Raw genomic sequence first — 57,671 nt, 5'->3', positions numbered from 1 at the left:
GTTCTCGAAGATATGTTTCATCTCGAGTTCGAACAAATCGGCGTTCGTGAAGATGTCGCGGCGGCAACGGAATACACCGTTCTCTTTGTCATCCTGGACTGCTGTATGAAGCAGTTCATCCAGTTGCTGGGCTTTGTCGATAATGGCAGACATGTGTGCTCTCCCTAGGCGTGCTCCAGGCGATGGAGCACGCGCTTCGGTGTCGAAAGTTTCTGGCGGAGAATTGAGCGGCAGCAGTGCTATGACTCGACCGCCGCGTTGTGCGCTTACGCCGTGGCTGACGCGCGCAGACGATTGACGAGCTGGTTGTCCTTGCCCTGAACGAGCGGAGTCAACTGGATGTTGAACTCGATTTCCCTGTACGCGTCGGCCTTCATGCCCAGCGCCGTACCGCCAGTCTTCTCGACCACGTGCGGAATCAGATCCTCGCGGGTGGCGTACGCGAAGTCATCCCAGATCAGCGGGTCGCCCTCGATGTTGATTTGCGTCGTCAGCTTGCGGTATTTGTCGGTCGTGACAAAGAAATGCACATGTGCGGGACGGTTGCCATGCCGTGCCAGCAAGTCCAACAGCTGTTGCGTCGCGCCATCCGGCGGGCAACCGTAGCCGACCGGCATCAGCGTGCGGAATTCATATTTGCCATCGGCATCGGTGTTCACCGCACCGCGCAGGTTGAATCCGCTCTGGGCGCCGGTCGGATCGAAGTGCGAGTAGAAGCCCTTTGAGTTGGCGTGCCAGCACTCGACCACTGCATTTGCGACGGGCTTGCCGTCCGGAGCGGTCACGGTGCCGCGGATCACCAGCGGACCTGCATCCTCGTCCGGATCGACGTCGATCTTCGAGACGCCATTGCGCACTGGCGCACCGGCAACATACAGCGGACCTTCGATGGTCCGCGGCGTGCCGCCGGTGATTTCTGCCGCCTTGTCCTCGGCGTCCATGCGGATGTCGAGGTACTTTTCCAAGCCGAGACCGGCTGCGAGGAGCGCAGCTTCGCCATCTTGGCCAAGCTTGTTGAAGTAGTGGACACCGGCCCAGATTTCGTCGGGCGTCATATCGAGGTCGTCGATCGCTTTGAACAGGTCGCCCAGCAGGCGATTGACGATCTGCTTTGCGCGCGCATTGCCATGCTGGCTTCCAAGGTTCGCAGCAGCCTTCAGCAGGTCCTGCACTTCCTTCGTATCGAACACTTTGGCACTCATGTCTGCTCCTGAAACTCTCTGTCTTCTGTGGGGTTAACCCTCGGTCCGCATCGACGCCTGTATGTCCAGAAGGTATAATCGAGTGCGGAAGAAGAGGTTGAATGCAGGATAATGGACGGCCGAAAGCCCCGTCCAACACTGTTTTAGTATCGGTCTATATCCACGAGGTATTGAAATGGAACTGCGGCATCTACGATATTTCGTCGCGGTGGCCGAAGAGCGCAATTTCACGCGCGCAGCGCAGCGACTGAACATCGCGCAACCACCTCTAAGCCGTCAGATTCAACAGCTCGAAGAGTCGCTGGGCGTGCAGTTGCTGGAGCGCAACTCGCGCCCGCTGAAGCTAACGGAGACAGGTAAGTTTTTTTATTCTCATGCTGCCCAGTTGCTGTCTCAGACCGCAGACCTGGAATCGATGACGCGGCGCGTGGGCAACATCGAGCGCAGTCTCTCGGTCGGCTTCGTGGGTTCGACGTTGTATGGGATGCTGCCGAAGATCATACGGCGCTTTCGCGACGAAAACACCACGGTCGAGCTGAGCCTGCACGAGATGTCGACGATGGACCAGATCAGAGCGCTGAAGGACGGTCGAATCGATGTGGGCTTTGGACGCATCCGACATGAAGACGCGAACATCCGTCGGGTGATCCTTCGCGAAGAGAAGATGATCGTGGCCTTTCCGGAAGGCCATCCGCTTTCAGTCGCCAAACCCGTCATCGCGCTGCGCGACCTGGTCAACGAAACGCTGATCATCTTCCCGAAGACGCCGCGCCCGAGTTACGCCGATCAGGTACTTGCGGCATTCCAGGACCGGGCGTTGAAGCCTCGCCGGATCTATGAGGTGCGAGAATTGCAGATCGCGCTGGGACTCGTCGCAGCGGGCGAAGGCATTTCCATTGTGCCCAGCAGCGTTTATGGCTTGAAGCGAGACGATGTGAGCTACCGGGAACTGGACGACCCGACTCTGGTGTCTCCGATCATCATGAGCACGCGCGCGCTCGACGAATCGCGAGACATTCGGGAAATGCTTGAACTCATTTACCGTCTCTATGAAGAGCAGAAGATAGCTTATGCACCCCCTGTAGAGCGGGCCCGCTAGCCTTGTCATACCCGGGTGGCTAACGCTGGCCCGCTCGCAATGTTTTTTCAGTCAGCAGGTACCGCACATGCTGGCGCTGACGTCATTGCATCGTGGGTCTGGTCGATTTCAATGGCGCTACATCCCTGCGCGTGCCGAACAGCGTGTCGCAGATCGGAAACGTCAGGTTGAAGTTTTGCGTCGCCATCAGCTCCGGATCGTGGTGCGTGACATGCAGGCGCCGCACCGTATTGACGAACGGAACGCGGTCGAGCAACGGGCTGTCCGTGACGTGCGACAGTGTGTGCAGACCCTCGTACATCAGGTAGTACGCCGCCATCGTGAACAGCGCGATATACCCCGCATTGCGCGAAAACACATAACCCATGAGGAGCGCGAACGGCACTGCGGCCAGCACAAACGCAACCGGCGCAAACGGCGGAAACAACAAGGCGCGCCAGTGCCGCTGACCCTTGTATTCGAGCGTGACGTGCGTGAAGAACCGGTGATGGACCGCGCAGTGCCGCTTGTAGATCATGCTGAAGTACTTCGTCGGGCGGTGCAGCACGTAGCGATGCGCAGCCCACTCCGCCCAGTTGCCAAACAGAAAGAGCGGAATCACCGCGAGCCATTCGGCAAGCGTGGGCGCATGAAGCCGCGTGAGACAATACGCGATCACTCCACCCGTGAAGAGCAGCGTAAAGGCAAGGTGCATTTCACCGCGATACCACCGTGGCGTGTCCGCGACATAGTCCTCGCGAAACTTGTATGAGCGCGCGCGGACGTCCTCGTCGTACTTCATTGATGTCTCCTATATCTGAAAGATGCTGGCGCGCTTTCGCGCCCGCTGAATGAAATGCATTAGGCCGGCTCACGGGTGGCGTCGTCGTCGAGCTTGCCGCGCGTCTCCGGCACGATGAACGCCCCCACCAGGAAAAGCACGCTGATCGCCGCGACGAAGATCGCGAGCGTCATCGGCAACTGGCTGGCGGTTTTGGACACCAGCGAGACGGCGGTCGGCATCATCCCGCCGATCGCGAAGCCAATGTTCCATGACAGTCCCGTGCCGGTCGCGCGAATCGCGGTCGGAAAGCGCTCGTTCAGGAAGATCAGAATCGGCGCGTAGCCGGCGCTGCCGAGCGCACTCAGAATCACCGCGTAGACGCCGACTACCGTGATGCTTTGCGCGGTGGGCAGCAGCAGAAACAGCGCAGGCAGCGCGACGAGGCGAATCAGGCCGATCCAGACGAACGCGCTCTTGCGTCCGATGAAGGTGCTCAGATGTCCCGCCGCGATGGACGCGATGACCACCGCGACGCTGCAGATCATCAGAATTGCCGCCGCGGCGCCGTTTGGTGCGTGGCTTACCACCTTGAGGAAGGTCGGCAGGTAGCCGGACGTGAGGTAATAACCGCTACCGCCGCCGATCGTCAGCAGCAGATTGACGAACAGGACCGAACGATAGTCGCGTGAAAACAGCGTGCGGATCGGCGAGCGGACGACCTCGACCGGCGCACCGGTGTTCTGCGCTGCGGCCTTGGCGGCTTTCTCGGCGGCGAGCTTCTTCCACAGCGGCGACTCTTCCAGGCGGCTGAAGACGAACAAGCCGAGAATCGAGCTGACAATGCCGGTGAAGAACATGCAGCGCCAGCCCCACACGTCGAACAGGTCGCCCGGGAAGATCGCCGACATCGCCAGATACGCGAGCGATGCCAGCAATGCGCCGAGTCCCGCCCCGCCACCACCAATCAGCCCCGACACGGCGCCGCGATATTTAGGCGCGACCGATTCGGTGCCGATGGTGTGCGTCGACGCGACCACCCCGCCGACGAACACGCCTTGTACCAAACGCAGGATCAGGAACAGAATCGGCGCGATCAGGCCGACTTGCGCGACCGTCGGCAGCAAGCCGAAGGCTGCCGTCGAGAGACCCACGCCGACCACGGCAGTGATCATCGCGCCCTTGCGTCCGTGCCGGTCCGCGTAGGAGCCGAACCATGCGGAGCCCAGCGGGCGCATCAGTAGTGTCACGGCAAACGATGCATAGACCGCGGCGAGCGACAGCATCGCGTGTTCAGATGGAAAAAACAGTCGTCCAACTACCGGTGCGACGAACAGCAAGACAAACAGGTCGAACAAATCGAGTGCCCAACCGAGGCACGAGGCCACTACTGCACCGATCACTTGCCGCTGGTCTACCGCGGGCAAGGCGGCGCGATTCTGCGCTGCTACCGACATTCGTCATCTCCTTGAATTTCAGCGGGCCGTCTTTTGATCGTCCCGTTTTAAGGCACGTTCTGGGTGGCGTGCTCTTGGTGGTGTAAAACTTTATCGACCGGATACCGGAAGCGACGTCGTGCTCGACGCGGACCTTGGGTAGCATCGCGCGAGCATCGCGTCGGCGATCTTTTCGGCCATCATGATGGTCGGGATATTCGTATTCGCGGACGGCAGCCGCGGCATCAGCGACGCATCGACGACCCGCAAGCCCTGCGCGCCATGCACGCGGCCCGCGTCGTCGGTCACGGCCATGGCGTCGTTCACGTCGCCCATCTTGCAGGTGCCGCTCGCGTGCCATACGCCGAACACATTGCCGCGAATGAATGTCTCCAGCGCGTGCTCATCGGCAAGCAGTGCGGACATTTTCTGGCCTCGCGTGAAAAAGCGTTCAATCAGCGCCCGCCGGATCGGCGCCGGTGTGTCCAGCAGCACGCCGAGCACGGAGGTCAGCGCGGCATTGAGGGTTCCGACGCGGCTAAGCGCCTTGACCCGTGGTGAAAATGCCGCGGGAAAAAAATCGCGTGGATCGTGACCGAGCCCCGAGGCCTCGACGATTGTCGTCAGCACGCGTACGCCGAAAGCGAGGCGCGCGACATCGCGTGGATCATCTAGCAGATTCAGATCGACGCGCGGCGGCACCGCGGCGTCGGGCGAAACAAGTTGCACACGGCCCCGTGAATACGGGCGGTTGCACCAGAGAAAGAACAGCCCCAGCCGGTTGCCGAGCGCATGCCATGCGGCACGCGTCGCGCTCGACAGATACAGATCGGACGCATCGCACCCTTGAACGCCCGAGGTGAAACGCGCGGCCGTCATGCTCGCGCGGCGCCGCGACAACGGCATGCGATAACGTCGCTCGAGAAAATGGCAGAAGGTCAGCGACGGATGATCCTGAAGATTACGCCCCACGCCCGGCAGATCGACCATGCAATCGATGCCGAGCGCGCGCAGTTCATCGCTCGCACCGACGCCGGCTCGCATCAGCAGCGCCGGCGATTGCAACGCGCCGGCACACAGCACGACTTCATTCGCCTCCAGGCGCACGCGGGCACCGTCATGCGCCACAGCCACCACACCGCGCGCGACCATCCCTTCCATCACGATGCGCTCGACGCGCAACTCCGGATAGATGTGCAGATTGCGGCGCCTGCGCGTGTGCGCATCGAGATAGGCGATGGCGGTCGAGATGCGCTTGTCGTCGAGATTCGAGAATGCGCTCGGAAAGTACCCGTCACCGAACTCGCCGTTCTGGTCCTGCAAGCTGGCGAAGCCATTTTTGCGCATCCCGTCGGCAAACGCATGGCAGAACGGCGGCCAGTCGTCCTCAAGGATACGGCGAATAGGCACCGGCCCATCGCTGCCGTGCAATTCCCCTTCCGGGAAATCCACATCGCGTTCAAGCTTGCGGAAATAGGGCAGCACGTCCTGCCACGCCCAGCCGGTCGCGCCATTCGCGGCCCAGTCGTCGTAGTCGCGCGGCAGGCCGCGATTGGCCGATTGCACGTTGATACTCGATCCGCCACCCATCACGCGGCCTTGCTCATACACGCGCGGCGCGGCCGCTCGGGTCGCGCTCGCTTTGAGCTCCGGCCAGATGTACGTGTCGCCACAAAAAACGGGCATGGGATAGCTGTCGAGAATCGCCGCAGGCACCGCACCCGGCGGCGTATCCTTGCCCGCCTCGATCAACGCGACGCGCAACGACGGTACCGCCGACAACCGGTGCGCAAGCACGCATCCGGCCGATCCACCGCCCACGATCACGTAATCGAAACGCTCCATATGCTTTGTCTCCTTCGGTCTTCTATTCGCTACTGTCTGTTGCGGCTACGTTCTGCCTGGTGCCGTTCAACTGCCGCGAAAAACCGGCTTGCGTTTGGCATGAAACGCTTCGACGCCCTCGCGGAAATCGTCGGACGTGCGCAGACGGCTATAGCAATGCCCTTCGAGTTCGATCGCGATCGAGAGCGGCGCATCTTCGGTATCGTTCAGCAGCTTCTTGGCGGTGCGTTGCGCGAGCGGCGAGAAGGTCCGCAGTTCGTCCACCAACGCGTCGGTCGCGGCTTCGAGTTGTTCATCGGCCACGCACTCCACCGCGATACCCCAGTCGTAGGCCTGCTTGCCCGGAATGCGGCGCGAGCGCATGACGATGTCCTTGGTTCGGCCGATGCCGACCATCTGCTGCAAGCGCGCCGAGCCGCCCGACCCCGGGATCTGGCCGAGCTTCTGTTCCGGCAGCGCGTAGAAGGTGGTGTCGGTGGCAATGCGGAAATCGCACGCGAGCGACAGTTCGAAACCCACGCCGAAGCAGAAACCGCGATTGGCGGCGATCACCGGCTTCGAGCAGCGCGCGGGCGCCGCGATATTCCACGCGAGTTTGGACACGTGTTCCGGCGATGCCTCGAGGAAACCCTTGATGTCGCCGCCGCTCGAGAAGTGTTCACCCTGGGCGCGCACGACGATCACGCGCACGCGCTCGTCTTCGTCGAGCGCTTCGAAGGCCGCGCGCAACTGGTCGCGTGCGTGCATCGAAATCACGTTAAATGGCGGCCGATGCAGAATGATGTCGGCGCGCTCGCGTTCGCCGTCGATCTCGATCGAAAAGCCGTCGAGTTCTTCTAGCAGGGTCTGGCCGCGGTGGATCAAGTCGGTCATGGAGTTACTCCTTGGTAGTTTCCGTGTGTGTGGCAATGAATTCGCCGCTGGTGCGGCTTTGGTCGCAGTCCTTACCATCGTTAGGATGACCACGTTCGTCGCGTTCGTACTCGCCCGCGGACAGCTTGCGGCGCAAGACCTTGCCGACCGGCGATTTCGGAATGTCGTCGACGAAGACGTATTCGCGCGGCCGCTTGAAGTTGACGAGATTGGAGGTGCGGCAATAAGCATCGAGCGTTTCGGCATCGACGAACTGGCGGCGTTTGACGAAGGCGACGACCCGTTGGCCCCACCGCTCGTCTTTCACGCCTGCCACCGCCACATCGTCGACGGCGGGATGCAGAGACAGCACCGATTCGATGTCGACCGGCGAAATGTTCTCGCCGCCGCTAATGATCATGTCGTCGACGCGTCCGGACACATACAGGTCGCCTTCGACATCGAAGAAGCCGGTGTCGCCGGTAAAATACCAGCCGTCGCGCAATGACCTGGCGTTGGCGTCGGGGCGATTCCAGTAGCCTTCGAAAGCCTCGTCGCCGAGCAGGTCCGCGATGATCTGCCCTTCTTCGCCAGGCTGCGCGAGATCCTCTGGCGATTGCGCATCGAGCTTCACGACACGCAGGCGCGTATTGATGCCGGCACGGCCTGCACTGCCCGGCTTCTGAGTTGCGTCCTGATCGATGCTGAAGGTATAGACCTCTGAGGAGCCGTAGTGATTGACGAACAGTTCGGGCTTGAACGCAGCAGAGAGCCGCTTGAGCAATCCGTCGTTCATCGGTGCGCCGGCAAAGCCGAGCTTTTTGACCGACGTCGTGTCGATCTCCGCGAAAGCCGGATCGGCCAGCAGATCGTGATAAAGCGTCGGCACCAGATAAAGGCAGCTGATCTGATACTGAGCGATTGAATCGAGCGCGAGTCGCGCGTTCCAGCGGCGTGTGCAAACGAACACGCCGTCAACCATCGCCATCGAGAGAAGCGAACGCACGCCCATCGTGTGATACAGCGGCATCACGCCGAGCGTGCGTTCGCCATGCCGATACATGTTCTGCGCGACATGGGCGAGCGCGGCAGCCCGCTCATGGCGGTGCCGGCGCGGCACGCCTTTGGCCTTACCTGTCGTGCCCGACGTGTAGAGAATCAGCGAGTAGTCGTCCGCATTCGCGCGAGGGGTCTCGATGCTGACATCATGCGAGCGCTCGACAAGCAGTGTTGCGAATGGGGCGGTGCTGCCTTGCGCGTCGTCGAGCCCGATGCGCGGCACATTTTGCGCAGCCGTGCTGTGCGTGACAGCGTCGGCACTGACCGGTTCATAGACGATCGCCTTCACGCCGGCATCGGTCACGCAGTAATCGAGTTCGTCAGGCTTCGCGCGCCAGTTCAACGGCACGATCACAATGCCGGCGAACTGGCAGGCCCAATGCAAAGTTGCCATTTCCCAGCGGTTTTGCAGTACGACGAGGAGCCGGTCCCCGTGCGCGAGGCCCAGTTCGCGCAGGCCTTCGGCGACGTTCACAATGATGCGATGCCATTGCGCATAGGTCAGCGTCAGCTCGCCATCGACGATAGCGAGCGTGTTCGGACTGCGCTCTACGCTTTGCAGATAGGTTCGGCCGAGATCAAGCATGAGCGGCCTCCACGGTCTCACCGGCCGGCTTGCCCGCCTTACGTCTCGCCGCCACGTCCAACACTGCGGCGACGATTGGCGTGTAGCCGGTACAGCGGCACAGATGGCCCGAGAGCATGTCGCGCACCTGCGCTTCGGTGGGATCGGGCACGCGCTTCAGATAGTCCGCGCACGACATCAGAATGCCGGCCGTACAGAAGCCGCATTGCAACGCGTGATGGCGTTGAAACGCCTGCTGCAGATCTCCGAGCACCATATCGGGCGCGAGGCCCTCGACCGTATCGATGCGACGCCCTTGCGCCTGCGCCGCCAGCATCAGGCAAGAACGCCCTGCGACGCCGTCGATGTGTACCGTGCACGCGCCGCAGACGCCATGTTCGCAACCGACATGCGTGCCGGTCGCGCCCAGTTCGTGACGGATGAAATCCGACAGCAGTTCGCGTGGCTCGCAGTAGCCGCTGCGTTCGCGGCCATTGAGCGTCAGCGTGATGCACTGCCGCTCGCCCTGCCGCATGAGGTTGTCTCCAGACGTGTTGCTCACTTTACTTTGCCTCCTCGATCACGCGCCATCCGAGTTGCCGGACCAGATGCCGGCGATATGTCGCGCTAATATGCGCGTCGTCCTGCGCGCCCAGCTTCCAGCTGAAATCGTTCAATGCACTGCGTAGCGCTTCGCCGCGCAAACGCGGCCATTGTTCGACCACCGGCCGATCCGCGACGCCGCCCACCGCCAGGCGGATCGAGTCGCTCCTCACCACCGCCGCGCAGGCGACCATCGCGAAATCGCCATGACGTGCGGAGAATTCGGTGAAGCCGTAGCGTTCGCCGGGCTTCTTCAGCGGGAAGCTCACCGCTTCGACCAGTTCGTCCGGCGCGCGCGCGGTCATCAACATCCCCTGGAAGAATTCCTCGGCCTTCAGGACACGCTTCTTCCTTTTCGAGCGCAATGTCACGTCGCCACCGAGCGCCGCCAGCACAAGGGGCAGTTCCGCGCTCGGGTCGGCGTGTGCAATCGAGCCGCAGACGGTGCCGCGATTGCGAATCTGAAAGTGCGAAATGTGCGGGAATGCCATCGCCAGCAGCGGCACTTCGTCGCGCAGCGACGCGCGCCATTCGACGCTGCCCTGCGTGGCGGCCGCGCCCACGATCAGCCGGCCTGCTTCGTTCTCGATGCGCACGGCGTTCAGTTCGTCCGTGCGCGAGATATCGACCAGCATGCGCGGCTGCGCGAGCCGCATGTTGAGCACCGCCATCAGCGACTGCCCGCCGGCCAGCACGCGGGCGTCTTCGCCGTTTTGCGCGAGCGCGTCGAGCGCGTCCTGCGTGGTCATCGCGCGCAGATAATCGAACGGTGCGGGTTTCATGCCTGTCTCCTCAAACGTGCGAGCAACCGCGATAACCACCCGCCTCCGCTTTGCACCGGTTTGCCCGCGGCCTGGCGCCCAAGCGACTCGAACAGTTGCCGCAACACGACCTTGGCCGCCCCTTCGAGCATGCGTGCGCCGACGGCCGCGACCTTGCCCGACACCTGGGCTTCGTAGTCGTAGGAAAGACGCGTGCCGCCTTGGGTCGGCGTCAACTCGACGAGGCCGCTGCCGCGCGCGCTGCCGAGCGAGGACATGCCCGCGCCCGCCAAACGCAGCCGACGCGGCGCGTCGATTTCCGAGAGCCCGATCTTCGCTTCGAAGCGCGCCTTGATCATGCCCACGCCGACCGTAACGTCGGCGCGATACTGGTTCGAGCCTTCGGCTTCGAGCGCGTGGCAACCCGGTATCACTTTGGCGAGTGCCTGCGGATCGAGCAGCACGGCGAAAATCGCTTCGGGCGATGCCGGCAAATCGACGCTGCCTTGCGCGGTCAGCGCCTTGCCGCCGCCGGGCATCGCCGGTTTCGCCGATGGCGTGTCACGCAACTCGGGACGCGATGGCGCGGGGTCGTCGATGCCGATGAGCGCCATGACTTTCGAAGGCGTCAGAGGCAAACGGATATCCTCGACGCCGAGCGCGTCCGCAACCGCATTCGCGATGCACGGCGGCGTGCTCATGTTGTTGCCCTCGCCGAGTCCTTTCGCGCCCAACGGCGTGAACGGCGACGGCGTTTCCAGGTGAACGATCACCGGATCGGGCACTTCGCAGGTGGTCGGCATCAGATAGTCGGCGAGCGTGCCCGACTGGAAGCTGCCATCCACGCCATAGCGGAATTCCTCCATCAACGCCGCGCCGAGACCTTGCGCGAACGCGCCGCGAATCTGGCCGTCGGCGAGCGCGGGGTTCAGCAGCGTGCCGGCGTCGTGCGCGGTGACGTATCGGTCGATCCGCACGCGGCCCGTGGCGCGGTCCACTTCCACCGCGCATAGGTCGAAGGCAAAACCGTAAGCCGCCGACGTGTTGATCCGATCGTTCTCGTCCGGCGCCGCCATGTTCGGCGGATTCCAGAACACGGTCTCGCGCAGGCCCGGCTCCTCGCCTTTCGGCAACAGCGCGGGCGCCCAGTGCGGCGCATTGGCGGCAACGCGGCCGAACGGCTGCGCGCGGTCCTCCGCACCCTTCGCGTAAATGCGGCCGCCTTCGAAGCGGACATCTTCCGGCGGGCAACCCAACTGCTTCGATACGATGCGCGCGACCTTGTCGCGTACGCGCACGGCCGCCAGATGCACGGTGCCCGCGACCGCGCCGGCAAAGCGGCTCGAATAATTGCCCGCCGCCACCGACCACGCGTCCTTATGCGTATCGAACTCGACATTGACGACCACGTCTTGCGGCGAGACGCCGAGCACATCGGCGACCACCTGCGCGCACACGGTCATATGCCCCTGGCCTGCGGGCGTCGACGCGATCGTCACCACCACGCCGCCTAGCAGATCGACGCTGACCGTCGCGCTCGCGATGGCGCCGCTCTTCGGGCCGGCCTTCCTGCGCGCGTCGGCCGGCATCACCGTCGTGATATAGCCCATGTTCGACACGGAGGGCTCCACGATCGCCGCGAAGCCGATGCCGTACAGCCGCCCTTCCTTGCGCGCCGCCTCGCGGCGGGCGCGCAGTTGGTCGTAGCCGCCTTCGGCCAGCGCACGGCGCAGCGCCTCCTGATAGTTGCCCGAGTCGAGCAGGGCGCCCGCTGCGGCGCGATATGGGAACGCATCGGCGGCGACGAAATTGCGACGATAGACGTCGAGCACATCTAGCTTCAACTCGAGCGCGATGCGTTGCATCAGTCGTTCGAGCGCGAAGTAAACCTGCGGGCCGCCGAAGCCCCGCACGAGACCCGTGGGCGTCTTATTGGTCAGCACGATCCGGTTGCGCACCAGCAGGTTGTCGATGGCATACGCGCCTGTCAGGCAGCCATGCATCCGGTAGAACGTCGCCGGTTCCGGCGCGCGCAGATAGCCGCCGCAATCTTCGAGTTGATCGTAGGAGAGCGCGGTAATACGGCCGTCGCTTTCGACAGCCGCCTCGAGCGTCGACAGGCGGGCCGTCGCCGACGTCGCCGCGCTCAGATGTTCGAGCCGGTCCTCGACCCACTTCACCGGCGCGCCAGCCTTGCGCGAGGCAAGGCACATCAGCACGACATACGGAAACACCGCCTGCTTCACGCCGAAGCTGCCGCCCGAATCGCGCGGCGCCTTGTGACGCAGACGATTGGCCGGCACGTTTAGCGCCATCGCCATCACCGCGTGCAGCGAGAACGGCCCCATGAAATTCGACGTAACGTCGTAGCCTTCGTCGCCCGCGAGATATTCGGCGATGACCACGCCGCATTCGATCGGCGCGCAGGTATTGCGCGGATAATGCGCGAGCAGTTTCACGCGATGCGGCGCTTTTTCGAACGCGGCTTCGGGATCGCCATAGCGGAAGCTGCGGTCGCTGATTACATTGGTGCCGAGCTTTTCATGCAGCACCGTTGACTCTTCGCTCGCCGCCTGTTCGATGGACGTGACCGGATCGAGCGTGGCGTATTCGACCTTGAGAAGATCGAGTCCGTCCTCGGCGATGGCACGCGACTCCGCCAGTACCACCGCGACAGGTTCGCCGACATATCGCACGCGGTCCATCGCGAGCGCCCACTGCTCCATCTGCGATTTCACACCCACTACGAAGGGCCGCGACCATGCGCGCACATCCTCACGCGTGAGGATCGCGCGCACACCGGGCAGTTTCGACGCGGCTTCAGTATGGATCGCAACGATTTCCGCATGCGCATGCGGCGAGCGCAGAATCGCCGCATGCAGCGTGCCGGGTTTGATGCCGAGATCGTCGCCGTAACGGCCACGGCCGGTGAGGATGGCGGGGTCTTCGAGACGCTCCATCGGGCGGCCAACGTAGCCCTCTGCACGCTTTACGCCTTCGTCGCGCAGGGGTTCGACCTCCGCGGTCGCAGCATTGCCTGAGTTGGTCATGTCTCGCTGGTTCATTCGTCAGCTCCCTCGCGGCGGCCGGCGAATTCATCGGCGAGTCCGTTCCACCGCCGGGCGATCTCGCGGTGCTCGATGCCGAACAGATCCAGAATCCGGCCGACCGTGTGATCGACCACGTCCTCGATCGTCTTCGGATGCGCGTAGAACGCGGGCACCGGCGGCATCACGATTGCGCCCATCTCGGTGGCGAGCGTCATGTTGCGCAAGTGCGCGAGATTGAGCGGCGTTTCGCGCGCGACGAGAACCAGTCGGCGGCGCTCCTTCAGCATCACGTCAGCAGCGCGCGTGAGCAGGTTGTCGGCGAAACCGTTGGCCACGCCTGCGAGCGTCTTCATCGAGCACGGCGCAATCACCATGCCCGCCGTGATGAACGAACCGCTCGCCACGGCCGCGCCGATATCGCGCACGTTGTAGACCACATCGGCGAGGCCTTCAAGATCGACACGCGTCACGCCCAGTTCCTGAGCCGCCGTCACCGCGCCGGACGCCGAGACGATCAGGTGCGTCTCATGCGTGCCGAGGCGGCGCAGCGCGGCGAGCAGGCGCACGCCAATCAGCGCGCCGCTCGCGCCTGAGATGCCGACGACGATCCGCTCACGCTTTTCAGGCATGACCGTCATCCAGATAGGTATCGAACGCCGCGTTATCGCCTGCCACGAGCGCGTCCAGATCCACTTCGTCCTGTCCCGGAATACGCACGCGCGTAAATACGTGGGACGGATAGACGACCGGCCTCGTCGCGTCCAACCCCATCTTCGCGCTGATGCCTTGCAGATGCGGGGGGGCGTCGTCCGCCTGGCCCACCGTGGTCGACGGATCGAGTGGCGAGCCCTGCGCGCCTTCGATCACGACGAGATCGCGATCGGCCTGAAAGCGCGTGGCGATGGCCCATTCGATTTCAGCGGGGTCGTGAACATCCACATCGGTATCGACCACCACCACCTGCTTGATGTCGTAATGCGCGCCGAACGCACACAGGATCACGTTCTTCGCTTCCCCTTCGCGCTTCTTGTCGAACTGGACCCACAGGTGATAACGGCACACACCGCCCACCGAAAGATGCACGTCCTTTACACCCGGATGGCTGCGTTGCAGATGCGAGAGCAACGTTGCCTCGCGCGGAATCGCGCCGAGCAGCAGATGCTCCATTTCGGCGGGCACAATGGTGTGATAAATCGGCTGGGTCCGATGCGTGAGCGCCGTCACCTGGATCACCTCGCGCGCCTCTTGCGCGCTGTAATACTTGGGAAACTCGCCGAACGGGCCTTCCGGCTCGCGCACGTTCGGCAGGATGCGCCCTTCGATCACGATCTCCGCGAAGGCCGGCACGTGAACGCCGTTGCTCACGCATTTCACGACCGGCAGCGGCTCGCCATGCAGCGCGCCTGCGATCTCCAACTCATCATGATCGATCGGCGTAATCGCCTGCGAGGCAAGCATCGTCAGCGGATCGACGCCAATCACCACGGCGACGTCGAGCGGCTCTCCCGCGGCTTCCGCGGCTCGGTGAAACGCGTACAGATGGCGCGGCAGCAAAAGAATCGCCATGCGGTCCGATCCATGCACCTGGATCCGGTTGATCGACACGTTCTGAATGCCGGTACGCGGATTGCGCGCAATCACGAGACCGGCGGTAATGTACGGGCCGTTATCGTGTTCGCTATGGGTCGGAATGGGCAGCAGCTTGTGCAGATCGATCCCCTGGGTATGGACGACCTGCTGGCACAGCGCGGTATGCGCCGGCACGTCCCGCCACGCGAGCGGATGCTCGGCGGCTTCGCGAAAGCGTGGCAGCAGCTGGTCCTCGCTTGCGCCCATCGCTTCGGCAATCCACGCGCGCCTCGACATGAAACCGCTGACCACCGGAATCGCATGGCCGCCCGGCTGCAGGAACACGGCGGCGCGCGAGCCGTCCAGCTTCTTCGCGATGGCCGCGAGTTCGTGTTCGAGCGCGACGGGCTTGTCGATGGTCGCGACCCGTCCGCTCGCCGACAGGTGCTCGAGCCAGCTTCGCAGCGAGCGGGCGGGACGCGCTGCGGCGCGCGCCGCAACCGTCGGATCGAGGGAATCGGTACCGCCAGTGGTCATCTACGTCTCCATGTCTCGTGTCGATGTCCGCCCGCTTTGTGGTCTGCGAGCGCACAGTGGATTTGACGTAGCGTAGGGAAAACGGCGTATAACTTCTAATACTGTTTTTTGATCCGCGGCATCATTTGTTCTGATGCCCGTGTTATCCCTGATGACTGAGTACAGCGTCCCGAGTACTAATAGCAGCGACCGTGTCTAGCGGCACCGCAACGGGGCTTCCGGCGGCTGATCGGCGAGACTGGCGCATGCGAACAGGGGCCACACCAGCACCTGGAATTGATAAGCGCGCCAGCCGGTATCAAAATCGATGACAGCGCGAACCCTGATCGAGCACACCCATGGACCTGAGGCAGATTCAATATTTCATCGCGCTATTCGAAGACGGCTCGGTCACCCGCGCGGCCAAGCGTATGAATATCGTGCAACCGGCGCTCAGCATGCAGATCGCGAAACTCGAGGAAGAGTTGCATCAGCAATTGTTCGAGCGCGGCGCGCACGGAATGACGCCGACCGCAGCCGGGCGGCTCATGTACCGGCTCTTCCTGCCGATCATGCGCGACCTCGCGCACGCGCGGCAGCAGCTGATCCAGCGCGACGAGGTCGTCACCGGGCGCGTGTCGATCGGGCTGATCGCGTCGATCAACGAAAGCGTGCTGGCCGATTCACTGTCGCGCTATCACGAGAAATATCCGTACGTGGAAGTCACCGTCTCGGACGGCTACAGCGCGACTTTCATCGACTGGGTGACCGGCGGCCAGCTCGATGTGGCGCTGATCAACAAGCCACGCGGCAAGCTCTCGCTCGACGCGCAACCGATCCTCGACGAAGAAATGGTGCTCGCCACCAGTGCGACGCACGGTCCGGACCTGCCGCATGCGATCGATCTGGCCAAGCTCCCCGAACTCGAACTGGTGCTGCCGACCAAGCGGCACGGCCTGCGCGGCGTGCTCGATACCGCCGCGCAACACGAGGACGTGTTGCTGACGCCGCGCTTCGAGATCGATGTGCTCAGCACCATCGTGCAACTGGTGGGCAAGACGCGCTTCGCGACCATCCTGCCGCGCATCGTGGTCGAGCGCGCGGTGCGCGCCGGCACGCTGCGCGCGTATCCGATTCTCGCGCCGCGCATCGTGCGGCACATCGTCTGCATCTCGCATCCGCGCCGGCCGCTGAGCGCCGCCGCCCACGCACTGATCTCGATCATCGCCGACGAATTGCGCGAGGTGCTGAGCACTGCGCCGTTGGATGCGACGAACGACACCCCTACTCCAATCAAGGAAGCTCGATGAACGCACATCACTGGATCGCCGGCACCTGGACCGGCACGCCGACGCAGCCCTCGATCGATCCCGCCACCGGCGAACCGATCGGAATGTATGCCGACGGCGGCGCGGCAGAGGCAGACGCAGCGATTGCCGCTGCGCGCGCTGTATTCGATCGCACCACGTGGGCACAGGACGCGCGGCTGCGGCAGAAGGTGCTGCTCGACTGGGCCACGGCACTGGATGCAAAGCGGGACGAACTGGCGACGCTGATGACGCGCGAGAACGGCAAAGCGATCGCGCAGGCGCGCGGCGAAATCGGCGCGGCGATCTCGGAGGTCCGCTATTACGCGGGGCTTGCCCGCCATTTGCCCGGTCATGTGCTCGAGCCGGAACCGGGCACCATCTCCACGATGCTGCGCGAAGCTGCCGGGGTCGCCGCCATCATCGTGCCGTGGAACGCGCCTGCGGTGCTGCTGGTGCGCTCGCTTGCGCCAGCCCTCGCGGCCGGCTGCACGAGCATCGTCAAACCAGCGGCACAGACCAGTCTGCTCAACGCCGCGATGATGCACTGCTTCGACGGCACCGCGCTGCCCAAGGGCGCGGTCAATGTGGTGAACGAAGCCGGGCATGCGGCTGGCGAACGGCTCGTCGAATCGCACGATGTCGACGTAGTGAGCTTCACGGGGTCGACGGCAACCGGCAAGCGGATCATGGCCGCGGCCGCCGACAGCATGAAAAAGCTTTCGCTCGAACTGGGCGGCAAATCATGCTGCCTGGTGTTCGACGATGCCGATGTCGCCGCGATTGCACCGCGTCTCGCGCGTGCCGCGACGATCATCTCCGGCCAGCAATGCACGGCCGCGCGCCGCGTGCTCGTGCATGCATCGAAAGCGCAGCAGATGCGCGAGCAATTGACCGCCGCGCTCGCCGCGCTGAAGGTCGGTCCGGGAAGCGACGCGGCGACGGATATCGGCGCGCTGATCGACCACCGCACGCGCGATGCGGTCAATGCGACGATCGAGCGGGCGTGCCAAAGCGCGGACCGTGTGCTGCTGCGCGGCGCGAGCTGCGGTAACGCGTTCCTGTCGCCGACGCTGGTCGAGCATCGCGATCCGAAAGCGTTTTTCTGTCAGGAGGAAATCTTCGGCCCGTTCGTCACGCTGGAGACCTTCGAGAACGAGGCCGAGGCGCTCAGCAAGGCCAACGATACGGTGTTCGGTCTCTCCGCGAGCGTATGGACCCACGACGTCGCGCGTGCGTACCGGATCGCGCGGGCACTGCGCAACGGCACCGTGTGGATCAACGACCACAACCGCTTGTTCGCCGAAGCGGAAACCGGTGGATATCGGCAAAGCGGCCTTGGCCGTCTGCACGGGTACGACGCACTCGCGGACTTCACCGAACTGAAGCACATCTGCTTGAATGCGGGCGTTCCGGAGCAGCTACAAACCCTGGGGCGATAGACGATCGACGCCCGGTAGTTCGGCCTTCACGGTGTAAGCGCTATCACGTCGAATTTGTGCAAAGCGTAAAACACGAAGGCATGGACGCCGTGGGCGTTGGCAAACGCGAGTTACCCCGGCTGATCAGAACCTGCTGCGATCAAGGCTATGGCATGTTTGGAATGTGAACGCGGTACGCGCTGCAAATAGCCAACGCACGTCGCGCGGGTCCAACGCGTCTCAGAGGCCTATCCGGCTGGGCCGGGGAGTAACGCGTGCGCGTGCATAAACTACGTCACTGGCTCAAATGGCGGCAATCGCACAACAGTCGAAGACGTGCACAATGAGGTCCACGGATTTCACGTCGCGTCCGAAGTCTCAATCGGAAGGCTGAAGCTGAACGTCACGCCACGGACCTCATTGCGCACGACCCAGATACAGCCGGAATGTACTTCGACGATGGAACGACAGATCGCCAGCCCCATACCCATGCCCGTTCCCTTTGTGGTGGTAAAAGGTTCGAATATCGTCTCCAGATTCGCCAGCCCCGTACCCTCATCCTGAACGTCAACCTCCACGTTGTCCCCGTCTCGGCGGGAGCGGATCAATAGCGACCTTGGTCGTTCCATCGTCACCGACATCGCCTCAATAGCGTTACGCACAAGGTTGACGATCACCTGCTGAATCTGCACTGCGTCAGCTTTGAGCATCGGCACGTCCTGCGCGAGCTGAGTTTCGAGCAAGATCGCGTTCGCGTGGATTTCGTTAGACATCAGGGTGCAGACCTGAAGTATCAGCTTGTTGATGTCAAGATCGACCTTTGCGGGAGCGGTGCGCTTGAACAGCGCGCGGATACGGCTTATCACGTCCGCGGTGGCATATCCGTCACGGACGATGGCTTCGGCGCTGAGGCGGGCTTTGTCGACGTCGGGCGGCGCTGCAGCGAGCCAGCGCCGGCACGCCTGACCATTGGCCACGACGGCCTGCAACGGTTGGTTAATTTCGTGGGCGATGGACGCGGACAGCTCGGCCACCGTCGCCATCCGTGACGCCTGCGTGAGCCTTTCCCGCGCATGTCGCAGCGCTTCTTCCGCTCGCGTGCGCTCGATGAATTGCCCGACCTGGCTGCCGATGGCGTTCATGGTCTGCATGAGCTCGGGATCGGCGTCGCGGACCTCGCGGCTGAAGAATTCAATCACACCCAGTACGCTGCTCCTGAGCGTGATCGGAAAGGCGAAGGCCGCGCGGACCCCTTCCTTCGCGACCCATTCTGTCCACTGGAACTCCTGATCGAGCGCCATATCGGGAATCCATTCGGGCGCGCCGCTAGACCGTACTCGCTCGGGTAGCCCCATGCCGAAGCCGCCCGTTCCGGACACCAACCCGGAGCTGGGAGCGAAGGCGGCCGACGGCCATGTTTGCACACGCACCAGCACGCCCGCCTCTGGATCGACGCGCCAGAACGCGCCGCGATCCCACTCGAGTGCTTCACACATTTCGCGCAGTATGCGCGGCGCCGCCTCTTCGAGCGAGCCCGCTTCCGAGAGCGTCCGGGTGACGCTGAATTGCCCGAGCAGCCGCTGCTCGCGGCGTCTGCGGTGGGTGATGTCGCTGGCGAGTGCAATGGCGAAAAGCCGCCCACCGCGGCTGAATGCCCGTGCACGCACCTCGACGGGAAAAAGACTTCCGTCCTTGCGCCGGCGGCGGCCGTTGAACGTTACACTTCCGACCTCCTGCATCTGCTGCTTTATCCACTGCCACTTTTCCGGCGTACTGTCGCAGTCGAGCTCACAGGTGCGCATGCCGATAAGCTCTTCGCGCGCATATCCCAGCGCCTCACACGCCTGACCGTTAACGTCGAGCACGATGCCTTCCTCGTCGTACAGGAAGATCGCATCCGTTGCGTGCTCGACCAGGGTTCGGAAGCGCTCCTCGCTCGTGCGCAGCGCATCCTCGCTAGCAAGCAGGTTGCGGTGCGCGAGCGCGCTCGTTAACGCAGCTTCCAGGCGTCTGGCAATCTCCTCGAAGAGCCGCTGCTCCACGGCGGTCCACGAGCGCCCATGCGAGCACTGATGCAGCCCGAACAGGTACGGTCGGTCGCCCTTGGGACGAACCACGATCGCGATGGTCGACCGGATGTTGAACCGCTCAAGAATCTCCGACGGGATGCCTGGATCAACCTCTGCGCCGCTTGCGTGCAGCATCTCGCGCAGGACTTCCGCCGCGCGGGCATCGACCGCGAACTCCTCGCCAAGCGCGAAGGCACCCGGAAAGTCCGGATGCGTGTGCTCCATCACCGCGCGACACGTCGGCGTATCCGGATCGCAGGGATAAATCAGCCAGGCCCGCTCGCAATCGAAGATCGCGAGCGTCTCTTCAAGCACGCCGCTTGTCATGCTCTCGACCTCGTTCGTTCGCTGCATGGCGCGATTGATACGGTCCATGCATTCGAGGAACCACAGGTACTCCCTCCGTTCATCTTCTGCACGCTTCTGCTCAGTGACATCGATCACGGTGCCGATGTACTCGATCGGCTGGCCGGAGCGGTCCAGAACCGGATGCCCCACACAACGGACGGTTCTCACATCGGTATGAGCGTGCACGAGGCGATACTCGGCTTCCCAGTCGGAGCCTTCGCGCACCGCCTTCTTCAGGCTCTCGACGACTCGCGTGCGGTCATCCGGAAAAAGCTCCTCGACCAATTGCTCGAACGAAGGCAGGCCCTCTGCAGGATCATGGCCCATCACGCGATAACACTCGTCCGACCAATACAGAATGACATTGGAAACCGGATTCCATGCCCAGCTTCCAGTGTGACTGACCTTCTGCGCCTCCGCGAGGTACTGGCGGCTGCGCTGCAGTTCGCCCTCCGCGCGTTTGCGCTCGGTCATGTCCACGACGAGGGCCACCCCGCGCTCGTATTCCTCGTCGAAAGCGGCCACGCCGACCAATACCGGCACCACGCTGCCATCTTTGTGTAAGCATTCCTTTTCATAGGGAGGCAGTCTGCCGGTCCGCTTGATCTGCTGCGCGTTCTGTACTTGCAGGAGGTCCAGCCAATCGCGAGGTATCAGATCGGTCCACCGCAAGCGACCCGAGACGAGATCCTCGCGCTCGTATCCGACCATGCTAAGAAACGCGTCATTGGCCTCCAGAATTCGACCGCCCTGGTCCCAAAAGATAATCCCGACGATGTTGGCGTCGATCAGCCGGCGAATCTGCGCTTCCCGTTCCCGGATTTCACCGTACAAGCTGCTGTTTTCGAGCGAAATCGCCGCCTGGGAAGCGAGCAGCTTCAGGACGGAAATCCTGCCGGGCGTGAAAACGTGTGGGGCCAGGCTGTTTTCCAGGTACAGCAGCGCAACCAGCGCACCCTGCTTTATCAACGGCAGGCAGAGTACCGACCGGACGCCGTGCGCACGGAGGCGCGCATCGGAGGAATGCGGACCTGGGACCGACGTATCGTCGAGAATCACGATCTCCCTGGTACGCGCGGCATAACGGATCACCGACTCGGGGAGCGTGTCCGCGGAACCTGGTGTCTCTCGCAGGCTAACCGTCACGGATCCGCCACAAGTCTTCGCTTCCGCCTGGATCAGGAATTCGCTGCCACGAGGCACGATCAGCAGACCACGGTCTGCGCCGGCATGCTCGATGGCCGTACGCAACAGCGATTCGATGAGCTTCTCCGGGACGATCTCGCGCGACACCGCCTGCGACACCTTGATCACCGTGGCCAGATCCAGATCTTCGACCGGTGCGTCGATCATTCCTTCGGAGTACCTGACACGATCGTCCTGCCTCAACGCGGGACAGAGCTGGTCGAGTTGTCGCACCTTCCCAAAGGCTCCCCACCGCAGATAGGCACGCCGCGCGCTTGCCTGGCAGAGGTGCCCAATGTTCTCAAGGCCCTGCGCCGCGTAGCAGCGGGCAGCCAGTTCGTAGGACAGCGCCTCGTTATGAATGAAGGCATTCGAGCGCGCGCAGCGAATGGCTCGCTCGTACAAAGCCATTGCCTCGGGTAGGCGCCCCTCGATGCGCGCAATCTCGGCGCCGACCAGTACCGCGCGATCCTCGAAGTTCTGCGGGCAGTTTTCCGCCCATGCCCGGAGTTGTCGTTCGTGGGCCGACAGTGCCTCCCGATGCTTTGCATACGGATCGGGTCCCATGGGCTCGCAGCATGCGGCGCGAGAAAGAGCGGCATAGAGGTGATAGTCCGCTCTCTCCAGCAGCATGACCGAAAGCGACGCTGACGTCGAAAACCATGCCTCCACCTTTTCCCCAGCATCGACAGCCGATGCGTAGTCCCCGGCGAAGTAGCGTGCCTGCAGCTTTCGGATCCAGTAGAAACACTCAGGCAAGGCCAAAGCCGGGTGGCCGGTGAGGCGCGCCTCGACCGTGCGCTCCATGAACAGGCCATCGTCGAGCGAGCCGAATTTCGCGGTCTCGCCGCTGAGAGTCCGAACGAGCGCGAGCGTGACAGAAATCATGTCGACGACGAACTCGAACCGCATCGTGCGCGCGAACTCCAGACCGTGCTCGGCTTCACGCGCAACCCGATCGAGTGGATCACCCAAAGCGAAAAGAATGGAACTGAGATTGCGGCGGGCGTATGCAGCAAACGTCGGGTCGCCCTGCTCATTCGCGATCTGAAAGGCCCGTTGGACCGGCTCAATACTCTCCCGCAGCGGTCGTGTCCACGGTACCACGAGCGAGAAGACCGAATAGGTCTTGCCTCCCAGGCGCTTCAATCCGCGACGCTCGGTCAGATCGCACGCCATCTTTCCAAGTCGATACCCTGCGTCGTAATGGCCGAAGCGGTCGCCGGCGATAAGCCCGACCGCGACGTAGTGCGCAGGTGAGGCGTCGCTGTTGCCATGCTCCAGGCTGAAATTCACCGCCCTGCACGTCGTGAGCGCGTATAGATTCTCGTCCGTGTATAACGTCGGCGCTCCAAGGGAAGTAAGCACGTCGAGCGTAGCAAGAGACTCTGGATCCTTCATCAGCGGCAGGTCGATGAGATCCTCGATTGGCCCGCTTCCGAGCTGTGACCAGATCCGCTCGTACTCGCGATGCGCTTCCAGCTGCGTGGGATGGGCTGTCCAATCGATACCCATCTGCCGGAGGTATTGCAGACCCACCGCCACTGCGCGGTCGCCAGCCGCAAGCATTGTATAAAGATCCACGCGCCGGCTCGCGACGGCCGCTCGTTGGATCGTGTCGACAGCGCGCGTCGCAAGCGCCGCGAGACGTTCCTCGACGGACGACAGTGCGCCAGTCCAGAGCTCGCAGTCGACCCCATGCAGTTCCAGGGCGAAGGCGATCTCCTGCCGGTGCTCCCACGCATCCTCCCGCAGCAGCGCCGCGCCGGCGCTGAGATAAGTCAGCGCAGACGCATAGGCGGACGAGGCCTTCGCGCGCTTGCCGGCTATCAGGTTCAGCTCGGCGAGCTTCTCGCGTTCGTCCTGTGACGTGATGAGGTATGCGCCGCGGTTGAGCTGGTTGACGATTTCGAAGATCATCTCCGGCAGCTTTTCGGACGGGGTGCAGGCCGCGAGCACCCTGCCTATCCGGAGATGGGTATGCGCACGCGCCTCCTCCGGCATCGATAAGTACGCCGCCTCCTGAACCCGGTCGTGCACGAAACTGCAGGATTGCTCCGTGAAGGTAATGAGATCCGCTCGAATGGCTTCCCACAGCCCCCCACGGAGATCGTCTTCCGGGCGCGAGGAAACTGTTTCCAGGAGGGCAAGCTCGGCGCTGTTCCCCATGCACGCAAGTAGCTGCAGGTCCCGCTGAGTTTCTGCGGACAGACGGCTCAGCTTGCCAACCATCAGCTCCACCACATTGTCGGTATATCCCTTCGTGTGGATGCGATCGAGATCCCACGACCAGCGCGCCGCATCATGGTCGAAGGTGAGCATCGCCTCTTCTGTCAGCGAAGAAATGAACTGAACGGCAAAGAACGGATTTCCAGCGGTCTTATCCTGCACCAGCCGCGCGAGCGGCGCGACCTGACCGCGCTCGCAACGAAGAGCGTCCGCCATCAGCTGTTCGAGATGCACCCGGGCAAGCGGCGCGAGCGTGATCTCTACCACCTTGCCACCAGCGGCCTTGATGGCACCGAGCTTGTGCATCAGCGGATGTGCGGAATTGACTTCGTTGTCGCGATAGGCGCCAACAAGCATGAGGTTGTGCGGCCGGGAACGGGTCAACAGGTCCTCGATCAAATCGAGCGTCGCCGCATCGAGCCATTGCAGATCGTCGAGGAAGAGCACCAGCGGATGTTCCGGTCGGGCGAACACTTCAATGAAGCGTCGGAACATGAGCTGAAACCGCTGGTGTGCCTCCTGTGGCGGCAACTCGGGGACGGGCGCGGGCGGTCCGATGATGTGCGCCACTTCAGGAACGAGATCCACGACGAGTCCGGCATTCGGTCCCAGCGCTTGCCGAAGAGCGTTGCGCCAGGCCGCAAGCTCCGTCTCGCTTTTGCCCAGCAGCGGCCGCAACAGACTCCGAAACGCCTGCGCTATCGTCGAATAGGGGATGTCCTTGTACTGATCGAATTTGCCGGAGGCGAAGAGCGCGCGCGAAGGCACCAGCGCCCGGTGCAGTTCGTTGACGACGGAGGACTTGCCGATGCCGGAATATCCTGAGACCAGCACCAGTTCTGGCGCCCCGCCTTCCACAACGCGCCTGAAGGCGCCAAGTAACGTCTCGACTTCGCGCGAGCGGCCGTACAGTTTCTCGGGAATCGTCAGATGGTCCGGCGTGTCGCGCTCGCCGAGCGGGAATTCGCCGATGCGCCGCTCGGTTTCCCATTGTGCAAGACAACGTCGCAGATCCGCTTCAACGCCTGCCGCGGTCTGATAGCGCTCCTCCGGGGTTTTGGCGAGCAGCTTCATCACGATTGCGGAGAGGACCGGTGCCAAGTGGGCCACACGCTCGTGCGGCGGCACCGCCTCTCGCGCGATGTGGCAGTGCACCCATTCGATCGGATCGGCCGCGATGAAAGGCAGACTTCCCGTGAGCATCTGGTAGAGCGTCACGCCAAACGCGTAGAGGTCGGCGCGGGAGTCAACTGAACGGTTCATCCGCCCGGTCTGCTCCGGCGCCATATAGGCGAGCGTGCCGGCGATCGACTCGGGCGGCCCGGGCCGTTGACGCTCTCGCGTCAGCCGCGACGCGAAGACAAAACCCGTGAGCCTGACTTCACCGCTGTCGGAATTCACCCGGATATTGGCCGGCTTGACGTCCTTATGCACCAGCCCACTCTGATGGACTTTGGCCAGCGCCGACGCAATGCCAATAGCGAGGCGCAGGAAGGTCTCTAAGTCAATCGGTGCATTGAGGAGACCGTCGAGGGGCTCGTAGCCGGAAGCTTCCGGAACGAGGGCCATCCGGTCGATCGCGCGGCGCCACGGAGCGCGATCCGCATCGGGTTCGATCTGGTTCATGGAATGGCAATCCATCCTGGTGCTGGCCCGGGTTGCAAGTGGCCGGCCTGGGACGCCTCCAGAAGCGACGCCTTTCTTGTACTCCGCGAGAAAGGTCGAGGGCGACGCATGGCGGGCAGGCTGGCAGTGATCGAGCGACTACCATCTACTCACTGCGACTGTCGAAACAGTAATAGATAATACAGGCGTTTAGCTATCCGACGGCCAGGTTGGGCACAGGTGACGACCGGGGCCATAGAAAAGTGCTGATTGTCGAGGTACACCGCGTATTGTCCCAGCGTCTGCTGGCGCTGGAACGGCAACCAACGGAAAAAGGCGACGGTCACAGAGACAAGATCTATTGAATCGTTCTCGTGACTGAACCCCCTATCGTTTCAACGCATCGTTCGATCGATTCGGCTCGATTAGCGCCGTGGCGCTTTCGGCATCGCCGGGCATCGTCACGACCACCATTGCGGCGATCAAGCCGAGATGCTCGAAATAGCTGTTGAGCGCCACGAAACGGGCGACGCCCGTCTGGTTTCAGAAGTGAGCAGGGTTAAATTCTGCCACATCCTTAAACGACCTGCCGCCCTGATAAATCATGCTTATACGTTTTCAAAGACGTTATTGCGAAGCTTGTCACACATACGCCATGCCATTAGTGATTATTGGCCCGGTTCTCGAAGTGATAGATGTCGACGGTCTTCCAGATTCCCGCTGCGCTAAACGGGTTTTCCGCTACTTGACGCCGGACTGCCGCGATATCGTCCGCCTCATAAAGAAAGAAGCTTCCGCGCGTCGAGCCGTCGGGCCCGGTCAACGGTCCAGCGATCAATGCCTGTAGCGGCGGCCGTCGAAGTTTGCTCAAGAGAAGCGGACACAAGACGCGGTCAGGCCGCTGAGTTCGGCCAGTTTTCCGATCTTCATATGGCACTTTAAAAAGTTGACCATAAAGTTGACTTTAATCCTACAGTTAAAAGGCGGTCAGGCAAGGCGTCAACGGACAATGGATGACCGCCGCCGCGGACCGTGATGGAAAAAGCGATGAGGACAGTGGAGGCTCCCCTTGGCCAACAGTCTCGTGTGCTGCGCCAACGTGCTACTCGCCGGCACCCGGGACCTATCCCTTCAATCACCCTTGCCGACTATCCATCAGACAGAAGGAGCAGACGTTAGCCTGACCGTTAGCGACCAGGCGCACGACACCGATTGATTGGGAGCACCTCACCGGAGAAGCAAACATGGGATTTGTGACAACGAAGGATGGCGTCGATATTTTCTACAAAGACTGGGGCCCACGTGACGCACAGGTCATTTTCTTTCATCACGGATGGCCACTCAGCGCAGATGATTGGGATGCCCAGATGCTCTTCTTTCTGGCCAAGGGTTTCCGGGTCGTCGCGCACGACCGGCGCGGACATGGAAGGTCGAGTCAGGTCTGGGACGGCCATGACATGGATCACTACGCCGATGATGTTGCGGCGCTCGTGAACCATCTCGGTGTGCAGAAGGCGGTACACGTGGGCCATTCCACGGGCGGCGGCGAGGTCATCCACTATGTCGCTCGCCACGGTGAAGATCGCGTTTCCAAGGCGGTACTCATCAGTGCAGTGCCGCCGATCATGGTCAAGACCGAGAGTAACCCGGGCGGCCTGCCCAAACAGGTGTTCGACGATCTTCAGGCGCAGCTCGCGGCAAGCCGCGCGCAGTTCTATTACGACGTTCCCGCGGGCCCGTTCTACGGTTACAACCGGCCCAATGCGAAGCCTTCGGATGGCATAATCTGGAACTGGTGGCGGCAGGGCATGATGGGTAGCGCGAAGGCCCACTATGACGGTATCGTCGCGTTCTCGCAGACGGATTTCACCGAGGACCTGAAAAGCACCACCATTCCTGTTCTGGTCATGCATGGTGACGACGATCAGATTGTTCCCTATGCGGATTCGGGGCCCCTCTCGGCGAAGCTGGCGAGGAACGGTACGTTAAAGACCTATGCGGGCTTTCCTCACGGCATGCCGACGACCAACGCCGACACAATCAATGCCGATCTGCTCGCGTTCATCAAAGAGTCGTAAAGCCGTCGACAGCGTGCGATCCCGCTGCTGCTGACGCGCGCAGGCAACTCAACGAGCCGCCCACGCGGTGTTGGTCAACGTAGTTGTCGCGTCACTTCACACACACTGCTTCAATTCGGTCCGGGGCGTGTGCTCCGGATTGAGCCAGACTTCGTCCTTCAATTGCCAATTGCCGGTCGACCAGGCGCGGGTCGAGCGAGACTCATACCTGCCCAGATCTTCCAACAGGAGGTAGGCGTCTGAAATGTGCGCAATTGTTGCGGTTCTTTCTCCAATTGAGCGGGACTGCAGACGGTCCGGTCCATCGTCAGAGTCAAATCTTGACTCTGCGCGTAAGGCCGCGTTCTGCGCGACTAGTAGACCGGCGTCGTGCTCCTGAACTCTTTCCCGCGAAATGCCAGACCGGACATTCGGCCAGTGCGTATCACATCTGGCCAGCAGTGCAATCAGCAAGACGTAGTGACCCGATTGAACGCTTCGTCATACGACGCTCCTGATGTTAATGGGGAGAGGCGAAGGACAGCTATTACATAAACATGCAGTATCTCCGCCGGGCGCAACGCTATATCTTGTATCTGCGGACGTTTGTTGTGCCCGTTACTACGTGATTGGCAACGGTCTCCGTGACCTCAGGCGCACCGTTCACCAAACATTTCCCACGTCGTAGTGCCCGTGGAACGTTGTGAACCCCGCTTAGGCCGCGTAGAGAAGTCGTTCGCGTCTGCCTTCGATCAACGTCGACTGGATTCATCCACTAACCGGGATCGGGCACGACTGCCTGCGCGCAACCGTGTCGGTTCCTTGCACTCTCCCCAATTGGAGCAACTCATGGCCTATGAACTGTTGACGCCCGACACGTGCGCGCTCGCGCTTATCGATCATCAGCCGCAGATGTTCTTCGGCACGCACTCGCACGAGCGCACAACTATCCTGCACAACGTCCAGATCCTCGCGAAGAGCGCGAAGCTCTTCAAGGTGCCGACCGTTCTGACGACGGTTGCCGCCGAGACTTTTAGCGGCCATCTACTGCCGGAAGTGCAGTCGGTGTTTCCGGGAAAGACACCAATCGACCGCACGTCGATGAACTCATGGGAAGACAAGAACTTTCGCGACGCGATCAAGGCGACGGGCCGCAACAAAATCGTGCTCGCGGGGCTATGGACGGAAGTGTGCGTTGCTTTCCCGACCGTCCAGATGCTGGCCGAAGGCTTCGAAGTCTACGTACCCACGGACGCCTGCGGCGACATCACCGAAGAAGCCCACGAGCGTGCTGTGCAGCGCGTCGTGCAGGCAGGCGCTGTGCCGATGACGTCGTTGCAGTTCCTGTGCGAGCTGCAACGCGACTGGGCGCGCGGCGAAACGTACGACGGCTGCATGGAGATCTTCAAGGCACACACCTCGTACGGCATTGGCGTGCGCTACGCGAAGCAGATTCTCGGCGGACAGGCGAGCGAGGCGCGCTGACTGCGCCAAAGGTTCTCACACCACGCTTTCGCGCGCGAGGCAGTTGTCCTCGCGTGTGAGATGCGCTTGACCACGACCACGGAGAGCGACGATGAGCGCACCCATTCAGCCGGCCCGGATTGCGGACCTGGTGATCTATAACGGCAAAATTGCGACGCAGGACGACAAGCGTTCGTTCGTGACGGCACTGGCGATCGGGAAAGGCAAGATCGTTGCGAGCGGCAACGACCACGACATGATGCAATGGGCGAACGAGTCCACGCGCCGCATCGATCTGAAGGGACGCACGGTTGTTCCCGGGCTCAACGATTCGCATCTTCACATCATTCGCGGCGGTTTGAATTTCAATCTCGAACTGCGCTGGGATGGCGTGCCCTCACTGCGAGACGCGCTCGAGATGCTGCGCGCGCAGGTTGCGCGCACGCCCGCGCCGCAATGGGTGCGCGTGATCGGCGGATGGAACGAATTTCAGTTTGCGGAAAAACGCGGGCCAACGCTTGAGGAGATCAACGCGATCGCGCCGGATACACCCGTGTTCATCCTGCATCTCTACGACAGCGCACTGCTGAACGCTGCCGCGCTGCGTGCGGTCGGCTATGACCGCAATACGCCGAATCCGCCGGGCGGCGAGATCCAGCACGACCGCCGCGGCAATCCGACCGGCATGCTGATCGCGCGTCCCAATGCGGGTCTGCTGTACGCCACGCTCGCAAAAGGACCGAAGCTCCCGCTTGAGGACCAGTTGAATTCGTCGCGCCAGTTCATGCGCGAACTCAACCGCCTTGGCGTGACGAGCGCGATCGACGCAGGCGGTGGTTACCAGTCCTATCCCGACGACTACGCCGTCATCATGGAACTTGCGAAGCGTAACGAGCTGACCGTGCGAATCGCGTACAACCTGTTCACGCAGAACGCGAAGAAGGAAATCGAAGATTTCGCGAGATGGGTCAAAGTCACCAAGCCCGGTGAAGGCGACGATTTCCTTAAAATGAATGGCGCCGGCGAAATGCTCGTGTTCTCTGGCGCGGACTTCGAAGATTTCCTGGAGCCGCGTCCGGACCTGCCGGACGTGATGGAAAGCGAACTCGAGGCCGTCGTGCGGCTGCTCGTGCAAAACCGCTGGCCGTTTCGGCTGCACGCAACTTACGACGAATCGATTGAACGTTTCCTCAACGTGTTCGAGCGTGTCAACCAGGACACGCCGTTCAACGGTCTGCGCTGGTTCTTCGACCACTGCGAAACCATTTCGGCGCGCAACATCGACCGCATTGCCGCGCTGGGTGGCGGCATCGCCGTCCAGCATCGGATGGCGTATCAGGGCGAATACTTCATTTCGCGCTATGGCGCCGAAGCCGCCGCGCATACGCCGCCTGTGCGTAAGATGCTCGCGGCCGGGTTGCCGGTCGGCGCGGGGACGGACGCAACGCGCGTCGCGAGCTTCAATCCGTTCGTGTCGCTGTACTGGCTTGTTTCGGGTCGCACGGTCGGCGGCACGCTGATGTACGCCGCGCAGGACCGCCTGGATCGAACAGAGGCGCTGCGCCGTTATACGGTGGGAAGCGCGTGGTTCTCGAATGAAGAGACGAAGAAGGGCGCGCTCGTGCCTGGCCAGCTTGCCGATTTCGCGGTGCTGAGCGACGACTATTTCACGATGGAAGAAGACGGCATCAAGCATCTGAGCTCGGTGCTGACGGCGGTCAACGGGCGGATTGTCTACGCGGCCGAAGAGTTCCAAACGTTCGACCCGCCTGCGCTGCCCGTTAGCCCCACGTGGTCGCCCGTCGCGGAGTACGGAGGCTATGCGCGCTATCGTCCTGCGGCGCCGCTCGTGCAGTCGTGCAACGACGCGTGCGTGAACCTGTGCGGTGTGCATCGTCACGCGCATGCGTGGGCATGGCGCAGCAATGTGCCCGCAGGCGACGCGAACGCGTTCTGGGGCGCGCTCGGTTGCAGTTGTTTCGCGTTCTAGGAGCAGGCAGGCGATGAAGCGTTTCCTCACTCCCGACGTGGCGCTGCTGTTTCTGCGCGTTACCGCGAGCGTGCTCGTGCTGCTGGTGCATGGACTGCCGAAGACAATCCACTACACGAGTCAGCTGGAGGCGATCGAAGACCCGTTTCGTCTCGGCAAGACGCTGACGCTAGGCTGTGCGATTTTCGCGGAGGTCGTGTGCCCGCTGCTGATGATCGCGGGCGTCGCGACGCGGCTCGCCGCCCTGCCGATCATGGTGGTCTGCGTGGTCGCGCTGGGTGTCGTGCATCGCGAATGGACGTTGGACCAGGCGCAATTCGCGTGGATGCTGCTGATCATGTTCGGAACCATCGCGATCGGCGGTGCGGGACGCTACCGGATTGCCCTGCCGCGGTTCGCGCAACGGCAAGCCTGAGCGCACGGCGCGTGAGGATCGAATCATGCCATATCTGATTTCACTGGGAGCGGGCCTCGTGGTCGGGCTCCTGTACTACCTTGTGCGGGTGCAATCGCCCGCGCCGCCGCTGATCGCGCTCGCCGGGCTGCTCGGTATTGTGATTGGCGAGCATGCGATTCCGTTCGTGCAGGCGCGCATACGCACGCCCGATGCACAAACCCAAAGCGCGCCGCCCGTTGCGGGCACCAAACCGACGCCGTTGTGCAAAGAGGATCAGTAGACGCGGTGGCGCGGCTCGCGGCGCAACCCGCTCAGGTGCCCGGCGAAGACACGTGTCTTGCCTTGATAGCGGGCTATGTCGACACGCTCGGCTTCGTCGCGCTGTTCGGCCTTTTCACCGCGCACGTGACCGGCAACTTCCTTCTGATCGGCGCGTCGCTTGCGCACGGGGGGCATGGCCTGCTAATCAAGTGGCTCGCGTTTCCAGCCTTCGTCGCCGGCATCGTGCTCGCTCGCATGCTTGACAACAGGCTGCTGCATCGCGAACCGTCAGTACGCGCACACGCGTTGTACGTGTTGCAGGCGGTGCTGATGGCGGGCTATATGACGCTGGGCCTGCTGGCTATGCCTGTCACCGATGCGGATGCGCCGCTCACCATCGCCTGCGGCCTGCTCGGCGCGGCGGCGATGGGCGTGCAAAATGCGCATGGGCGGTTGACGACGCGCGCCGTGGTCGCGAACACGGTGATGACAGGCAACGTCACGCAGGCCGTGATCGACGGATTCGATTTGCTGTTTTCATCCAATGACCTGGCCGCGCGGCAGGCGGCGCACAGCCGGTTATTGCGCATACTGCCGCCCGTCGCCGGTTTTGCGGTGGGCGCGTGCGCGGGCGCGGCGGGCTTTCTGCTCGCGTCATTCTGGGCGCTGCCGTTGCCGCTCGCCGCGTTGTGCGTGCTCGCCGTGCTGCTGCGCAGGACAGACACGCCACAGGTCGGAACCTGATTGTGCCGCGCAACGCTGCGGCCATCCCTTACCAGCCAGGAGTGTTTTCTATGAGTACCGTCAAGATGGTTCGAGTGTTGCGGGCCGCTGTCGTTTCGCTTGTGCCGATAACGGCGCTCGGCATGGCGCTGGGCGCCTCGCCGGCTTTCGCGGAGGCCGATCATCAGAACCTGGTCAAGAGCCTGCCGGTCGTGTCGGTTGGTCCGCAGTACGACACGACGCACGTTTATGTGGCGCCCCAGGACATCGACGCGTTCGTCGACAGTTTTGTCGCGACCTTCGGCGGCACGGCTTCGCCGCGCGCCGTGTTCACGGTCACACCGACGCCGAGCGAGACCGCTTCGCAGTACGTGCGGACGCCGGTGGGCATGCTCTCGGTGTTCGCATTCCAGACGCCGATACCGTATCCGTTCGGCAGCGAACGCACGGGCTACCTGGTCGCCGATATGGACAAGGCCGTTCGCGCCGCGCGCGCTGCGGGAGCGGACGTGATCGTCGAGACGTTCGACGATCCGATCGGCAAGGACGCAATAATCCAATGGCCCGGCGGCCTGAACATGCAGTTGTACTGGCATACGAAGGCGCCTTCGTACGATCCGCTCGAAACGGTGCCCGACAATCGCGTCTATGTGTCCGCGCAATCCGCGGATAATTTCATCAAGCGCTTTGTACGCTTTTCGCACGGCAAGGTCGTGTCCGACAACCGTCGCGCGGACGGCGGCGAAATCGGCCAATCCGGCGAGACGATCCGGCGCGTACGCATCACGTCCGGCTTCGGCACCATGCTCGTGTTCGTGACCGACGGCAAGCTGCCCTATCCGTTCGGCCGCGAAGTCACCGGCTATCTGGTCGCCGATCTCGACGCGACGCTCGCGAAGGCGCAGGGTGTTGGCGTGAAGGTGTTGTCGCCCGCGAACCGCACGCTCGAAGGGCGCACGGCGATGGTCGAGTTTCCCGGCGGCTACATCGCCGAGATTCACGAACTGACTAAGTGACGGGCACCGATCCATGCGACGCGCGATGTCGAAGGCGGCGGCCTGTGCTGCGCTCGCCGTATGCGGATGGGCCGAGGGTGCGAACGTGTTCGCCGCCGAAAGCACCACGGACCAGAGCGCGGCCGCATGTACGGCGAAGCGTCCGTCGGCGCTGTCGTTCAACCGCTGGCAGGAAGACTGGTCGGCGCTGGCGAATCCGTGCGTGCCGCGCAAGCCGTTCGATGCGCTCAAGTACATCCCGCTGGGCAGCGATCCGTCGACGTATCTGTCGCTCGGCGCGAACTTGCGCGAGCGCTTCGAACTGAACAACACGCCGCTCTTCGGCCTGGGCAGCGCGCAGCCCGACAGCTACGTGATCCAGCGCGCCGAAGTGCATGCCGACGCACGCATCGGGCAGCACGTGCAGGCGTTCTTTCAGCTCGAGGACGCGCGGCCGTTCGGCAAGGATTCCGTATCTCCCGTCGACAAGAATCCGCTCGATATCGAGCAGGCGTTCGTCGCGTTCGTCTATGGCGTGGGCGGTGGCACGTTCAAGGCGCGCATCGGCCGTCAGGAGATGGCGTTCGACTTGCAGCGCTTCGTTTCGGTGCGCGATGGTCCGAACGTGCGCCAGGCATTCGACGCGATCTGGAGCGACTATGAAATCGACAAGTGGCGCTTCATCGGCTACATGACGCAGCCGGTGCAGAACCGCGACGTCACGGCTTTCGACGATGTGTCGAACCGGCATCTAACGTTCAGCGGCGTACGCGTCGAACGTGCGAAGACGGGGCCGGGCGACCTGTCCGCGTACTGGTCGCGCTACAACCGCGACAACGCACACTTTCTCGATGCGACAGGCACCGAGCACCGCGATGTGTTCGACGTGCGCTATGCGGGCAAGGTAGCGCCGCTCGACTGGGACGCGGAAACGATGGTGCAGACGGGGCACGTCGGCAACGACACGATCGGCGCGTGGGCGTTCGGGTTGCTGGGCGGTTATACGTTCGCATCGGTGGCGGGCTCGCCGCGTTTCGGCTTGCAGGTGGATGGCGCATCAGGCGACCGGCATCCCGGCGATGGACGCGTCGGCACGTTCAATCCGCTGTTTCCCAACGGCTACTACTTCACGCTTGCGGGCTACACGGGTTATAGCAACCTGATTCACGTGAAGCCGTCGATTACGTTCAAGATATCGCCGAAGCTCACGTTATTGACGGCAGTCGGGTTCCAGTGGCGCGCGACGACGGCCGATGCGATCTACGGTCAGGGGATGGCCGTGGTGCCCGGCACGGCGGGAAATGGAACCCGCTGGACGGGCATGTATGCACAGATTCGCGCCGATTGGCTGGTCAGCCCTAATGTTGCGCTCGCGCTGGAAGCGGTGCATTTCGAAGTCGGCGATTCGATCCGTGCGTTAGGGGCGCGCAACGCGGACTATCTGGGCGTCGAAGCGAAGTTCGGATGGTGACAGTGGTGCCACTACGGGGAAATCCTCGAGCAGCAGGTACGGTCGTGAAGGGGCTTGCGGTTATGAGAAACTTTAGTGCGCGTCCTGAGTTTTCCTCGGCCGTCGTGACCATATTGTCCCGGTAGATCAATGAAGGCGCCGAGCGTGGCCAGCGTGGGGGCGAAGCGCTGGGTCGCGCTGATATCAGGAAAGATACACGCGCGGGCGCCAATATGGACCACCTCGATTGACAATGAGAGCACGCTCCATGAACGCATCGGTTGTCTCCGCGCTCGCTGCCCTGGTCGGTGCCGCCATCGGCGGCCTGACCTCGGTTCTTGCCTCATGGCTGACCCAGCGCACGCAGGTACGCGCGGAGTGGCTGGCGCATGACCTCACCTGGCGGCAGGAGCTGTATAAGGCGTTCATCGAGGAAGCGACGAACCTTTATGTTCACGCACTGCAACACACCGAGCCCGATCTCGCCGCTCTCGGCATTCTCTACGCGAAAATCAGCCGGATGCGCATCCAGTCGTCGCGCGAAGTCGTGGAGGAAGCCGATTTGATCGGTCGCACGATCGTGGACACCTACCTTGCGCCCGACAAGAGTTTCGTCGAGATTCGCGCGATGCTCGGGGATGGCTCGATCGATATTCTCGGCAAGTTCGGCGACGTGTGTCGCGCGGAACTCCAATCGCTGCGTGCACAGCAGTTCTGAACGCTATGCACCCGCCTCCTTAACGCGGCTTCAGTTCGACAGGCGCATCGGCTCGATAGCCACCGCCGAGCGCCTTCGTCAACGCAATCTCCTGGCTCAGTATCTGGCCTTTGAGCGTAAGCAGCGCCACCTGTTCCGCGATTACGGGCTGGCGCGCCTCGAGCGCCGCGAGCCGGTCCGTCAGTCCGCGTTGATAGTGGGCTTCGACGCTGTCTCTCGCGAACGCGATCGATTCGATTCGTTGCTTCTGCAACTCGGTTTCCGCATCGAGAGCCTGCAAACGGCTGCCGGTCTGCGCGACATCGCGTACCGCGTTGATAACGGCCTGGTTGTACTGCTCGATCAACAGGTTGCTGCCCTCGCGCGCGCCGCTCAGGTTCGCGTTGAGCCTGGCGCCGTCGAAGATCGGCAAGGTCAGGCCCGGAATCAGATTGATCTGCTGGCTTGCATGCGTGAAGAGGTCCGCGAGATGCAGTGCGTTGAAGCCGAAGAACGCCTTGATGTCAAAGCTCGGGTAGAACGCCGCCTTCGCCGCGTCGATCCGGCTGAACGATGCCTGTACGTACCATCGCATCGCCTGCAGGTCGGGCCGCCGGGCCAGCAGTTCGTATGAAAGCGTCGCCGGCAGGGCCGCCTGCGAACCCGGTAGCGCGACGGGCTCGATGGCGGCCAGGCCTTCCGGACCTGCGCCGACCAGCGCCCGCAGCGACTCGCGAAGCTGCTTGATCTGCCCTTGCGCCGCCACGATCTGCCGTTCGATGCCCAGTTGCTGCGCCCGAGCCTCTTCGAGCTGGGTGCGGGCTTCGAGGCCGCGCCCGGCACGCGCCTCGTGGGCCTGCACTGCGAACACCGCTAGCTCATGCGAGTCGTTCAGTAGATCGATGAGTTGATACGTCGTCTGTATTCCGTAGTAAAGCGTCGCAGTATCCGTCGAGATTTCGAGTTCGACAGCGGAGGCCTCGACAAGCCGCGCATTGCTGACGCCGAGCGAAGCGGCAATCTGCGCGCGCTGCTTGCCCCAGAGGTCGACGTCCAGGCTCGCGCCCAGCCCGACAATGCCCTCGGTGTACCATGGCCCCGTCAGCCCCGCTTCGGGTTCGTTCCTCGCGAACGGGCCGAGAAATCCGTTCGCCGAAACATGCGTGCGATCCAGCGACGCCAGCGCAGCCACCTGGAGGCTCGATCCCGCTGCGACAAGCGCTACATCCGACTTTGCCTGCGAGACCCGCGTGCGCGCAATCACCATGGTCGGCGCGTTGGCGAGCGCCTGCTCGATCAACGCGTCGAGCTGCGCATCGCGATAGCGCGTCCACCAGCGCGCGGTCGGCCAACCGTCGCGCGCGAGATGAATGTCGTCCGCGAGCTTGATCTGCTCGGGCGCGATCTCGTTATAGGGCGTGCCGTTATGATGGATCAGCGCACACCCCGGCAACATGAACAACATCCACGCAACGCATAGAAAGCATCGACGCCGTCGCCAGCCGCGTACACCCGTTCGCACAATCATCTCCGTACCGCCGATGATGTGCTCGCCGCAACGGGGGCGTCGACGCGCCAGTCCGGCAGCCCCGCAACCTGCCGCGACAGTTCGTCCGCTGCGGCGACCAGACCGCTATCGGCCGGCTCCCCAGTTTGCGCAGTGATCCCGATGCGGCGCGGCGCGCGGGCATCAGGCCGACTGGCCGCAAGTTCATCCGCATACCGGTTGAGTTCGACGCACGCCTGTTCCTGTGTCGAACGCACTGCAGCGACCGTCCGTGTGCTCGGCAATGCCCCTCGCGCCGCCAGCGTGCTGAGCAGCGCATTGCCCGCCAGCATGATCTCGCGGCCCTGCGCGAGAACCGTTTGCGCGCGCAGTATCAGTTGCGACTCATCCCCTTCCTGCCAGTTGGGTTCCAGTGCGACACGCGAGAGCGTCGCCTCGCAATCAGCCAGCGCCGCAAACGCCTGCAGCTGGCGCTGCGCATAGGGCAGCTCATCGACTTCCCCGGCCACTGGCTGGGGTCCGAGCAGTTGTGCGGCAATCGCGCGCAACAGGGTTGCGAGCTTCTGGCGCAGCACGTCGCTCTCGCCTTCCCGCCAGAACGACATCTGCACGAAGGTCGCGACGACGACGCCCAGCAGGATGCCCACCATCCGGTCGCGGATTTCGGTGAGGTTCGTGGTTGGGCCGAACTCTGCGAGCAACGCGAGCGAGAACGTGAACATCACCTGAATGCCGGCATAGCCGATCCGCTCCGACCCGGCCGATATCCATGCCCCTAATGCGACGACGGGTAGCGCCATCAGCAACAGACCGACGATGTCGTCGAAATGCGGCACGACAAACACCACCATGAACAACGCCAGCCCACTGCCGATGGCGGCCCCCGTGAACCGAAGCAACGCGCGCTGCGTCGATGCGCCGAGGCTCGGCAGCGCGACGATCAGGCAGGTCAGCATGATCGTGTGGACGCCCTGCCAGTCGGCAGCGTTGTAAAACACGTAGCAGATGAGAACCGCGAGCAGGGTCTTCAGCGAAAAGCGCATGTATGCGGGATTGGTCCAGGCGTCGGCCACGACCATCCGCTCGCTCGCGGGCGGCTTGCCGGATGCTGCGGGGCCGCTTGCGACCAGATCGGCGAGCGCGCGCATTGCCCGCTGCAATTCGGCGGCCGCAGGCATTGCGTCGGCCGCATTGTGCTCGTCAATGGTCTCCATGCGAACGTAGCGATAGGGGCCACCGCTGTTGACCGCATCGTCGAGCGCGCGGCAGTTAGCGCGCAACTGGTGCAATATCGCCAGCTGCGCTGCCGACGCGCCCGGCAAGGTCAGCGGCAAATCACTCGCTCCGCGATAAAGACGCGACACGGTTGCAATGCACGCAAGCTGCAACGCCTGGTGGTCGCGATAATGGGCATCACGCATCATCGTGAACCGCAACAGCTTCTGCAACACGACCGCGCCTTGCTGCACGGCTGCCAGCGTGATCGGCTCGGCACTGGCGCCCCCGTCAATCAGGTGCGTCAGGCGCGTGTCCAGCGCCGCCAGTTGCCTGTGGATTTCCGCCTTCAGCTGCAATTGCGGTTCGGCGGGCAGCAGCAATGTATTGATCAGGAGCGTCAGCGCAATCGGATAATTGACGGCGATCCACACCCACAACACGGCTCGGATCAGGAGATCGGCCTGGTCGGTCTGGTCGACGAAGCTCTGCACGTAAATCACGACGATCGCTACGATGAAGAACATTACGCCGATCTTCAGCACCCGCATGAGGTACACGCTGCCGAAGAACAGCAGACTCGCGATCACGATGCGCAGCAACGGATAGTCGAACGTGAATTTCAACAGCAGGATCGAGATGCCGATCGCGAGCGTCGATCCGACGATGAACATCACGCCGACCAGCCGCGTGGCCACCACGTTCGACTGCGTGACGTAAAACACCAGCAGCAGCGACAGCGCGAGCTCCGGCACCTCGAGCGCCATCGATGCGACGATCACGATGGCGCTGCTCAGGATGCAACGCAACATCACGTTGACGCGACCGGGGAAAGGCGCAAGTTCGCGCTTCAGGAACTCGCCTGTGTCGCGCAGCATATCGGGCATAGGGGGCAGGTAGTCGGCGGTGGCCATGGGCGCTTCTCAATGGCGCTCGCCGTGGTTGCGGCGCCCGGGCTCCAGCACGGCCACTGCCGATGTGCCGACGCGAAACAGTTCGGGGTTCGGATTGTCGACCCGGATCTTCACGGGGAAGCGCTGCGATACATGAACCCAGTTAAGCGTTCTTTGAATACGCGGCAATCCGCCGGGCAGTGCAAGGCCGGCTTCGTCGGGCGCGACGCCATAACTGATCGATTCGACCGTGCCCTGGAACCGCTGGCCGGTATCGCTCATCAGGTAGACCGTGGCGGGCGTGCCCGTGCGGACGCCCTTGAGTTCGGTCTCGCGAAAGTTCGCAACCACGTACCAGTGGCGTGTGTCGATCAGCGTGAAGACCGGTTTGAGCGCCGTTGCAAACTGGCCTGTCTGGGTCTTCAAGGACACGATGCGTCCGTCGAACGGCGCCCGCACGGTCGCATACTCCAGGTTCAGTTCGGCCAGCGCGATCTCCGCCATGACGACTGCACGTTGCGCAACCAGCGCATCGACGCCGCTCACAGCCGCTGCCGCCTGTTGCGCCTGCAGTTGCGCAGCGCTGAGTTCGGCTTCGGTGGCGCGTTGCGCGGTGCGCGCATGGTCGACATCTTCCGCCGACACATAGCCGTGGGACAGCAGCGGCTCCATGCGGTGCAGCGTATCGGATGCCTGACTGGCTGCGGCTCGCGCGCGCTCGACTGCCGCGCGCACCGACTGCGCGTTGTACCGCTGCGCATTGACCGTGCGCTGCGTCAACTCGATTTGGCGGTCGAGCGCCACGAGGGACGCGTTGCTCCGCGTCAGCGCACTCTGATAGGGACGCGGATCGATCCGGAACAGGAGATCGCCCTGCTTCACCGCCTGATTGTCGCGCACGGCCAGTTCAACGATGCGTCCATTGACCTCGGGCACGACATCGATGGTATCCGCGTAGACGTAGGCATCGTCCGTGCGCGGCGCATGATCCAGCAGTCGGATGACATAGACAAGCAGCAACAGCGTCACAACGACCAAAACGACGGCTGGCCACTTTCTCTTCGATGTTTTGCTGGCTAGGTTCGCCATTCACGCACCCGACGGATTCAATGTTGAAAGAACATTAGCCACACAGCGAGCGCAAAGAAAGTGGCCAGCGTGGGATACACCACGGCTGCAAGCGCGATCAGATGGGTGGCCTGAGAACGCCGGAGAATCAGATGAATGACGACCGCGAGCACGATGCCCGCGACGATACAAAAGAGCCAGTCGGGAAAGTACGCGCCTAGCACGCCAATCGACGGCGCGTTCACGCACCCCGACATCAGAATGGCGGCAATCACGGCCATGCCGATTGCTCGCTTTGAACATCTGCCTCTGGCACGTGACATGTGTCGTTTCAAGGTTGTCCATGTGGCTCGAACGGATGCCACACCTTTCGGATACGCAGATATGCCTGCCTCGGATTTCGGGCTTGGGAGGAAGCGAGGCAAGCAGCTTCTGGAGCACCGTTGCTGCCTGTACCGCTCAACCGGGATCGAGAAGTTTCAAGTGTCGCAGTTCGCTAAATTAAAACCAAAAGAGGCATTCTGCAATACATGAATATGCAATATCGCAGTAAGTAATAACGACGTAAACTCGCGTCGCTCGCTCGTGATCACTCCGTGCACGCCTCGACGGCCGCACTTTTCGCACAGAGAGCCGTTTTCAGTATCCTCGCTCGGGTCGGCTGTGACGATGGCATTCATCAATGGACCCACTCAGGCGCCACGGTACCGGCCACCCCTTGGTGCAGTGCTCCGATCGGCAGGCTGATGCCGAAGGTGACGCCACGAATCGCATTGCGCCCAGTCCAAATGCGACCGCCGCGTGCTTCGACGATCGTTTTCGGCGGATCGCCAGCCCGATGCCCATGCCTCTTTTTTTCACGACAATAGGCCTGCGAGTATCGGACGGACCGATTCAATGAACGAACTTGCTTGCGCGCTGAGAGCGACTGCCGCTCGCCGGTTTGACCACGTACGGGAAGTGCCATGCGGCGCGATGCGGCTATCGGGTCCCTGAGCCTATCCGTTGCATGCATGGTCTCCCCGGACTGGCTGACGCAACAATCCCCTTGCGGGGGAAACCGCGCCCGCAGAGCAGGGGAATAGGCAGCAGCGTGCAAGCTGTCTACCCCGATGCTGCTCTTCCTGGCCAAATCCTGGCGCACTCCACATTCATGTAATAGCAGCCGGCGGACCTGCCATCTATCATCAAACCAAGATGAAGCGTGGGCTAAAGCCCCGCACGTTACGTAACACCGTGGGCGAGCCAGTGCGTCGCATTGCCAGCGTTTGTCTAACGAGATTCGAGGAACCGCGCCATGCAAACTCCCATTGAAACAGACGAAATCTGGCAGTCAACGGTAACGCGCCTCTCCAGCAAAGGCGAAATGCGGCTGCCGACTGGGTCGAGTGACACCCACCCGATGTATGGCCAAGGCTACGTTTCGACCTGCGCCATCCAGGTTCTAGAGCGCAAGGGACAGACTTCGGCGACTGTCGCGTGGAGCGACTCGACCTCCTGCTGCTACGGTGAACAGATCTGGCGGCGCTGTATCGCGAAGAAAGGCGGCGTCTGCGTCCTGAGTGGCCAGCTCATCGCAAAAGGCGACGCCGTGTATCGCCCTAGGTGTCTCAAACCTGCACCACGCAACTTCGAAGCGATGATTCTAGCGACAGTCATCCAGGATATCCCTTTGGAGGAAGCTCTCTGACGGCTCAAATCCCGCTCTTCGTCAAGATTGCCGGATCTGCCTTCATCGTCCGCAGAATCAGGGCCGATCGAATCCGCCGTCAATATCCGGACCCAGGCGTCGAGCGCGCTAGCCTCGTCAGGCTGATTGCGGATTCATGTAATAGCCTTCCTTCGCATCGTTCACTATCGTCGAAAACCATTGCAGAACGAAACGTTCAACGCAATCACTACGGCTCTGCGAATCCGGACTGCGTCCTGTTCTTTCTTATCTACGGAGAATTGAAATGGCAATCACAGCCGCCGACTACATGGTGAGCGCACTAGCCAATGCGGGAGTCAAGCGCGTGTACGGCGTGGTGGGGGATTCGCTCAATGGATTCACAGACTCCCTGCGCCGCGATGGATCGATTGAATGGCTACACATGCGCCACGAAGAAAGCGCGGCTTTCGCCGCCGGCGCCGAAGCTCATTTGACAGGGCAGCTCGCAGTCTGCTGCGGGAGTTGCGGTCCGGGCAATCTGCATCTGATCAACGGCCTGTTTGACTGCCATCGCAGCGGTGTTCCTGTTCTCGCTATCGCCGCGCATGTCCCAAGTACGGAAATCGGCATCGACTATTTTCAGGCTACCCATCCCGAAGTGTTGTTCAAGGAATGTAGTCACTACGTCGAACTCGTCCACAGATCCGACCAGCTACCGCAAATTCTGGCCCGCGCCATCCGGACGGCGGTTGCACGCAAAGGCGTCGCTGTGGTCGTGATACCAGGCGATGTGGCACTCGGGCCTCTCACCAAACCAGCGCCGCGCTGGAGCGCGCCCGCCGCTGCGGTGATGCGCCCATCGAACGACGAAGTCGCGAAACTGGCACGCCTGTTGAACCAGTCATCGCGAGTGACCTTGCTGTGCGGAGCGGGATGCAAGGATTCCCACACGGAAGTCGTGGAACTTGCGCGCAAGCTGCAAGCGCCGATCGTGCACTCGCTGCGTGGCAAGGAGTACATCGAATACGATAATCCGTTCGATGTGGGAATGACGGGTCTTGTAGGGTTCGCCTCCGGCTACTCCGCGATGAAGAGTTGCGACATGCTCCTGATGTTGGGCACCGACTTCCCTTATCGACAGTTCTACCCGGAGAAAGTGACCATCGCGCAAGTCGATACGCGGGCGGAGGCGCTCGGCAATCGCTGCTCGCTAGAGCTCGGTGTACTGGGAACGGTCAAGGATACGCTCGATGCACTTCTTCCCATGATTCAGGAGAAGGCGGACAGCGGTTTTTTGAATCAGGCACTCGACGACTATCGCAAGGCTCGCCAGAGCCTGAACGCGCTGGCGGAGCCAGAATCGGGCAGCAGCACCATCCATCCGCAGTATGTAACCCGGCTAGTAAGCGAGCTCGCGGACGAGGACGCTATCTTCTCCTGCGATGTCGGCACCCCGGTCGCATGGACAGCCAGGTATCTGAAGATGAACGGCAAACGGCGCCTGGTTGGTTCGTTCAATCACGGCTCGATGGCCAACTCACTGTTGCACTCGATCGGCGCGCAGGCCGCCTTCAGGGACCGGCAGGTGATCTCGATGTCGGGTGATGGCGGCTTCACCATGATGATGGGAGAGTTCTTGACGCTGGTTCAAACAGGGTTGCCGGTCAAGGTCGTCGTACTCAACAACGGAACGCTGGGCTTCGTGGAAATGGAGATGAAGGCCAGCGGTTTCCTCGATACAGGATGTGACCTGAAAAATCCGAACTTCGCCGCGATGGCCAATGCGATCGGAGTCAAGGGCGTGCGGGTCGAGCACCCCGCAGAGCTGGAACAAGCGCTCAGCGAAGCATTCGCCCATCCGGGTCCGGCTCTCGTCGACGTAGTGAGCGCACGTCAGGAGCTCGTGATGCCTCCTGCAACGACCGGTGACCAGGCTTATCACTTTGGACTGTTTATGCTTCGTGCCGTCATCGACGGTCGAGGCCAGCAGCTCATCGACCTTGCAAAAGTCAATCTGTTCCGGTAGTGTGGCGCCGACTTACGTGCTCGGCCTGCTGCTCGGCATCGGCTGGGGTGCGGCTATGCTGCCGTACACGGTGATCAAGGAAGTCAATCCGGACAACGTGAAGGGCAGCGCCAGTGGCGCGATCAATTTCCTGGTGTTCGCGTTCAGCGCGTTGCTCACGCCTGTGTATGGCAAGTTGCTCGCCCACCTCGCGAAAGGCGGTGCAATGAACCTGCCGGTGTTCCGCGCAGCTGGCACATGGTTGCTCGGCGGCATCGTGCTCGCGATGGTGCTTGCGATGTTTATGCGCGAGACCGGACCACGTGCAGGCGCGAAGGCATGAGGCGGCTCCATTCAGGCAAGCGGGCTCGCAAGAGATTCCGGTTGCAGTTTGCTTACCTGCCTGACGAGAGTGGCAAATGAATCCGCCTGCATCTTTTTCATTATATGGCCGCGGTGTATCTGCACGGTATATTCAGTAATGCCAAGGTTCGCCGCCACCTGCTTGTTGAGCAACCCGCTTGCGAGCAAGGGCATCAGCTCCCGCTCACGGGGTGTCAGCGATTGATAGCGTGCCTGGAGGCTTGCCGCATCCTGCGCCTCCTTATGAAGAACGTGTGCTCTCGCAAGTGCCGCATCGACCGTGCGCATCAGCGTGTCTTCGTCGACGGGCTTGGTGAGGAAATCCACAGCCCCCCCCTTCATCGCCAGAACGGCGGACGGTACATCTCCCCTTCCAGTAATGAAAATGACGGGAATCCGGCAGTCCGTACTGACAAGCTTCTGGACTTCCAGGCCATTCATGCCTGGCATGCTCATATCCAGGATCAGACATGCAACGACATTTCGACGCCGTGTGTCCAGAAACTCTCCACCGGAACCGAAGGCCTGTACGTCTCTCCCGTTCGCGCGTAGCAGCATCGACAAAGCTTCTCGCACCCGTCTGTCGTCATCGACCACATACACCAGCTCGTTTGCGGATTCCATGGACCCCCTCCGTGGTTAGGTAAAGAAACTTTCCTAACGTCGGTACTGTCAATCTCGATAGACCTGCTGAATGTGCTTCTCATACGCACGCCGACAAGAAATTATAGCCATCCGAACCGTCGTCCGGAAGCACAGATCGCGTGTTGAGAATTACATAATTATGTAATGTCGCCACGCCTTTTGAAGTTGTAGATGACCAGCACAGTACGCCCGACAGCGCGTTCTTCGCCTGTTCTCTGGTCGCCAGTTCTAGCAGCGTGCTTGCAGTACGGAACAGGTAGAAGCCCCGCATCATCGCGACAGTTGGCCGACCTGGCGCAATTTCGCGAGTAACAGCTCAGCGAGAAACTAGAGGCCCTCGCGGGTCTGCGGGTCGCGCACATGGATATGCGCGACGCAAGCGCCTGCCTTAGCGGCTTCGAGCGACGCGTCAGCGATCTGCGCGGGCGTGATTGGCAAGTCGGGATGCTGCCGGGATTCGTCAGATTGCCCGTGACGGCGCAAGTAATGATGGTTTTGCGGAAAAGCAGTTAAATTAACGAGAATTTGATTCGCCCCGCGGCAGCCTTTATGTGTCATTGAGTTGTGCTTCGTTAGAGTGGACGGATATCAACAACGCGCGCGCCCGCCGGGTCGGCGCAATCTTATGCCCCCGTCCGACTGCACGTCCGATCTCCCTATCACGCGCACCTCGCGCACGCAGCGCACGCCGCCCGCGCGGCGCATGGCTTGCCGCACGCATATCGTCGTGCCGGTTGTCATTATCGAGGTCATCGTGCCCGGCACGTCGTCGGCCGCCGGACGGCGCGCGTTGCACGCTGCGTTCGGCGACGACCTGCGTCTCTATGTCGTCACCATCGACCAGCAACGCGAGAGCGTGACGTTGCGCGTTGAAGTCACCTCCCGCACTCTCGAAGACGTGATCGGCCTGCTGACCGCGAATCTCGATCGAGCCACGCTCGGCCGCGCGCAAGCGACCGTGATCCGGCGTCCGCGCGACTAGGATGTCGACCGAAGATTGCACGGACGGGTTCGCGCCGTGCCCGGGCCAATGCGGCGCTAGGGTTGAAGAAATTCCGCAGTGTTTTGCGACGTGCAGCCAGAAGTCCACAGCAGCGCATAGCTGCGCTTACGATACTTGGGTCGCGGCGGGATTCAGTTCGATATGCAAAATCACCAGCCAACGCTTCGGACAATCCTCGGCGATCTGCAGATCCTGCATCCTGTCGCCGCCAACCTTCACGAAGCCCTTTCCACGTGCGGAACCGAACGCGCGCCGCGCATCGGACAGCAGCCACAGCGTCAGCAGCCCGGATGTCACGCAACTGAAAAGCCAGCTCACATCAGGAGGCAGCGCAGCATCCAGTTGCTGCGCTACATACGTAAAAATAGTCGTGAGAACATTATTGGTGACGAAGGCGATGGCGACAACCTTGCACATCCCTCTGAACATCATGGCGGGTCTTGAGGGGAGCATGGGATGTCAAAGCCCTCGTATGCGGCGAACTTCAACCCTGGCCACTTTCAATGCCTGCGCGGAGCTACGCATCGACCGGCCGCAGCTACGCCCTGTCACTCGAAGAATCTGATTGTCGTGGTGCGTCGTCGTCGCGCGCAGCGCGCCTTTGAACAATTCGCCCCGAACGGAAGACACGCGTGCTTCCATCATTGCGTTTCCCTTCGCTTGTTTGAATCTCACGCCACCCCCGAAATCGACCGATTTTTTGGCGGAACGCCTAGCTTGAACTTTACGTACAACGCCGTAAAGGCAGGGAAACGATTGCCGTGCAGGATATAAAAATCCTGTGAAAATCACCGTGCGCCGAGCAGTCGGTAGCCCAGTCCGGATCCGGTGACGACATATTCACGATGTGCCGGATCGCGTTCGGGCTACGGCGCAGACGCCCCACGCAGATTTGCGGGTGGTTGGTGATTGTCGGATTGCGAGAGGCGCCCTACCTCGCCGAGCAGCTGCGCTTACATCGATACGCGCACCGGATAGCGAACCAGTGCAGGGATTGACTGCCCGATTCTCGCACTCGACAGATAACGGTCGCGTAAATAAGGCGTATGGAGGCAAACCTGCTTGTATATGAGCCGTCAGGTCTAACCTCTTTATAGGCGGTTTACGCCGTGCCCGCACATCTTTGCGGAAAACGCCATACCGAACCCGCTAGAGTTCCATGCACCCGGACAGAAAGCAAACGATATGCATGGGAATGCCACAAAGAATGGAATGCAGAAAGAAAAATTGTTTCCGGCATCTGGCCTGAGGCCAGCCTTGGTTGCGATCGTGTTTTTGCTTGGCCATGCGACGCAGACCGCCCATGCGCAATCGACGATCGCCGAATCAACCGTCGAAGGCGACGCGATCGACGGAGCCGCTGTGCCGGCGTTGAGCGACATCGTCACGGTGTTGCGCGAGAAGTTCCGTGTTGCTCGGGCAGATTCAATCAGGATCGCCCAGGCTGTGCTGACTGAAGCAAATCACTATGCAGTGTCGCCCGTTCTATTGCTGGCGGTCATGTCAGTCGAATCGAGTTTCGATCGACATGCAATCAGCGGGGTTGGCGCAAGAGGATTGATGCAGATCTTGCCAACAGCGCATCCGCAGTTGACCGCAAATGTCGGCGACTTGTCCGATCCGGAGATCAACGTGCGAATCGGATCAGCTATTTTGCGTAGCTATCTCGATGCGACAGGCGGCGATCTCGACGCCGCATTGTTCCGCTACAGCGGCGGAGGCCGTGGGTACGCACGCCGTGTCGCGTTGCAGATGCGCAGCTTCGACGCGCGTTTCCATTCCGCGAATGACAGGCTAGTCGGGACCGCGTTCGATAACGGTCATGGACAAAATCGTGACGGACACAATCCATAAGTCGGCATTCGCCCGACATTCATCGGCAAGAGCACAATCTGTCTGGCTTCACAGGTGCAAACGCGTCTACATCTCGACCGGCGTCTAATCGTGCTGCCACGCAGGCAGCAGGCCTACTCGGCTGAAGATCCGCTTGTCGGCTAGATGCCTGCTGTTTCCCTCGGCGTCAGACTACCTGGCGTGCTATCTGATTCCTATAAACATGGTCCGGGGCGGTACACTCAGTGTGAACGAAAGCCTGCTGAGAGGAGTGGTGCGCTGTACGCTGTGTATATATCCCATCAACCCGGATGCGGAAAGGCGCGGCATGCAAATTCAGACGGTTGTTGCCAGGTCTGGATTGAGTTCAATATGCAGTACCACGAGCCAGCGCTTTGGACAGTTGTCGGCGGTCTTCAGCAAGTCAGCGTCACTTTCGGCATGCCGCGAGCCGATGTAGCCCTTGTCCAATGCGTTGCACCACGCGCGCCGGGCATCGGTCTGGAGCCAGTAACGGACAAGCGCGCACGTCACACAACTGAAAATCAGCGTGTGCATCGCCGTTAGACCAGGATCGACCTGCTGCGCGACATAGACAAAGGCCGTGGTCAACACCTGATTGGCCGCAAGGGTCACGAACAGGAGCTTCAGCCAGCCGCGCTTACGCATCGCCGCCTTCAGGCGCGCAGTGTCCTGCGGGTCGCTCGACCCTCTACTGTCTTCTCGCCGCGGTGGTTGTTGCATACCGTTGCGCTTCATGCGGCAAAGCGGACAAAGCGGTCACCAGGCAGCGCGACCTGATGTGTCCATGCGGCCAGTGTCCGCGCAACGACGGGCGCCTTGCTGAGAATTGCGCTGTCATAGACCTTCCCGGAAAAGCGCACGGCGCCTATGATGCGGAATCCCTGCCCGCGATAGAACGCAACGAGATGCGCGGCCGGACACGGTGTGTCGAGTGCGAGTTCCACATAGCCGCGCGTCGCGGCCCAATGTTCGGCGAACGCCAGCAGGGACTTGCCGATGCCGCGATCCTGCCACGTCGGATCGACGGCCAGTTGACGAATCGTGGCGACGTCACGTCGATGATAATGATCGCACGCCGATTCGCCGTCGCTTGCATACAGCGTCATCGTGCCGATTACATTCCCGCCGCTGACCACCACGAAGCAGTCGCCAGCCTCGGCACGCTGCTGCGTGACAGCCACGTCCTGATCCACACAGGTGCAGTTCAGCCCCATCATGCCGAGACGCGCAAACGCGCGATGGAGCATCGTAGTGATCTGCTCGTACGAGTCGCGTGACGGATCGAAGCGCCTGAGCACCAAGCTTCCGATGCCCCGCTTGATGTGGGTGATGGGCGTGCGCTTTGGGATTGTCGCGCGTTGCTTCGACATGACTTTCTCCGGGCTTCGTGAGTTATCCGAAGTCTAGGTCTGACGTCTGTGTGCCACAAGAAAAAATGTCGTAAAGAATTGCGCGAGACTCGCCGTCTATCTTGCTTACGCGCGTTTTCTCGCCGGATTCACACCATTTTTACTCGCGCCGTCCTGAGCCTGCTCATCTACTGCCACACATGTTGGGGCTCGGGCTATTTAGCCCCGTTCTGTGTCGGCTCATTCAACGCGTGCGAGTGTATCTGAAGAGACCGTCATGGCCTGAGGCGATTCATTTTGGCAAGAGTGCGCGATCAGTACTCGTCAGGCCGACCACTTGATACATCCGACCCCAGCGCACACAGCGTCAATTCCGTCGAACCTACCTGAAGGCCGGCGCGAACTCTGCGCGCAGATCTTTCAAAACAGTGCGTGATTCAGCCAGTTGCTCGATCAACGTGGCGGAGGCCGGCATGAGTGGCATTCGCACCTCGTCCGAAATGAGCCCCTCAAGGGACAGCATCGCCTTGATTGCCGCCGGATTGGGCGCCGAAAACAGAAGTTTGAGCACGGGCCTGAGCCGCGCGAAGATTCGACGCGCCGTGTCCTCGTCTCCGGCCTGCATCAGTGACTGAACTTCGATGAGCAGATCGGGGCACACGTGCGCGCTTGCGAGAATGCCGCCGTGTCCGCCTGCCGCGAGGCAGTCGAGCAAGGCTTCGTCAGTGCCACATAGCACGTTGAGAGGCAGATCGCAGAGCGCATCGAAGTGACCGCTCGCGCACGCCTTGATGGCCACGATGTTTTCGCATTCCGTCAACCGGCGAACCGTGTCGGGCTCAATCGATACGCCCGTCCTGTGAGGCACGTCGTACAGCACGACGGGACGATCAGTCGCCCGCGCGATCTGCTCGAAGTGCCAGGCGATGCCTGCCTGATCGGGGCAGACATAGGCAGGCGCCGAGACCAGAAAGCCTGCCACGTCCCACCGGTCGAACCGTTGGACCTCATGCACGAACTCACGTGTATCGGATCCGCTAATGCCGACGAGTACGGGCAAACGCCCTGCGACGACGTCGCTTATAGACTCCAGGACCGTCACGCGCTCGAAGTCTGAGAGCAGTGCCGCCTCGCCCGTCGTGCCCAGTGCGACGACGCCTGCGATACCCGTACGAGCATAGTGCAAGGTGAGCGCCTCGAGCGCCGCAATATCAATCTCACCCGATCGAAACGGCGTGACAAGCGGAAGCCAGATTCCCGAATACATGTCAGCCGTCCTTGCGCATGCCGGGGCGCGTAATGGCGCCGATCGTCGCCTCTGACATTGTGGTGATCAGCAGGTGGAGTATGAAGTCGAGGTCTTCGTGATCAATGTTGAAACGCACACACACGCTGTCGCGCAATACCTCGGTTTGCGAAACGTAAACGCCGAGCGGCGAGTGGAGCAGCGTTGCGAGATTGACGCGTAAGCTGTCGGGCTGCTTGCCCGTGAGAAAAACTTTGAGTTGCACGCGCGGGGCGCACAGAGGAACGACGTTGGAATGCAATCGCGGTCGAATGTTCGGGACGGTGTCGTGGTTGGCTAGAACTTGTGCGGAACCCATATCGTCGATGTACTAATTTCGGGGTTGTCGAGATGAACGTAGCCTAGTCCGAAACGAATAAAGGTGGCGTAAAAATGAGCGTGCGATCGACATCGAACGTGTATCTCCCGCTCTGTGTCTCTTTGCACCGATTTCGAGAAGTGGCTCGCCACGATCTCCGGGATTGGCGTTGCAGCGCCGCTGCGGGGCGCAGTGTCCTGGAGCCAGGTCCTTCGCTCATTCAACGCACGCTCCGGCTGTAGGTCATCGAGGAGGTCGTTGCGCCACGCAGGCGATGCGGACGCAGAGAGTCAACATTTGCTCGGGGTCCGGTTTTGGTCGACACCATGGCACAGTGGCCCGGCCACATCCCGTCGTTGACCATCGCGACCACCCGGCCACAAGAACATTGCGTTCGCTCCTTAATCATTCGCTCACTATGGCGAGGTGAACAGCATCACCGTCCTGATGAGACTTTCATCCGCTCTGTTGCATCACCCAATCGTCGCAGACACACGAGTATTAAACGACCGGGCGACTCGTTTGTCGATTCGTTTCGATCGTCATTTATAGAATTTTTGCACGAAGGGGGCATTTCTTTCGGTGAAGCACAGCGGCAATCTGCATAGAATCGTCAAGCTGCGGGTACGCGGGCGCAAAGTGGATCACATTCAACGCACAGCCTACTTTTACGGCGCCGGAGGGTCTTTCGTTAACCCTTGTTGAGTGAGCGGCGCGTTATCCGGATTTGTTTGATAGAGCCGAGATCATGCACAAATCGTGATCTCTTTTTTGGTGCATTGCCCGGAGTGTAAAGCAAGTGAATAAGAAGATTATCGGCGCGGCAGCTTTGTCCGTCTTTGCGGCGGCGGCTCATGCGCAAAGCAGTGTGACACTTTATGGATTGATCGACACAGGTATCGTCTATACGAATAACCAGGGTGGCAGCAGTGCGTGGCAGGTACAAAGCAGCATGCTGTCGAACGAAGTATGGGGTCTGCGAGGAAGTGAAGATCTCGGTGGCGGTCTGCATGCGATCTTCCGACTCGAGAACGGCTTCAATATACAAAACGGCAAGACCACGTACTCAGGCACGATGTTCGGCCGTCAGGCTTTCGTCGGTCTGCAGAGCGACCAATACGGAACGCTGACGCTGGGGCGGCAGTACGATTCCGTGGTCGATGATCTTGGACCGATCGCATTGGCGAATAACGGCGACGGAAACAACCTGGCCGCGCATCCGTTCGACAACGACAACGTTGACGACTCGTTCTATATCAACAACTCGGTCAAGTACGCGAGTCCGACGTATCGGGGGTTGCAGGCCGAGGCGCTGTACGGTTTCAGTAACGCGGCCGGTGGCTTCGCGAACAATCGTGCCTACAGCTTCGGTGTGACGTACAACATTGGTCCGATCAGTCTGGCGGCGGCTTATCTTCAACTTAATAATGGTTCGCTTTCGGGTACCGGGGCGGTGTCGAGCAATGACTTCGTCAATTTCCCCGCCTCGCGCCAGAGAGTGATGGGGGTCGGCGGCAACTACACGGTCGGACCGGCGACTATCGGCCTGCTTTGGACGCATACGCTGTTGGACAATACGCAGCCGGGTGCGAACTCCGTGATCGCGCAGTCGTTCGACACGCTGCATTTCGACAACTACGAAGTCAACGTGCACTATACGGTGACACCTTCTATTTCGCTTGCAGGGGCATACACGTTCACTCAAGGCGCCTTTGCCGGGACCACCGGCTCGGCGGACCCGAAGTGGCATCAAGTGACGCTGATGGCAGACTACTCGCTCAGCAAACGCACGGATGTCTATGTCGAGGGTGTCTACCAACACGCGTACGGTGCTGCCGGCTCTGCGTTCGAGGGTGCGTTTATCAATGGCTTGGCGCAGTCTTCAACGGGCAATCAGGTGGCCGCGACTGTAGGCATGCGTACGCGGTTCTGACGGACGCAGCGTTTGTTCAGCTTTGACACGCGCCGGAACATCGGCACATCGCCCGGGTGCCGGGATCGATGTGCCGACGCTGTGATCTAGCGTTCTCGGCCATCTGGCTTCGTGCGCATTTCGCTACGACCGGTTTGCGTGTCCGCCGTAACGTAATAACCCGACCGGGAGACTGACTCAAAACCGCGCATCCTCACGGAATCGACGTTTCAATTCAGCTTGAGCGCGGCAATCGCACGTCGCGGACTTGACGAATCCGTGCACACCATCAACCCGCCTGCATCTTTGGATCGACTGTTATAGCGGTGGCGACTGCTGGTCCTGATGATCACTCGCGCCAACGAGACGGTAGCCGATACCCGTTTCCGTGATAATGTGCTTGGGCTGCGCCGGATCGGCCTCAAGTTTCTGCCGCAGGTTTCCCATGTAGACCCGCAAATAATGGTCGTTGGTGGTGCGTGTTGGACCCCACACCTCCTCAAGCAGCTGGCGATGAGTCATAACCCAGCCTGCACGGGCTACCAGCGCCGACAGTAGCCGATACTCGATCGGGCTGAGATGGACGGTCTGGCCGTCGCGCATCACCGTCCGCTCGGCGAAATCGATCGTGACAGCGCCGAAATACACTCTCCTTGACTGCGACTTGCCCCTGCAAGTGTGGCGCCGCAGATGTGCACGAATGCGTGCACTGAGTTCTGGCATACCGAATGGCTTGGTCAGATAGTCATCCGCGCCGGCGTCGAGCGCCGTGACTTTGTACTCCTCGTTACTGCGTGCCGACAGTACGACCACTGGCACCGTGGACCATTTACGCAGTTCCTGGATCACTTCAATGCCGTCCATATCCGGCAAGCCGAGATCGACGATGACGAGGTCGGGCTTGCGCGTCGCGGCTTCGGCGAGCCCCTGCTTGCCCGTTTCAGCGTCGTGAACAACGATGCCCTGGCCCTCGAGCGCCGCACGCACGAAACGGCGAATCTGTTTTTCGTCTTCAATCAGGACGACAGTGATGCTTCGCTCACTCATGGGCAGGCTTCGAAAATCGGAGGTGAGCGAAGCCGCTGCCTGCATCGAGCAGTTCGTCGACGGCGCCAAACCGGGTGCCGTCTTTGTCACCGCTGCCGGCCTAGCCTTGATGCGCGGCGTCGAGTGCGAGGTTCAATTGCAGCACGTTGACGCGTGCTTCACCGAGCACGCCGAGCTGGCGACCCGACGTGTAGCGGTCGACCAGTGCCTGCACGTCGCCCGGCGACATCTTGCGCGCTTTCGCAATACGGTCGACCTGATAAGCCGCCGCAGCCGGGCTGATTTCCGGATCGAGGCCGCTACCCGACGAGGTGACGAGGTCGATCGGAACCGGCTTGGACAGATCGGTGCCGGCCGCCTTCAACGCATCGATGCGACCTTTGACTTCATCCGAAAACGCCGGGTTGGTCGGGCCGAGGTTCGAGCCGCTCGAACCCTGTGCGTTGTATGGCATCGGACTCGTCGCCGACAGGCGGCCCCAGAAGTACTGCGGCGCATCGAACTGCTGGCCGATCAGTTTGGAGCCGACCACCTTGCCGTTCACCTCGATCATGCTGCCGTTGGCCTGATCGTGGAACGCCGCCTGGCCGAAGGCCGTCATCACGGCCGGGTAAGCGAGCCCGGTGATCGCCGACAGCACGACAAAGATCACAATGAGCGGACGAAATAATGATTTCATGAATGACAATTCCTTTAGGGATGCGACTGACGGACGACAGGTCCGTCAGCCGCGGCCTCGTTAAACCCAGCCGAACGCGGCCAGCACCATATCGATCAGCTTGATGCCGATAAACGGCACGATGATCCCGCCGAGGCCATACACCAGCAGATTGCGGCGTAACAGAATCGAAGCCCCGAGCGGCCGGTACTTCACGCCCTTCAGTGCCAGCGGAATTAGCAGCACGATAACCAGTGCATTGAAGATCACCGCCGACATGATCGCTGAGGCCGGTGTGGCCAGATGCATCACGTTCAGCGCATTCAGTGCCGGATAGGTCGTAGCAAACGCAGCCGGGATGATGGCGAAGTACTTGGCCACGTCGTTGGCAATCGAGAACGTCGTGAGCGAACCGCGCGTCATCAGCATCTGCTTGCCGATCTCGACGATCTCGATCAGCTTCGTCGGGTTCGAATCGAGGTCAACCATGTTGCCGGCTTCCTTCGCCGCCTGCGTGCCGGTGTTCATCGCCACGGCCACGTCGGCTTGCGCCAGCGCCGGCGCGTCGTTGGTACCGTCACCGGTCATCGCCACGAGACGGCCTTCGGCCTGGTGCGCGCGGATCGTCGTCAGCTTGGCTTCCGGAGTGGCTTCCGAGATGAAGTCGTCGACACCGGCTTCCGCCGCTATCGCGGCTGCCGTCAGGCGGTTGTCGCCCGTCACCATGATGGTCTTGATACCCATCTTGCGCAGTTCGGCGAAGCGTTCCTTGATACCGCCCTTGACGATGTCCTTCAGCTCGATCACGCCGAGCACGCGTGCGCGCTGCTCGCCCTTCTCGGCCACCACCAGCGGCGTGCTGCCGCGGCGCGCCACTTCGGCTACGGCGTTGTTCACTTCAGCCGGATAGAGGCCGCCGTTCGCTTCGACGTAGTTCTTGACGGCATCCGCTGCGCCCTTACGGATCTCGCGACCCGGCAGGTCGACGCCGCTCATGCGCGTCTGCGCCGTGAAAGCGAGGAACACAGCGTGCAGCGAAGCCATGTCGCGAGCGCGGATGTTGAAGCGCTGCTTGGCGAGCACCACGATACTGCGGCCTTCAGGCGTTTCGTCGGAGAGCGACGAGAGCTGTGCCGCATCGGCCAGTACTTCTTCGGTCACGCCCGGCGCCGGCACGAAGCTTGAGGCCTGACGGTTACCGAGTGTGATCGTGCCGGTCTTGTCGAGCAGCAGCACGTCGACGTCGCCGGCGGCTTCCACCGCGCGGCCAGAGGTGGCGATCACGTTGGCCTGCATCATCCGGCTCATGCCGGCCACGCCGATCGCCGACAGAAGACCGCCGATGGTGGTCGGAATCAGGCACACGAGCAGCGCGACGAGCGCGGTGATCGTCACCACGTGCCCGGCCTTCGCAGCTTCGACCGAAAACACCGAGAACGGCAGCAGCGTCGCCGTGGCGAGCAGCATCACGATCGTCAACGCGACCAGCAGGATCGTCAGCGCGATTTCATTCGGCGTCTTCTGGCGCTTCGCGCCCTCGACCATCGCGATCATGCGATCGAGAAACGCCTCGCCCGGATTCGCCGTGACGCGCACCACGATCCAGTCGGACAGCACGCGCGTGCCACCCGTCACCGACGAAAAGTCGCCGCCCGACTCGCGGATCACCGGCGCAGATTCGCCCGTAATCGCCGACTCGTCCACCGACGCGACGCCCTCTATCACTTCACCGTCACCCGGGATCACGTCGCCGGTTTCGACCAGCACGACGTCACCCTTGCGCAGATCGGAAGCCGTCACGATGCGGATCGGCGACTTCGGATGCGGCTCGTTGAGCTTCTTGGCCATCACGTCTTTCTTCGCGCTTCGCAACGACGCGGCCTGGGCCTTTGAGCGGCCTTCAGCGAGCGCCTCCGCGAAATTCGCGAACAGCACCGTGAACCACAGCCACAGCGTGACCGCGAGAATGAAGCCCGCGGGCGCCTCTGCCTGACCGGCAAGCGCGGCGATCCAGAGGATCGTCGTCAGCATGCTGCCGATGTACACGCAGAACATCACCGGATTGCGGAACTGCGTACGTGGCGTGAGCTTCCTGAAGGAGTCCACGATCGCCGGACGCACTAGCGCCGGATCGAACATGGACCTCGTAGCATTATGTTCAGTCATTGAATCCTCGTTTTTCCCGAATTGGCCGTATCAATGGGCGCCCATCATCATCAGATGTTCGACGCCAGGGCCGAGCGCGAGTGCAGGCACGTAAGTCAGTGCGCCGACCAGCAGCACGGTGCCAAGCAGCAGCACGACAAACAGCGGGCCGTGCGTCGGCAGCGTGCCGGCGGTCACGCCGATGCGCTTCTTCGCGGCGAGCGAGCCGGCGATCGCGAGCACCGGGACGATCGTGCCGAAGCGGCCGAACCACATTGCAATCGCGGTGAGCCAGTTGTAGAACGGCGTGCTGACGGTGAGGCCCGCGAATGCGCTGCCGTTGTTATTGGCCGCCGAGCTGAACGCGTAGAGGATTTCGGAGAAACCGTGCGCGCCAGGGTTGAGAATGCCGGCCCGGCCCGCCTCGCTCAACACCGCGATCGACGTGCCGACCAGCACCAGTAGCGGCGTGAGCAGCACGACGATCGACACCATCTTCATTTCGTACGCCTCGATCTTCTTGCCGACGTATTCCGGCGTGCGGCCGATCATCAGCCCGGCGACGAACACCGCCAGCAACGCGAACACCAGCATCCCGTACATGCCCGAACCCACGCCGCCGAAGATCACTTCGCCCAGTTGCATCAGCAGCATCGGATAGAGGCCGCCGATCGGCGTGAGCGAGTCATGCGTATTGGCGACCGCGCCGCACGAAGCCGCCGTGGTGGCGACCGTGAAGATGCCCGACTGCGCGATGCCAAAGCGCGTTTCCTTGCCTTCCGCGTTGCCGCCCGACTGCAATGCATTCGCCGATTGGTCGACGTGCAACGCGGTCAGGGTCGGATTGCCGGCCTGCTCCGCGCTGATTTCACCCACCACGCAAGCGGTGAACGCAATCGTCATCGCGGCCAGCACGGCGATACCCTGCTTGCGGTCCGCAATCATCCGGCCGAACACCAGCGCGAGCGCCGCCGGAATCACGAGGATCGCGAGCATCTGCACGAAATTCGAGAACGGCGTGGGGTTCTCGAACGGATGCGCTGAGTTGCCGTTGAAGAAGCCGCCACCATTGGTGCCGAGCATCTTGATCGCTTCCTGCGACGCCACCGGGCCCATCGCGATGGTCTGCGTCGTCACCTTGGTGTCGACAGTCACCGCATTACCCTTCGCATCCTTCACCGGGTTGCCTTGCGCGTCGAGCTTTGGCGCGGCATAGGTGGTGGTTTGCAGCGTC

46 protein-coding genes and 1 pseudogene (1 of these 47 running past the window's edge) are annotated in these 57,671 nt (G+C 61.9%); 18 read left to right on the top strand and 29 right to left on the bottom strand.

Translation table 11 applies throughout. The annotated features are described in order from the left end of the window. On the bottom strand, positions 1-153 hold the 5' end (the start) of the coding sequence (locus ABQJ48_RS17785; protein WP_367839319.1) for a Rieske 2Fe-2S domain-containing protein. Its footprint begins 1,206 nt before the window's first position; the window shows 153 of its 1,359 coding nt (coding positions 1-153); the start codon lies at positions 151-153; its stop codon lies off the left edge, out of view. A gap of 113 nt (positions 154-266) precedes the next feature. Beyond that, positions 267-1,202, bottom strand: coding sequence for a catechol 1,2-dioxygenase (gene catA / locus ABQJ48_RS17780; RefSeq protein ID WP_367839318.1), 936 nt, complete (start codon positions 1,200-1,202; stop codon positions 267-269). Between the two features lie 175 nt (positions 1,203-1,377). Here catA and ABQJ48_RS17775 point away from each other — a divergent pair, with 175 nt between their 5' ends. Continuing rightward, positions 1,378-2,301, top strand: coding sequence for a LysR family transcriptional regulator (locus ABQJ48_RS17775; RefSeq protein ID WP_367839317.1), 924 nt, complete (start codon positions 1,378-1,380; stop codon positions 2,299-2,301). Between the two features lie 82 nt (positions 2,302-2,383). Here ABQJ48_RS17775 and ABQJ48_RS17770 read toward each other — a convergent pair whose 3' ends face one another. The 10 genes from ABQJ48_RS17770 to ABQJ48_RS17725 form a co-directional block, all read right to left on the bottom strand. Continuing rightward, positions 2,384-3,082 carry a sterol desaturase family protein gene (locus ABQJ48_RS17770; RefSeq protein WP_367839316.1) on the bottom strand — a complete coding sequence of 233 codons (699 nt, stop codon included), beginning with the start codon at positions 3,080-3,082 and terminating at the stop codon, positions 2,384-2,386. A 59-nt stretch (positions 3,083-3,141) separates the two neighbouring features. Continuing rightward, positions 3,142-4,518, bottom strand: coding sequence for an MFS transporter (locus ABQJ48_RS17765; protein ID WP_367839315.1), 1,377 nt, complete (start codon positions 4,516-4,518; stop codon positions 3,142-3,144). Between the two features lie 90 nt (positions 4,519-4,608). Next, positions 4,609-6,342: a GMC family oxidoreductase gene (locus tag ABQJ48_RS17760; protein ID WP_367839314.1), complete on the bottom strand. Its 1,734-nt coding sequence runs from the start codon at positions 6,340-6,342 to the stop codon at positions 4,609-4,611. 66 nt (positions 6,343-6,408) lie between these two features. After that, on the bottom strand, positions 6,409-7,215 hold the full coding sequence (locus ABQJ48_RS17755) for an enoyl-CoA hydratase/isomerase family protein (protein ID WP_367839313.1): 807 nt from the start codon (positions 7,213-7,215) through the stop codon (positions 6,409-6,411). A 4-nt stretch (positions 7,216-7,219) separates the two neighbouring features. Then, complete coding sequence (locus tag ABQJ48_RS17750; RefSeq protein WP_367839312.1) at positions 7,220-8,839, bottom strand: AMP-binding protein; 1,620 nt, start codon at positions 8,837-8,839, stop codon at positions 7,220-7,222. Next, positions 8,832-9,353: a (2Fe-2S)-binding protein gene (locus tag ABQJ48_RS17745; protein WP_473094153.1), complete on the bottom strand. Its 522-nt coding sequence runs from the start codon at positions 9,351-9,353 to the stop codon at positions 8,832-8,834. The genes ABQJ48_RS17750 and ABQJ48_RS17745 overlap by 8 nt, the downstream gene beginning before the upstream one ends. Positions 9,354-9,381: 28 nt before the next feature. Next, positions 9,382-10,203: an FAD binding domain-containing protein gene (locus tag ABQJ48_RS17740; protein ID WP_367839310.1), complete on the bottom strand. Its 822-nt coding sequence runs from the start codon at positions 10,201-10,203 to the stop codon at positions 9,382-9,384. Next, positions 10,200-13,247 carry a xanthine dehydrogenase family protein molybdopterin-binding subunit gene (locus tag ABQJ48_RS17735; RefSeq protein WP_367839309.1) on the bottom strand — a complete coding sequence of 1,016 codons (3,048 nt, stop codon included), beginning with the start codon at positions 13,245-13,247 and terminating at the stop codon, positions 10,200-10,202. Before ABQJ48_RS17735 ends, ABQJ48_RS17740 begins: the two co-directional genes overlap by 4 nt. Continuing rightward, the gene (locus ABQJ48_RS17730; RefSeq protein ID WP_367839308.1) at positions 13,244-13,861 is read right to left on the bottom strand and encodes a UbiX family flavin prenyltransferase; all 618 of its coding nucleotides are present in this window, start codon (positions 13,859-13,861) and stop codon (positions 13,244-13,246) included. The genes ABQJ48_RS17735 and ABQJ48_RS17730 overlap by 4 nt, the downstream gene beginning before the upstream one ends. After that, positions 13,854-15,338: a UbiD family decarboxylase gene (locus tag ABQJ48_RS17725; RefSeq protein WP_367839307.1), complete on the bottom strand. Its 1,485-nt coding sequence runs from the start codon at positions 15,336-15,338 to the stop codon at positions 13,854-13,856. Before ABQJ48_RS17725 ends, ABQJ48_RS17730 begins: the two co-directional genes overlap by 8 nt. Before the next feature lie 338 nt (positions 15,339-15,676). On the opposite strand from ABQJ48_RS17725, the gene ABQJ48_RS17720 reads away from it, so the two are divergent. After that, positions 15,677-16,627 (top strand): LysR family transcriptional regulator, encoded by a 951-nt coding sequence (locus ABQJ48_RS17720; RefSeq protein WP_367839306.1) that lies wholly within the window; start codon positions 15,677-15,679, stop codon positions 16,625-16,627. Further along, positions 16,624-18,066 carry an aldehyde dehydrogenase family protein gene (locus ABQJ48_RS17715; RefSeq protein ID WP_367839305.1) on the top strand — a complete coding sequence of 481 codons (1,443 nt, stop codon included), beginning with the start codon at positions 16,624-16,626 and terminating at the stop codon, positions 18,064-18,066. Before ABQJ48_RS17720 ends, ABQJ48_RS17715 begins: the two co-directional genes overlap by 4 nt. Before the next feature lie 338 nt (positions 18,067-18,404). Here ABQJ48_RS17715 and ABQJ48_RS17710 read toward each other — a convergent pair whose 3' ends face one another. Beyond that, positions 18,405-25,502: a PAS domain S-box protein gene (locus tag ABQJ48_RS17710; protein ID WP_367839304.1), complete on the bottom strand. Its 7,098-nt coding sequence runs from the start codon at positions 25,500-25,502 to the stop codon at positions 18,405-18,407. A 640-nt stretch (positions 25,503-26,142) separates the two neighbouring features. Beyond that, positions 26,143-26,418 (bottom strand): YciI family protein, encoded by a 276-nt coding sequence (locus tag ABQJ48_RS17705; protein ID WP_367839303.1) that lies wholly within the window; start codon positions 26,416-26,418, stop codon positions 26,143-26,145. Positions 26,419-26,725: 307 nt separating this feature from the next. Between ABQJ48_RS17705 and ABQJ48_RS17700 the strand changes: the two genes are divergently transcribed. From ABQJ48_RS17700 to ABQJ48_RS17660, 9 genes are all read left to right on the top strand, one after another. Next, positions 26,726-27,559: an alpha/beta fold hydrolase gene (locus ABQJ48_RS17700; protein ID WP_367839302.1), complete on the top strand. Its 834-nt coding sequence runs from the start codon at positions 26,726-26,728 to the stop codon at positions 27,557-27,559. Between the two features lie 828 nt (positions 27,560-28,387). Next, positions 28,388-29,023, top strand: a complete 636-nt coding sequence (locus ABQJ48_RS17695) for a hydrolase (protein ID WP_367839301.1) — start codon at positions 28,388-28,390, stop codon at positions 29,021-29,023. Positions 29,024-29,114: 91 nt separating this feature from the next. Further along, complete coding sequence (locus tag ABQJ48_RS17690) at positions 29,115-30,992, top strand: amidohydrolase (protein ID WP_367839300.1); 1,878 nt, start codon at positions 29,115-29,117, stop codon at positions 30,990-30,992. Positions 30,993-31,005: 13 nt separating this feature from the next. Continuing rightward, a complete protein-coding gene (locus tag ABQJ48_RS17685; protein WP_367839299.1) occupies positions 31,006-31,407 on the top strand; it encodes a DoxX family protein in 402 nt (133 codons plus the stop codon). A gap of 25 nt (positions 31,408-31,432) precedes the next feature. Beyond that, positions 31,433-31,669 (top strand): DUF1427 family protein, encoded by a 237-nt coding sequence (locus tag ABQJ48_RS17680; protein ID WP_200619105.1) that lies wholly within the window; start codon positions 31,433-31,435, stop codon positions 31,667-31,669. Then, positions 31,651-32,394: a YoaK family protein gene (locus ABQJ48_RS17675; RefSeq protein WP_367839298.1), complete on the top strand. Its 744-nt coding sequence runs from the start codon at positions 31,651-31,653 to the stop codon at positions 32,392-32,394. The genes ABQJ48_RS17680 and ABQJ48_RS17675 overlap by 19 nt, the downstream gene beginning before the upstream one ends. A gap of 50 nt (positions 32,395-32,444) precedes the next feature. After that, positions 32,445-33,389 (top strand): glyoxalase, encoded by a 945-nt coding sequence (locus ABQJ48_RS17670; protein ID WP_367839297.1) that lies wholly within the window; start codon positions 32,445-32,447, stop codon positions 33,387-33,389. A 13-nt stretch (positions 33,390-33,402) separates the two neighbouring features. Then, entirely contained in the window at positions 33,403-34,839 is a 1,437-nt protein-coding gene (locus ABQJ48_RS17665; protein ID WP_367839296.1) for an alginate export family protein, read from the top strand. Positions 34,840-35,086: 247 nt separating this feature from the next. Next, the gene (locus ABQJ48_RS17660) at positions 35,087-35,536 is read left to right on the top strand and encodes a hypothetical protein (protein ID WP_367839295.1); all 450 of its coding nucleotides are present in this window, start codon (positions 35,087-35,089) and stop codon (positions 35,534-35,536) included. Positions 35,537-35,555: 19 nt separating this feature from the next. Here ABQJ48_RS17660 and ABQJ48_RS17655 read toward each other — a convergent pair whose 3' ends face one another. The 4 genes from ABQJ48_RS17655 to ABQJ48_RS17640 form a co-directional block, all read right to left on the bottom strand. Then, on the bottom strand, positions 35,556-36,971 hold the full coding sequence (locus ABQJ48_RS17655; RefSeq protein ID WP_473094150.1) for an MdtP family multidrug efflux transporter outer membrane subunit: 1,416 nt from the start codon (positions 36,969-36,971) through the stop codon (positions 35,556-35,558). A gap of 68 nt (positions 36,972-37,039) precedes the next feature. After that, entirely contained in the window at positions 37,040-39,151 is a 2,112-nt protein-coding gene (locus ABQJ48_RS17650; RefSeq protein ID WP_367839293.1) for an FUSC family protein, read from the bottom strand. A gap of 9 nt (positions 39,152-39,160) precedes the next feature. Next, a complete protein-coding gene (gene mdtN / locus ABQJ48_RS17645) occupies positions 39,161-40,219 on the bottom strand; it encodes a multidrug transporter subunit MdtN (RefSeq protein WP_367839292.1) in 1,059 nt (352 codons plus the stop codon). A gap of 17 nt (positions 40,220-40,236) precedes the next feature. Further along, entirely contained in the window at positions 40,237-40,479 is a 243-nt protein-coding gene (locus tag ABQJ48_RS17640; protein WP_367839291.1) for a YtcA family lipoprotein, read from the bottom strand. 1,016 nt (positions 40,480-41,495) lie between these two features. Here ABQJ48_RS17640 and ABQJ48_RS17635 point away from each other — a divergent pair. From ABQJ48_RS17635 to ABQJ48_RS17625, 3 genes are all read left to right on the top strand, one after another. Next, on the top strand, positions 41,496-41,888 hold the full coding sequence (locus ABQJ48_RS17635) for a DUF3331 domain-containing protein (RefSeq protein WP_367839290.1): 393 nt from the start codon (positions 41,496-41,498) through the stop codon (positions 41,886-41,888). A 265-nt stretch (positions 41,889-42,153) separates the two neighbouring features. Then, on the top strand, positions 42,154-43,875 hold the full coding sequence (gene poxB, locus ABQJ48_RS17630) for a ubiquinone-dependent pyruvate dehydrogenase (RefSeq protein WP_367839289.1): 1,722 nt from the start codon (positions 42,154-42,156) through the stop codon (positions 43,873-43,875). Beyond that, positions 43,850-44,197: a hypothetical protein gene (locus ABQJ48_RS17625; RefSeq protein WP_367839288.1), complete on the top strand. Its 348-nt coding sequence runs from the start codon at positions 43,850-43,852 to the stop codon at positions 44,195-44,197. The genes poxB and ABQJ48_RS17625 overlap by 26 nt, the downstream gene beginning before the upstream one ends. Before the next feature lie 11 nt (positions 44,198-44,208). Here ABQJ48_RS17625 and ABQJ48_RS17620 read toward each other — a convergent pair whose 3' ends face one another. Both ABQJ48_RS17620 and ABQJ48_RS17615 read right to left on the bottom strand, forming a co-directional pair. Next, positions 44,209-44,841: a response regulator transcription factor gene (locus tag ABQJ48_RS17620; RefSeq protein WP_367839287.1), complete on the bottom strand. Its 633-nt coding sequence runs from the start codon at positions 44,839-44,841 to the stop codon at positions 44,209-44,211. Between the two features lie 354 nt (positions 44,842-45,195). Next, positions 45,196-45,371, bottom strand: a pseudogene (locus tag ABQJ48_RS17615) (3-keto-5-aminohexanoate cleavage protein); the annotation flags it as partial. Positions 45,372-45,487: 116 nt separating this feature from the next. Here ABQJ48_RS17615 and ABQJ48_RS17610 point away from each other — a divergent pair. Beyond that, a complete protein-coding gene (locus ABQJ48_RS17610; RefSeq protein WP_367839286.1) occupies positions 45,488-45,844 on the top strand; it encodes a hypothetical protein in 357 nt (118 codons plus the stop codon). Positions 45,845-45,970: 126 nt separating this feature from the next. Here the strand turns inward: ABQJ48_RS17610 and ABQJ48_RS17605 are convergent, their stop codons facing one another. Beyond that, positions 45,971-46,297, bottom strand: coding sequence for a hypothetical protein (locus ABQJ48_RS17605; RefSeq protein WP_367839285.1), 327 nt, complete (start codon positions 46,295-46,297; stop codon positions 45,971-45,973). A 753-nt stretch (positions 46,298-47,050) separates the two neighbouring features. On the opposite strand from ABQJ48_RS17605, the gene ABQJ48_RS17600 reads away from it, so the two are divergent. Then, complete coding sequence (locus ABQJ48_RS17600) at positions 47,051-47,719, top strand: transglycosylase SLT domain-containing protein (protein WP_367839284.1); 669 nt, start codon at positions 47,051-47,053, stop codon at positions 47,717-47,719. 315 nt (positions 47,720-48,034) lie between these two features. Here the strand turns inward: ABQJ48_RS17600 and ABQJ48_RS17595 are convergent, their stop codons facing one another. The 4 genes from ABQJ48_RS17595 to ABQJ48_RS17580 form a co-directional block, all read right to left on the bottom strand. Further along, positions 48,035-48,442 carry a hypothetical protein gene (locus ABQJ48_RS17595; RefSeq protein ID WP_367839283.1) on the bottom strand — a complete coding sequence of 136 codons (408 nt, stop codon included), beginning with the start codon at positions 48,440-48,442 and terminating at the stop codon, positions 48,035-48,037. A gap of 11 nt (positions 48,443-48,453) precedes the next feature. Continuing rightward, positions 48,454-49,092 (bottom strand): GNAT family N-acetyltransferase, encoded by a 639-nt coding sequence (locus ABQJ48_RS17590; protein WP_367839282.1) that lies wholly within the window; start codon positions 49,090-49,092, stop codon positions 48,454-48,456. A 361-nt stretch (positions 49,093-49,453) separates the two neighbouring features. Then, on the bottom strand, positions 49,454-50,338 hold the full coding sequence (gene dapA / locus ABQJ48_RS17585; protein ID WP_367839281.1) for a 4-hydroxy-tetrahydrodipicolinate synthase: 885 nt from the start codon (positions 50,336-50,338) through the stop codon (positions 49,454-49,456). A 1-nt stretch (position 50,339) separates the two neighbouring features. Then, positions 50,340-50,675, bottom strand: a complete 336-nt coding sequence (locus ABQJ48_RS17580) for a hypothetical protein (protein WP_367839280.1) — start codon at positions 50,673-50,675, stop codon at positions 50,340-50,342. Between the two features lie 799 nt (positions 50,676-51,474). Here ABQJ48_RS17580 and ABQJ48_RS17575 point away from each other — a divergent pair. Continuing rightward, positions 51,475-52,608: a porin gene (locus tag ABQJ48_RS17575; protein WP_367839279.1), complete on the top strand. Its 1,134-nt coding sequence runs from the start codon at positions 51,475-51,477 to the stop codon at positions 52,606-52,608. Between the two features lie 297 nt (positions 52,609-52,905). Here the strand turns inward: ABQJ48_RS17575 and kdpE are convergent, their stop codons facing one another. From kdpE to kdpA, 4 genes are all read right to left on the bottom strand, one after another. Then, positions 52,906-53,634, bottom strand: a complete 729-nt coding sequence (gene kdpE / locus ABQJ48_RS17570) for a two-component system response regulator KdpE (RefSeq protein WP_367839442.1) — start codon at positions 53,632-53,634, stop codon at positions 52,906-52,908. Positions 53,635-53,734: 100 nt separating this feature from the next. Then, the gene (kdpC, locus tag ABQJ48_RS17565; RefSeq protein ID WP_367839278.1) at positions 53,735-54,313 is read right to left on the bottom strand and encodes a potassium-transporting ATPase subunit KdpC; all 579 of its coding nucleotides are present in this window, start codon (positions 54,311-54,313) and stop codon (positions 53,735-53,737) included. 60 nt (positions 54,314-54,373) lie between these two features. Continuing rightward, a complete protein-coding gene (gene kdpB / locus ABQJ48_RS17560) occupies positions 54,374-56,458 on the bottom strand; it encodes a potassium-transporting ATPase subunit KdpB (RefSeq protein ID WP_367839277.1) in 2,085 nt (694 codons plus the stop codon). A gap of 30 nt (positions 56,459-56,488) precedes the next feature. Then, positions 56,489-57,671, bottom strand: a 1,183-nt coding sequence (gene kdpA, locus ABQJ48_RS17555; protein WP_367839276.1) for a potassium-transporting ATPase subunit KdpA, incomplete at its 5' end; no start/stop codon positions are given.

This window comes from Paraburkholderia suaedae (assembly GCF_040812055.1).
Classification (GTDB): Bacteria; Pseudomonadota; Gammaproteobacteria; order Burkholderiales; family Burkholderiaceae; genus Paraburkholderia.
The sequence above is the reverse complement of the archived record's forward strand: the minus strand, read 5'-3'. Positions and strand labels throughout refer to the sequence as shown.

Bases quoted from the DNA above. Each gene is read 5' to 3' on its own strand.
- ABQJ48_RS17640 (WP_367839291.1), bottom strand. From the start codon at position 40,479: ATGGCCGTGATTGCCGCCATTCTGATGTCGGGGTGCGTGAACGCGCCG.
- ABQJ48_RS17665 (WP_367839296.1), top strand. From the start codon at position 33,403: ATGCGACGCGCGATGTCGAAGGCGGCGGCCTGTGCTGCGCTCGCCGTA.
- ABQJ48_RS17635 (WP_367839290.1), top strand. From the start codon at position 41,496: ATGCAAACTCCCATTGAAACAGACGAAATCTGGCAGTCAACGGTAACG.
- ABQJ48_RS17700 (WP_367839302.1), top strand. From the start codon at position 26,726: ATGGGATTTGTGACAACGAAGGATGGCGTCGATATTTTCTACAAAGAC.
- ABQJ48_RS17610 (WP_367839286.1), top strand. From the start codon at position 45,488: ATGCCCCCGTCCGACTGCACGTCCGATCTCCCTATCACGCGCACCTCG.
- ABQJ48_RS17660 (WP_367839295.1), top strand. From the start codon at position 35,087: ATGAACGCATCGGTTGTCTCCGCGCTCGCTGCCCTGGTCGGTGCCGCC.
- ABQJ48_RS17755 (WP_367839313.1), bottom strand. From the start codon at position 7,215: ATGACCGACTTGATCCACCGCGGCCAGACCCTGCTAGAAGAACTCGAC.
- ABQJ48_RS17695 (WP_367839301.1), top strand. From the start codon at position 28,388: ATGGCCTATGAACTGTTGACGCCCGACACGTGCGCGCTCGCGCTTATC.
- ABQJ48_RS17590 (WP_367839282.1), bottom strand. From the start codon at position 49,092: ATGTCGAAGCAACGCGCGACAATCCCAAAGCGCACGCCCATCACCCAC.
- ABQJ48_RS17595 (WP_367839283.1), bottom strand. From the start codon at position 48,442: ATGCAACAACCACCGCGGCGAGAAGACAGTAGAGGGTCGAGCGACCCG.
- ABQJ48_RS17725 (WP_367839307.1), bottom strand. From the start codon at position 15,338: ATGACCACTGGCGGTACCGATTCCCTCGATCCGACGGTTGCGGCGCGC.
- catA (WP_367839318.1), bottom strand. From the start codon at position 1,202: ATGAGTGCCAAAGTGTTCGATACGAAGGAAGTGCAGGACCTGCTGAAG.
- ABQJ48_RS17730 (WP_367839308.1), bottom strand. From the start codon at position 13,861: ATGCCTGAAAAGCGTGAGCGGATCGTCGTCGGCATCTCAGGCGCGAGC.
- ABQJ48_RS17580 (WP_367839280.1), bottom strand. From the start codon at position 50,675: ATGGGTTCCGCACAAGTTCTAGCCAACCACGACACCGTCCCGAACATT.
- ABQJ48_RS17750 (WP_367839312.1), bottom strand. From the start codon at position 8,839: ATGCTTGATCTCGGCCGAACCTATCTGCAAAGCGTAGAGCGCAGTCCG.
- ABQJ48_RS17770 (WP_367839316.1), bottom strand. From the start codon at position 3,082: ATGAAGTACGACGAGGACGTCCGCGCGCGCTCATACAAGTTTCGCGAG.
- ABQJ48_RS17685 (WP_367839299.1), top strand. From the start codon at position 31,006: ATGAAGCGTTTCCTCACTCCCGACGTGGCGCTGCTGTTTCTGCGCGTT.
- ABQJ48_RS17745 (WP_473094153.1), bottom strand. From the start codon at position 9,353: ATGCGGCAGGGCGAGCGGCAGTGCATCACGCTGACGCTCAATGGCCGC.
- ABQJ48_RS17710 (WP_367839304.1), bottom strand. From the start codon at position 25,502: ATGAACCAGATCGAACCCGATGCGGATCGCGCTCCGTGGCGCCGCGCG.
- ABQJ48_RS17775 (WP_367839317.1), top strand. From the start codon at position 1,378: ATGGAACTGCGGCATCTACGATATTTCGTCGCGGTGGCCGAAGAGCGC.
- mdtN (WP_367839292.1), bottom strand. From the start codon at position 40,219: ATGGCGAACCTAGCCAGCAAAACATCGAAGAGAAAGTGGCCAGCCGTC.
- ABQJ48_RS17720 (WP_367839306.1), top strand. From the start codon at position 15,677: ATGGACCTGAGGCAGATTCAATATTTCATCGCGCTATTCGAAGACGGC.
- kdpB (WP_367839277.1), bottom strand. From the start codon at position 56,458: ATGACTGAACATAATGCTACGAGGTCCATGTTCGATCCGGCGCTAGTG.
- ABQJ48_RS17600 (WP_367839284.1), top strand. From the start codon at position 47,051: ATGCATGGGAATGCCACAAAGAATGGAATGCAGAAAGAAAAATTGTTT.
- poxB (WP_367839289.1), top strand. From the start codon at position 42,154: ATGGCAATCACAGCCGCCGACTACATGGTGAGCGCACTAGCCAATGCG.
- kdpE (WP_367839442.1), bottom strand. From the start codon at position 53,634: ATGAGTGAGCGAAGCATCACTGTCGTCCTGATTGAAGACGAAAAACAG.
- ABQJ48_RS17605 (WP_367839285.1), bottom strand. From the start codon at position 46,297: ATGATGTTCAGAGGGATGTGCAAGGTTGTCGCCATCGCCTTCGTCACC.
- ABQJ48_RS17690 (WP_367839300.1), top strand. From the start codon at position 29,115: ATGAGCGCACCCATTCAGCCGGCCCGGATTGCGGACCTGGTGATCTAT.
- ABQJ48_RS17760 (WP_367839314.1), bottom strand. From the start codon at position 6,342: ATGGAGCGTTTCGATTACGTGATCGTGGGCGGTGGATCGGCCGGATGC.
- ABQJ48_RS17655 (WP_473094150.1), bottom strand. From the start codon at position 36,971: ATGTTGCCGGGGTGTGCGCTGATCCATCATAACGGCACGCCCTATAAC.
- ABQJ48_RS17650 (WP_367839293.1), bottom strand. From the start codon at position 39,151: ATGGCCACCGCCGACTACCTGCCCCCTATGCCCGATATGCTGCGCGAC.
- dapA (WP_367839281.1), bottom strand. From the start codon at position 50,338: ATGTATTCGGGAATCTGGCTTCCGCTTGTCACGCCGTTTCGATCGGGT.
- ABQJ48_RS17715 (WP_367839305.1), top strand. From the start codon at position 16,624: ATGAACGCACATCACTGGATCGCCGGCACCTGGACCGGCACGCCGACG.
- ABQJ48_RS17620 (WP_367839287.1), bottom strand. From the start codon at position 44,841: ATGGAATCCGCAAACGAGCTGGTGTATGTGGTCGATGACGACAGACGG.
- ABQJ48_RS17765 (WP_367839315.1), bottom strand. From the start codon at position 4,518: ATGTCGGTAGCAGCGCAGAATCGCGCCGCCTTGCCCGCGGTAGACCAG.
- ABQJ48_RS17670 (WP_367839297.1), top strand. From the start codon at position 32,445: ATGAGTACCGTCAAGATGGTTCGAGTGTTGCGGGCCGCTGTCGTTTCG.
- ABQJ48_RS17740 (WP_367839310.1), bottom strand. From the start codon at position 10,203: ATGAAACCCGCACCGTTCGATTATCTGCGCGCGATGACCACGCAGGAC.
- kdpC (WP_367839278.1), bottom strand. From the start codon at position 54,313: ATGAAATCATTATTTCGTCCGCTCATTGTGATCTTTGTCGTGCTGTCG.
- ABQJ48_RS17735 (WP_367839309.1), bottom strand. From the start codon at position 13,247: ATGAACCAGCGAGACATGACCAACTCAGGCAATGCTGCGACCGCGGAG.
- ABQJ48_RS17680 (WP_200619105.1), top strand. From the start codon at position 31,433: ATGCCATATCTGATTTCACTGGGAGCGGGCCTCGTGGTCGGGCTCCTG.